The 57,671-nt window shown below is 43.1% G+C and carries 45 protein-coding genes (1 of these 45 running past the window's edge); 34 read left to right on the top strand and 11 right to left on the bottom strand.

The window, feature by feature from the left end; translation table 11 throughout:
• Positions 1 to 145: 145 nt before the first annotated feature.
• Together D0T57_RS04250 and D0T57_RS04255 are read right to left on the bottom strand one after the other, a co-directional pair.
• Positions 146 to 328 (bottom strand): hypothetical protein, encoded by a 183-nt coding sequence (locus D0T57_RS04250; protein ID WP_185154625.1) that lies wholly within the window; start codon positions 326 to 328, stop codon positions 146 to 148.
• Between the two features lie 189 nt (positions 329 to 517).
• The gene (locus D0T57_RS04255) at positions 518 to 2,194 is read right to left on the bottom strand and encodes a putative transporter (RefSeq protein WP_163271218.1); all 1,677 of its coding nucleotides are present in this window, start codon (positions 2,192 to 2,194) and stop codon (positions 518 to 520) included.
• Between the two features lie 321 nt (positions 2,195 to 2,515).
• Between D0T57_RS04255 and D0T57_RS04260 the strand changes: the two genes are divergently transcribed.
• Together D0T57_RS04260 and D0T57_RS04265 are read left to right on the top strand one after the other, a co-directional pair.
• Positions 2,516 to 3,601: an SGNH/GDSL hydrolase family protein gene (locus D0T57_RS04260; protein WP_163271220.1), complete on the top strand. Its 1,086-nt coding sequence runs from the start codon at positions 2,516 to 2,518 to the stop codon at positions 3,599 to 3,601.
• A gap of 62 nt (positions 3,602 to 3,663) precedes the next feature.
• A complete protein-coding gene (locus D0T57_RS04265; RefSeq protein ID WP_163271222.1) occupies positions 3,664 to 5,331 on the top strand; it encodes an alkaline phosphatase in 1,668 nt (555 codons plus the stop codon).
• A 302-nt stretch (positions 5,332 to 5,633) separates the two neighbouring features.
• Here the strand turns inward: D0T57_RS04265 and D0T57_RS04270 are convergent, their stop codons facing one another.
• Positions 5,634 to 6,629 (bottom strand): hypothetical protein, encoded by a 996-nt coding sequence (locus D0T57_RS04270; protein WP_163271224.1) that lies wholly within the window; start codon positions 6,627 to 6,629, stop codon positions 5,634 to 5,636.
• Positions 6,630 to 6,791: 162 nt separating this feature from the next.
• Here D0T57_RS04270 and tsaD point away from each other — a divergent pair, with 162 nt between their 5' ends.
• The 5 genes from tsaD to D0T57_RS04295 all read left to right on the top strand — a co-directional run bounded on the left by tsaD (position 6,792) and on the right by D0T57_RS04295 (position 10,397).
• Positions 6,792 to 7,811 (top strand): tRNA (adenosine(37)-N6)-threonylcarbamoyltransferase complex transferase subunit TsaD, encoded by a 1,020-nt coding sequence (gene tsaD, locus D0T57_RS04275; RefSeq protein WP_163271225.1) that lies wholly within the window; start codon positions 6,792 to 6,794, stop codon positions 7,809 to 7,811.
• A gap of 124 nt (positions 7,812 to 7,935) precedes the next feature.
• Positions 7,936 to 8,217 (top strand): hypothetical protein, encoded by a 282-nt coding sequence (locus tag D0T57_RS04280; protein WP_163271227.1) that lies wholly within the window; start codon positions 7,936 to 7,938, stop codon positions 8,215 to 8,217.
• Between the two features lie 4 nt (positions 8,218 to 8,221).
• On the top strand, positions 8,222 to 8,761 hold the full coding sequence (locus D0T57_RS04285) for a 1-acyl-sn-glycerol-3-phosphate acyltransferase (RefSeq protein WP_163271229.1): 540 nt from the start codon (positions 8,222 to 8,224) through the stop codon (positions 8,759 to 8,761).
• A 7-nt stretch (positions 8,762 to 8,768) separates the two neighbouring features.
• Positions 8,769 to 9,560, top strand: coding sequence for a nitrilase-related carbon-nitrogen hydrolase (locus D0T57_RS04290; protein WP_163271231.1), 792 nt, complete (start codon positions 8,769 to 8,771; stop codon positions 9,558 to 9,560).
• A 30-nt stretch (positions 9,561 to 9,590) separates the two neighbouring features.
• A complete protein-coding gene (locus D0T57_RS04295; RefSeq protein ID WP_163271233.1) occupies positions 9,591 to 10,397 on the top strand; it encodes an META domain-containing protein in 807 nt (268 codons plus the stop codon).
• A gap of 57 nt (positions 10,398 to 10,454) precedes the next feature.
• Here D0T57_RS04295 and D0T57_RS04300 read toward each other — a convergent pair whose 3' ends face one another.
• Together D0T57_RS04300 and D0T57_RS04305 are read right to left on the bottom strand one after the other, a co-directional pair.
• A complete protein-coding gene (locus D0T57_RS04300; RefSeq protein ID WP_163271235.1) occupies positions 10,455 to 12,278 on the bottom strand; it encodes a hypothetical protein in 1,824 nt (607 codons plus the stop codon).
• 10 nt (positions 12,279 to 12,288) lie between these two features.
• Positions 12,289 to 13,482, bottom strand: coding sequence for a saccharopine dehydrogenase family protein (locus D0T57_RS04305; RefSeq protein ID WP_163271237.1), 1,194 nt, complete (start codon positions 13,480 to 13,482; stop codon positions 12,289 to 12,291).
• Between the two features lie 317 nt (positions 13,483 to 13,799).
• Between D0T57_RS04305 and D0T57_RS04310 the strand changes: the two genes are divergently transcribed.
• The 15 genes from D0T57_RS04310 to D0T57_RS04380 all read left to right on the top strand — a co-directional run bounded on the left by D0T57_RS04310 (position 13,800) and on the right by D0T57_RS04380 (position 36,027).
• On the top strand, positions 13,800 to 14,957 hold the full coding sequence (locus tag D0T57_RS04310) for an iron-containing alcohol dehydrogenase (RefSeq protein ID WP_163271239.1): 1,158 nt from the start codon (positions 13,800 to 13,802) through the stop codon (positions 14,955 to 14,957).
• Between the two features lie 394 nt (positions 14,958 to 15,351).
• Positions 15,352 to 16,116, top strand: coding sequence for a glucosamine-6-phosphate deaminase (locus D0T57_RS04315; RefSeq protein ID WP_163271241.1), 765 nt, complete (start codon positions 15,352 to 15,354; stop codon positions 16,114 to 16,116).
• 26 nt (positions 16,117 to 16,142) lie between these two features.
• Positions 16,143 to 17,120 (top strand): DUF5123 domain-containing protein, encoded by a 978-nt coding sequence (locus D0T57_RS04320; RefSeq protein ID WP_163271242.1) that lies wholly within the window; start codon positions 16,143 to 16,145, stop codon positions 17,118 to 17,120.
• 18 nt (positions 17,121 to 17,138) lie between these two features.
• On the top strand, positions 17,139 to 18,605 hold the full coding sequence (locus D0T57_RS04325; protein ID WP_163271244.1) for an MFS transporter: 1,467 nt from the start codon (positions 17,139 to 17,141) through the stop codon (positions 18,603 to 18,605).
• Between the two features lie 6 nt (positions 18,606 to 18,611).
• A complete protein-coding gene (nagA, locus tag D0T57_RS04330) occupies positions 18,612 to 19,868 on the top strand; it encodes an N-acetylglucosamine-6-phosphate deacetylase (protein ID WP_163271246.1) in 1,257 nt (418 codons plus the stop codon).
• 22 nt (positions 19,869 to 19,890) lie between these two features.
• The gene (locus D0T57_RS04335; RefSeq protein WP_163271248.1) at positions 19,891 to 20,670 is read left to right on the top strand and encodes a rhamnogalacturonan acetylesterase; all 780 of its coding nucleotides are present in this window, start codon (positions 19,891 to 19,893) and stop codon (positions 20,668 to 20,670) included.
• A 46-nt stretch (positions 20,671 to 20,716) separates the two neighbouring features.
• The gene (locus D0T57_RS04340) at positions 20,717 to 22,159 is read left to right on the top strand and encodes a pectate lyase (RefSeq protein WP_163271250.1); all 1,443 of its coding nucleotides are present in this window, start codon (positions 20,717 to 20,719) and stop codon (positions 22,157 to 22,159) included.
• A 137-nt stretch (positions 22,160 to 22,296) separates the two neighbouring features.
• Entirely contained in the window at positions 22,297 to 23,880 is a 1,584-nt protein-coding gene (locus D0T57_RS04345) for a pectate lyase (protein ID WP_163271252.1), read from the top strand.
• A 61-nt stretch (positions 23,881 to 23,941) separates the two neighbouring features.
• The gene (locus tag D0T57_RS04350) at positions 23,942 to 27,154 is read left to right on the top strand and encodes a TonB-dependent receptor (protein ID WP_163271254.1); all 3,213 of its coding nucleotides are present in this window, start codon (positions 23,942 to 23,944) and stop codon (positions 27,152 to 27,154) included.
• Between the two features lie 13 nt (positions 27,155 to 27,167).
• Positions 27,168 to 29,105: a RagB/SusD family nutrient uptake outer membrane protein gene (locus tag D0T57_RS04355; RefSeq protein WP_163271256.1), complete on the top strand. Its 1,938-nt coding sequence runs from the start codon at positions 27,168 to 27,170 to the stop codon at positions 29,103 to 29,105.
• Between the two features lie 17 nt (positions 29,106 to 29,122).
• Positions 29,123 to 31,078 carry a DUF5123 domain-containing protein gene (locus tag D0T57_RS04360; RefSeq protein WP_163271258.1) on the top strand — a complete coding sequence of 652 codons (1,956 nt, stop codon included), beginning with the start codon at positions 29,123 to 29,125 and terminating at the stop codon, positions 31,076 to 31,078.
• A 67-nt stretch (positions 31,079 to 31,145) separates the two neighbouring features.
• Positions 31,146 to 32,912 (top strand): polysaccharide lyase family 1 protein, encoded by a 1,767-nt coding sequence (locus D0T57_RS04365; protein WP_163271260.1) that lies wholly within the window; start codon positions 31,146 to 31,148, stop codon positions 32,910 to 32,912.
• A gap of 107 nt (positions 32,913 to 33,019) precedes the next feature.
• The gene (locus D0T57_RS04370; protein ID WP_163271262.1) at positions 33,020 to 34,132 is read left to right on the top strand and encodes a LacI family DNA-binding transcriptional regulator; all 1,113 of its coding nucleotides are present in this window, start codon (positions 33,020 to 33,022) and stop codon (positions 34,130 to 34,132) included.
• Between the two features lie 63 nt (positions 34,133 to 34,195).
• Positions 34,196 to 34,552: a cupin domain-containing protein gene (locus D0T57_RS04375; protein ID WP_163271264.1), complete on the top strand. Its 357-nt coding sequence runs from the start codon at positions 34,196 to 34,198 to the stop codon at positions 34,550 to 34,552.
• 305 nt (positions 34,553 to 34,857) lie between these two features.
• Entirely contained in the window at positions 34,858 to 36,027 is a 1,170-nt protein-coding gene (locus D0T57_RS04380) for a VWA domain-containing protein (RefSeq protein WP_163271266.1), read from the top strand.
• A 17-nt stretch (positions 36,028 to 36,044) separates the two neighbouring features.
• Here the strand turns inward: D0T57_RS04380 and D0T57_RS04385 are convergent, their stop codons facing one another.
• The 3 genes from D0T57_RS04385 to mutA form a co-directional block, all read right to left on the bottom strand.
• Positions 36,045 to 36,554, bottom strand: coding sequence for a hypothetical protein (locus D0T57_RS04385; protein ID WP_163271267.1), 510 nt, complete (start codon positions 36,552 to 36,554; stop codon positions 36,045 to 36,047).
• Positions 36,555 to 36,699: 145 nt separating this feature from the next.
• Entirely contained in the window at positions 36,700 to 38,847 is a 2,148-nt protein-coding gene (scpA, locus tag D0T57_RS04390) for a methylmalonyl-CoA mutase (RefSeq protein WP_163271269.1), read from the bottom strand.
• A 114-nt stretch (positions 38,848 to 38,961) separates the two neighbouring features.
• Positions 38,962 to 40,845 carry a methylmalonyl-CoA mutase small subunit gene (gene mutA / locus D0T57_RS04395; protein WP_163271271.1) on the bottom strand — a complete coding sequence of 628 codons (1,884 nt, stop codon included), beginning with the start codon at positions 40,843 to 40,845 and terminating at the stop codon, positions 38,962 to 38,964.
• Between the two features lie 244 nt (positions 40,846 to 41,089).
• Here mutA and recR point away from each other — a divergent pair, with 244 nt between their 5' ends.
• From recR to D0T57_RS04435, 8 genes are all read left to right on the top strand, one after another.
• Complete coding sequence (gene recR, locus D0T57_RS04400; RefSeq protein WP_163271274.1) at positions 41,090 to 41,713, top strand: recombination mediator RecR; 624 nt, start codon at positions 41,090 to 41,092, stop codon at positions 41,711 to 41,713.
• A 78-nt stretch (positions 41,714 to 41,791) separates the two neighbouring features.
• The gene (locus tag D0T57_RS04405) at positions 41,792 to 42,244 is read left to right on the top strand and encodes a BT0820 family HAD-type phosphatase (protein ID WP_163271276.1); all 453 of its coding nucleotides are present in this window, start codon (positions 41,792 to 41,794) and stop codon (positions 42,242 to 42,244) included.
• Between the two features lie 154 nt (positions 42,245 to 42,398).
• Positions 42,399 to 42,926 carry a GNAT family N-acetyltransferase gene (locus D0T57_RS04410; protein ID WP_163271286.1) on the top strand — a complete coding sequence of 176 codons (528 nt, stop codon included), beginning with the start codon at positions 42,399 to 42,401 and terminating at the stop codon, positions 42,924 to 42,926.
• Positions 42,927 to 42,942: 16 nt separating this feature from the next.
• On the top strand, positions 42,943 to 43,506 hold the full coding sequence (locus tag D0T57_RS04415) for an L-threonylcarbamoyladenylate synthase (protein ID WP_163271357.1): 564 nt from the start codon (positions 42,943 to 42,945) through the stop codon (positions 43,504 to 43,506).
• A complete protein-coding gene (locus D0T57_RS04420) occupies positions 43,506 to 44,072 on the top strand; it encodes a pentapeptide repeat-containing protein (RefSeq protein WP_163271288.1) in 567 nt (188 codons plus the stop codon). Before D0T57_RS04415 ends, D0T57_RS04420 begins: the two co-directional genes overlap by 1 nt.
• An 85-nt stretch (positions 44,073 to 44,157) precedes the next feature.
• Positions 44,158 to 45,039: an ACP S-malonyltransferase gene (gene fabD, locus D0T57_RS04425; RefSeq protein ID WP_163271290.1), complete on the top strand. Its 882-nt coding sequence runs from the start codon at positions 44,158 to 44,160 to the stop codon at positions 45,037 to 45,039.
• A 405-nt stretch (positions 45,040 to 45,444) separates the two neighbouring features.
• Positions 45,445 to 46,332, top strand: a complete 888-nt coding sequence (gene rfbD / locus D0T57_RS04430; RefSeq protein ID WP_255490491.1) for a dTDP-4-dehydrorhamnose reductase — start codon at positions 45,445 to 45,447, stop codon at positions 46,330 to 46,332.
• A gap of 210 nt (positions 46,333 to 46,542) precedes the next feature.
• A complete protein-coding gene (locus D0T57_RS04435) occupies positions 46,543 to 47,514 on the top strand; it encodes a hypothetical protein (RefSeq protein ID WP_221412282.1) in 972 nt (323 codons plus the stop codon).
• 7 nt (positions 47,515 to 47,521) lie between these two features.
• Here D0T57_RS04435 and D0T57_RS04440 read toward each other — a convergent pair whose 3' ends face one another.
• A complete protein-coding gene (locus D0T57_RS04440) occupies positions 47,522 to 48,718 on the bottom strand; it encodes an SAM-dependent methyltransferase (protein ID WP_163271296.1) in 1,197 nt (398 codons plus the stop codon).
• Complete coding sequence (locus D0T57_RS04445; RefSeq protein ID WP_255490490.1) at positions 48,718 to 53,166, bottom strand: translocation/assembly module TamB domain-containing protein; 4,449 nt, start codon at positions 53,164 to 53,166, stop codon at positions 48,718 to 48,720. The genes D0T57_RS04440 and D0T57_RS04445 overlap by 1 nt, the downstream gene beginning before the upstream one ends.
• A gap of 307 nt (positions 53,167 to 53,473) precedes the next feature.
• Between D0T57_RS04445 and D0T57_RS04450 the strand changes: the two genes are divergently transcribed.
• The 4 genes from D0T57_RS04450 (at position 53,474) to ybaK (ending at position 57,511) form a co-directional block, all read left to right on the top strand.
• The gene (locus D0T57_RS04450) at positions 53,474 to 55,054 is read left to right on the top strand and encodes a peptide chain release factor 3 (RefSeq protein WP_163271298.1); all 1,581 of its coding nucleotides are present in this window, start codon (positions 53,474 to 53,476) and stop codon (positions 55,052 to 55,054) included.
• A gap of 9 nt (positions 55,055 to 55,063) precedes the next feature.
• Positions 55,064 to 55,819, top strand: a complete 756-nt coding sequence (locus tag D0T57_RS04455; protein WP_163271300.1) for a lipopolysaccharide kinase InaA family protein — start codon at positions 55,064 to 55,066, stop codon at positions 55,817 to 55,819.
• Between the two features lie 13 nt (positions 55,820 to 55,832).
• Complete coding sequence (locus D0T57_RS04460) at positions 55,833 to 56,945, top strand: glycosyltransferase family 1 protein (protein WP_163271302.1); 1,113 nt, start codon at positions 55,833 to 55,835, stop codon at positions 56,943 to 56,945.
• Positions 56,946 to 57,028: 83 nt separating this feature from the next.
• A complete protein-coding gene (gene ybaK / locus D0T57_RS04465) occupies positions 57,029 to 57,511 on the top strand; it encodes a Cys-tRNA(Pro) deacylase (RefSeq protein WP_163271304.1) in 483 nt (160 codons plus the stop codon).
• On the opposite strand, the gene D0T57_RS04470 is transcribed toward ybaK, so the two are convergent.
• On the bottom strand, positions 57,506 to 57,671 hold the final stretch of the coding sequence (locus tag D0T57_RS04470; RefSeq protein WP_163271306.1) for a helix-turn-helix domain-containing protein. The gene runs 509 nt beyond the window's last position; 166 of the gene's 675 nt are visible here — the last part of the coding sequence; the start codon falls outside the window, past its right edge; the stop codon is at positions 57,506 to 57,508. The genes ybaK and D0T57_RS04470 overlap by 6 nt on opposite strands.

Consider the following 57,671-nt stretch of genomic DNA (forward strand, 5'->3'; position numbering starts at 1 on the left):
CGGCTGAATGAAGTGAACTAACAGCAAGCCTTTTGTTGGCTTAGCAAAGTTGCATAACAGCACCCCCACTTCATTCTACGCCGCCTGCATCGCGTGGGTACCCCGTACGCAGAGCTAATGGCGCGGGCTGACGCCGGACAAGAGTTTACGCCAATTCTAGTCGTGCGTCAGCTTTCCGTGCATCAGTTCCGCAGGCGGGAATCTGTCCGGTGAAGGCGGCATAGAAAGGGATGGGGCGTAGCCCGTTTATCCCTTTCTGCCGGCAAACCGATGACAGGTCGCCGAGGAACGAAGCACTAGCCTTTTGCTTCCTTTTGGGCAATGCCAAAAGGGAGGACAAGCCCAGGAGGGCGCGGCAGTATGAGCTAAAGATAAAATATTTAACCCAAGATGGCTTTTATGCAGTATAATAAATAACATTGAAATTAAGACAATGTTTTCGAAAAATGGTTTAATGGGATATCATCTTTATCTCTTAAGAACACCTTCGTGCTTCGCAGTAAAAGCTTGGTATGTGTTAATAGAGCAACATTAATAGCAACTGCGCCAGTATGATGCGGGCAAACATAGACACCGGATATACTGTAGCATAGGCTACCGACGGATCGTCGTCGTCTATTACAGAGTTTACATAATTCAGCGCCATAGGGTTTGCCATACTGCCGCAAAGCATACCTACACTCTTTGCATAATTGATGTTGTATATCTTCATGGCTACGATGGCTATGATGATGACGGGTATCACCGTCAGCAGGAAGCCGAAACCTATCCATACCAATCCTTCGGTCTGGAATACCGTATCGAAAAAATGCTCTCCTGCTCCTATGCCCAGGCAGGCAAGGTAGACAGTGAGCCCAAACTGGCGCATCAGGAGGTTTGCACTCTGTGTAGTATAAGTCGTCATTCGGAAGCGGGGCCCGAATGCTCCCATAAGTATGCCTACGATGATAGGCCCTCCGGCTATACCCAGCTTTATTGGGAAATCCATTCCGGGGAAAGGGATAGGCAGCGCACCCAAAATCAACCCCAAGGCAATGCCTACAAATATGGCAATAAGGTGCGGGCTTTTCAGCCGCTTTATCTCGTCACCCAGTATCTTGGCTACATTGTCTATCGAAGCCTTCTCGCCTACTACGGTTATCCTGTCGCCTATTTGCAATGCAAGGTTGGGTAATGGCAATAGTTCTATACCGGCACGGTTGATGCGTGTGATGTTGATGCCATATATATTGCGCAATTTTAGCGCACCCAGTTTCATCCCGTTCACTTTGCTGTGTGTGACTATGATACGGCGCGAAACCAGCTGGCTGTTGTCTATATGGTTCCAGTCTATGTCTTCCTTGTTCCAATCCACATTTTCCTGTTCGCCAAACAAGACCTTGATATGTTCCACATCCGACTTTATGGATATGATGAGCAGGTGGTCGTCGTGTTGCAACAGGCATTCGGAGGTGGGGATGGTAACTTTACCGTCTCGCCATATGCGCGAAATGACAAACTTTTTTGGCGACAGTTTCATTATCTCGCGTATGCTCTTTCCTTCGATAGCAGGATTGGTAATATGAAATTCGCCTACATAGGTTGCATTGTCCTTCTTTTCGTGAGGCTTGCTGTATGTTTCTTTCGGCACGAAAAGTTTACGCAGCAATACTATTGCCAGTATAACACCCACCACACCCAGAGGGTAGGCTACGGCTGTAGCCAGCGCCATGTCGGCTATCATTTTAGAGTCGCCTCCGGTTATCTGTTTCAAGGCTTGTTGCGCAGCACCCAGAGCCGGGGTGTTTGTTGTGGCTCCGCATAATATCCCGACCATGTTGGGCAACGATATATCGCTGGCATAGCTGAATATAACGGTAAACAGCATACCCAGCAGGATCACTCCCAGAGCAAGCATATTGAGTTTCAATCCTCCTTTTTTCAGCGAGGAGAAGAAGCCGGGACCAACCTGAAGCCCAAGTGCATAGACAAACAGTATAAGTCCGAAATTCTGGGCAAATGCCAGCATATCGCTGTTCAATCCCAGATTGAAATGTCCGGCGACGATACCTACAAAAAAAACGAATGTAACTCCAAGCGAAACGTTGAATACTTTGATCTTTCCCAGTTGCAGCCCGATAGCTGAAATCGCAGAAATGACAATGATAGAAAGAATAGAAGGCGAGTCGATTGCTGCCTTTACAAACCAATCCATGATACAATCATTATGATACGGGCGTCAAAGGTACTATAATTAGTTTCCAGTTACAAGTTTATTTCATCTATTCAATTCTGCTTAACATTTTATAAAGCTAATAGTTGTAACCCATCGGCCGGCAGTACAAAAAAGGTAAGGGAAATAAGGTTTTTCGATGTAGCTTTTCTTCGCCTGTCATTCTGAGATACTTCGTTCATTTTATGGTAAAAAAATTCGAATGATAAAACTAAAAATTAGGAGATATAGCCCTAAACCCCCTGTTTATTTATTATCTTTGGATGCCTTAAAAAACAGAATCTTAACTAATCGTTGAATATTATGAAAACAAGTTGCATAAAGACATTTTTATTGATCAGTATTTTTTCTTTCCTTTCGGCTTCCTTATCCATAGCTCAGGAAAAGGTATATACCGATGCCCGTGAATTGACAATGGTGGGTAAAGCCAAGCCGATACCACAATTTTATCATCGCGTAGATACGGCAAAATATAATACAATGCCGCTGGGTGTGAAGCGTCTCTTTACCAATTCGGCAGGATTGGCTATCGTCTTCAAGACAAACAGCAATTCCATATCAGCCCGCTGGTCGACTCTCAACCAGAGAAAATCCAATAATATGACAGGTATCGTCTACAAAGGGCTCGACCTTTATATAAAACGAAACAACGAGTGGGTATTTGCCGGGGTGGGGCGTCCCGCCGACAATCCGACAACGGCCGCCATCGTCTCCAATATGGAAGACGGCGAAAAGGAATGCCTGCTATACCTTTCGTTGTACGATGAAGTGAAAAGCCTCGAAATAGGAGTAGACGAAGGTAGCTATATCGCAGCAATGGAAAGCCCCTTCCGCAAAAAGGTAGTAATATACGGCTCCAGCATCTTGCAGGGAGCTTCTGCCAGCCGTCCGGGTATGGCATATCCTGCGCGTATGGCGCGTAAGCTGGGTGTCGATTTTATCAATCTCGGGCTTAGCGGTAATGGGAAAATGGAGCCGGAGGTGGTTGATATGATAGCAGGTATCGAAGCCGATGCTTATATTCTCGATTGTGCCCCTAATCCTAGCCCGGAGCAAATCACCGAGCGTACAACATATCTGGTAGAGACTATAAGGAAGAACCATCCTCAGGTACCTATCGTTATGATACAGAGTATCGTGCGCGAAACTGGCAACTTCGATGTGAAGGCAAGGGAGGTAGTTGCTGGTCAGAACCGTAACTTTAAGGCTGAATACGACAAACTGGTCGCAGCAGGTGTAAAGGATCTTTATTACATAGAAGGAAACCTGATTGGCAGCGATCACGAAGGGACGACCGATGGCATACATCCCAACGATCTGGGTTTCGACAGGATGTTGCAGGTTATCCAACCGTTTGTAGCTGATATTTTGAAGAAATATGGAATTTAATTAGTTACATAAGCAATCTTTGATTGCGCATAGCAAACAAAATAAATAATTATCGAATTGTAATGATGAAAAGAGTGTATCTATGTATTCTGCTGCAACTATTTCTGGTTAGCATATTTGCCCAGCAAAATTGCCGCAAATCTGTACGTCCTGTTAAGAATGTAATATTTATGGTGTCGGACGGCACATCTACCAGCCTGCTTTCCATTGCCCGTTGGTTTCAATATTACAATGGGGGAACGAATAGCGGAAGCGACAAGCTTAATATCGACCCTTATCTCTGCGGGCTGGTGAATACATATTGCTCCAATGCCCCTGTGCCCGATTCGGCTCCCGCCATGTCGGCATATATGACAGGCATTCCCGCCCAAAAAGGCAATATTTCCGTCTATCCACAGGTCGATGCCCTACAGGATATATACCCTACCGATCCGGCTATGGCTCTAAGGCCTGCCGCTACCGTAATGGAAGCAGCCAAAATAGAGAAAGGCAAAGCCACGGGAGTCGCTGTTACCTGCGAATTTCCACATGCTACCCCGGCTGCTTGTGCTTCACATTATTACGACAGGGGTAAATATGAATATATCGCCCCTCAGATGGCATATAACAACCTCGATGTAGTTTTTGGCGGAGGATATGACGAAGTAACTGCCGGCATGAAAGACTATTTCGCCAAGACCGGAGTAAAATATATAAAAGGAGATATAGATGCCTTCCGCAGCTTTTCGGGAGACGAAAAAGTGTGGGCGCTTTTCTCGCCGAGCCGTATGCCTTACGATATCGACAGGGAAGCTATGTATCCGTCGTTGGCCGAAATGACAGGCAAAGCCATTGCGCGGCTCGATAAGGCGCAGGAGGGTTTCTTCCTGATGGTGGAAGGTAGCCGTGTAGATATGGCAGCGCATTCAAACGACCCGATTGGCGCGATAACAGAGTTTCTGGCTTTCGATAAGGCTGTAGGCGTTGCACTCGACTATGCGAAGAAAAACGGGGAAACAGCCGTCGTAGTGCTTGCCGACCACGGTACGGCAGACATGAACTTCGGCAGCGAGAAATTTAAGGGCAGTTCGGCAAAGGGGCTCGACTCTGTATTCTTCAACGTGTCGAAGTATAAACTGACAGCCGAAGGGCTTGAGAAAGTATTGTTGAAAACAAAGCCGGAGGCTATAAAACCTACATTCAATAAATATACTGGTATAGACCTCTCCGAAGATGAGGTGAACCAACTCCTTTCTTCAAAGAATTACAAGGCTTCGGATTATACTCAGATTGCCAGTTCGGTCAATATGGTATCCACTATCGCCAAGATTATGGTGTCGCGCACGTATTTCGATTTCATTAGCGGAAGGCATACCGGCGAAGATGTATTCCTGGCGGCTTACCATCCGCAAGGGGATATTCCTCTAGGGTTGAGATCGAATGTAGAGATCAACAAATACCTGTGCGACCTCGTGGGGCTCGAAAAATCATTGGCTGAACTAAGCAGCGAGCTGTATGCCAGACATACCGACGTTTTCAACGGTTACGATTATAAGATCGCAAAAGAAAACGATAATATCGTACTGACCGTAAAAAAAGGGAAGACTACCATGAAAATACCTGCGTTTACATCAGTGGGGTATCTCAACGGCAAGCCTTTCAATCTTGGTTCGGTAGCAGTCTATATAGACAAGAACGAACAGTTTTACCTGCCTGCACATCTGACGGAAACAATGGAAATGCTCAATTAGTACGGGTTTTGTGTGATAGGGCTTGTGTCGCAGTTTGCTATGATTATTGTGCGTCATGGGTTTTTATGGTAAAAAAAAGTGATCGGAAGAAATCCCGGTCACTTATAACAATATAGCACTTCTTTCTATTCTCTACGCAGGGCAAACGTTTGAAAAAACGATATTCTGGTTTTGACTATTGTCGTGTAGGGGCGAATTATTATTCGCCCGCAGATTTTTTTTCTATTTCGGGCGAATGATAATTCGCCCCTACAAAGCTCAGAATTGAGTTTGGGTAAATTTTATGCGTTTGCCCTGATTTTCTACGGATTGTATTTAGACGTTTTCAGTATATCCAAAGCATCTGCATTTACAATCTGCATTACCGAAAAGTTTTTCTTTTCTTTCTTATATTTCTTTATCATCTGCCACCCTATCCATGCGCCGAGCCTTCCCGGAGCCTCAGCCGAAATAAGCGAAGTGGAAGGGGCATCGTTTATAAAACGGGTCATGACCATATTATCTATGGAATATACGTAATACTTCTTCACCATCTTCTGCCAGATCATATTTTCGTTTTGTCTGCACCAATCCATTTGTTCGCCGGTATATCCAATAATGTCGTCTTCGCTGAGCGAAGGCAATAGCTCAGACAACACATACAACACTTTTCCTTCGGCCACCATTGCCTCCAGCATATTGTGGTGTTTCTCATCGGTACGCATAATATCGCTCAGCAGCCACGCCCTCAAGTAGTCGCGGGTGATATATTTTGCCTGCATTTGCTGACGCTCGTAAGGCTGAAAAAACTCGCGGTAACCATCATAACCACTTCCCAGGTACTTGTCGGACGACAGCGAAATGAGATTGCTCAGTACGATAACATTTTCCCTGAATCCCGACACATGCATAGCCAACTGTGGCAGCGATTTGCCTGAAAAATGCTGCCCGGCAAGTTTTCCCGCATCAGCCAGTTCCTTTTCGTATATGCTCAGGTCGCCAAACCGGGCTAGGGCATCGTTATATATCTGCATCAGCATGGGATGCGAAAAATACTCTTCCAGCGATGCGAAAAATACAGTAGGGTCGCTGTTGCCCATCGCCACATGCCCGAAGGCAGGCAGCAACAAGGGGTATTTTTCTTTCAGAGCCACCGCAGCAATAGAGTCGGGATGCTGCAAATAGGCATATATATCTTTATCAAACCGTTCTATTTTCATCTGCTTTTCCCCAATGGGAGCGTTTTCTCGTTTTATGGTTCCCGAACAACCTACGAACGAAATAATAACGAACAACAATGGATAAATTATCTTTTTCATAACCGCTTTATTTGCTTTTAAGATTCCTCTTTTGCGAAGGTAATTTATATTTCTTAATTTTGTGATGTTTTTAGAGTACAAACTATTCTATCATATACAATTAAACTCCAAAAGCATATAGTTTATTATAATAAATCCGCATTACATCAGTTTAAGCAAAAAATGACAATAATTTTAGGAATAGAATCATCTTGCGATGATACCGCTGCGGCAGTGATACAAGATGGGGTTCTCTTGTCGAATATAGTATCGAGCCAAAAGGTGCACGAAAGCTACGGTGGTGTAGTGCCCGAACTGGCATCGCGGGCGCATCAGCAAAACATAATACCCGTAGTAGACCAGGCTTTGAAAAAAGCAGGAGTAAAAAAAGAGGACATCTCGGCTGTGGCCTTTACACGCGGCCCGGGACTGATGGGTTCCCTGCTGGTTGGTACATCGTTTGCCAAAGGTTTTTCTACTGCGCTAGGCATACCAATGGTAGACGTGAACCACTTGCACGCGCACGTACTGGCTCACTTCATCAAAGAAAGTAAGGAAGATGGCAGCCAGCCCGGTTTTCCTTTCTTATGCCTGTTGGTGTCGGGCGGCAACTCGCAAATAGTGCTGGTGCGGTCGTACAAAGATATGGAAATAATAGGGCAGACGATAGACGATGCTGCCGGCGAAGCTTTCGACAAATGCGCCAAAGTAATGGGGTTGGGCTATCCCGGCGGGCCTATTGTCGACCGGTTGGCAAAAGAGGGAAATCCGGATAGCTTCAAACTAAACAAGCCGCATATACAAGGCTACGACTATAGTTTCAGCGGACTGAAAACATCTTTCCTATACCTGTTGCGCGACGAACTGAAGAAAGACCCCGACTTTGTGGAAAAAAACAAAGCCGACCTCTGTGCTTCGCTTCAAAAGACAATCATCGAGATATTGATGGACAAACTGCGGAAAGCCGCAAAAGATTTAGGCATAAAAGAAGTTGCTGTAGCAGGAGGTGTTTCGGCAAACTCAGGATTGCGTACAGCTTTCGAAGACCATGCCAAGCGCTTTGGGTGGAAAATATATATACCACCGTTTGGCTATACTACCGACAATGCTGCAATGGTAGCCATGACGGGATATTTTAAATATCAGGATAAAGAATTTTGCCCGGTAGACGCCGCACCTTTTTCGCGGGTAGTTTTAATTTAATATGCCTGGTACGGATAAGTATGAGGAAAGATATGATTTATCAGTATCTTTTTTAGTACCTTTGCCATGATTTTAAGGTTGCAAGGATAATAAAGATATAAACATAAGAAAAATATTGAAAAATATGAGTAGTCGTAGAAATCTGAAAAAAAATATAAATAATGTAATGGAAATGCTTTATATAGACTGCATTTTCTACAAAGCTTTTGTGGTAGATGCCGACATTGAAGCAGCCAACAAAGTGATAGCAAAAATAGGCGAAGCACACGAAAGCCTGATCAAACGTGTGAGTGCAACAGAAGGCCGTGAGGCTAAAGGGCGGGTGAAAGCTTATTTCAAAAAATTGAATGCCGATTTTAGAGAACAGGCAAATACTCTGGCTAAAGACATCTCCTCGCTAGGATAATATAATGAGAAAATTCTGGAAACTGATACTCAGTCTTGCCGGATGGAAGGTGACTGGCGATACCAACCTGCCCGACAAGAGTGTGATTTGTGTTGCTCCTCATACAAGCAACTGGGACTTGCCTTTGGGCTTGGTAGTATATAAGTCGCTGGGGCGGAAAGCTTCTTTCCTGATAAAGAAAGAATGGTTTTTCTTCCCTATGAACATCATATTCAAAATACTTGGCGGCATACCTGTCGATCGCTCGCGCAAATCGTCGCTCACCGATCAAATGGCTGAAATATATGCAAATAAGAAACAATTCCAATTGGCAATAACTCCCGAAGCCACTCGCAAACTGAATACCGAGTGGAAAAAAGGGTTCTACTTTATAGCCTTGGCGGCCAAAGTGCCTATTGTGGTAGCAGCATTGGACTATGGGCGCAAAGAAGCCAATTTTAGGAAAATATTCTATCCTACGGGCGATGTAGATAAAGACATAGAGGAAATCAAATCTTATTATGTGGGAATGACAGCCCGCCATCCGGAATATTTTTCCCTATAAATAAAGTATGGCAACTCAGGAAGACTGCAAGTTGGGCGTGAGTCTTGTGCAATATGATATAGCATGGGAAGATAAGGAGAAAAACCTCAGTTATATTTATTCCGTAATGTCTTCTCTGGCTGGTAAAACCGACCTTGTGTTGCTGCCAGAAATGTGTACCACCGGTTTCAGCATGAACAGCCGCTTGCTGGCGGAACCTGTAAACGGCAATTCCATAAACAACCTGAAAGCATGGGCTGAAAAATTTAACCTTGCGGTTTGTGGAAGCTATATAGCCGAAGACAAGGGCGAATATTTCAACCGGGGATTTTTCATTACCCCCCAATCAGAACATTATTACGACAAGCGCCACCTGTTTCGCATGGGTAGCGAACCGAGCTTCTTTTCTGCCGGAAACAATCGTCTGATTGTACAGTATAAAGGATTTAGTATTTGCCTGCTCATCTGCTACGACCTGCGTTTCCCTGTTTGGGCACGCAATGTGGGCAATGCCTACGATCTCCTTATCTATGTAGCCAATTGGCCGGCATCGAGAAACAAGGTATGGAATGCCTTGCTCACAGCCAGAGCCATAGAAAATATGAGCTATGTGTGTGGGGTAAACCGTACCGGAAGGGATGGAAACGGACTGAACTACGATGGACTCTCAAGGTTAATAAATGCTAAAGGAGACGATATTTTGCCACCTTTGTTAAACCAAAACGAGACACAAAGCGTCTATATATCTAAAATTGATATCGAAGCATTCAGAGCAAAATTTCCGGTATGGGAAGATGCTGATAGCTTTGAAATAAAATAACAACAGAAAGCAATTTAAATGATTATTTTTATGAAAACTATTTTAAAACCGGCAGCTATATTGGCTGTTATTGCAGTATTGATTTTGGGAACGCAAAGTTGCAGTTCTGTGAAGCCGATAGATAAAAAAGACCTTGCCGGGCAGTGGGAACTGAAAACCCTGAAAGGTGAAGCAGCTCAAGAGGCTTTCGAAAGAAGTGTGCCGCATATACAATTCAATTTCGACAATAATATAGTGTCGGGCAATAGTGGTTGCAACAATTATACTGGAGCATTTACCTTGAACGAGAAAAACGAGTTCTCGGCACCGAGTTTTGCTGCAACCAGAAAGGCATGCCTGTTTGGCAACAAAGAACCGCTATATCTCTCAACACTTTCAACCCCTGAGTTGGAAATAAGTATCGACAACGATGGAACATTGTCGTTTGCTAAAGATAAGGAAGTGGTGCTTCAGTTTGTAAAAAGCAGCAACACAGAAAGCGATGCTGCAAGCCTAAATCCAGAAAGCCTTACTGGCAAATGGACGCTGACCAAAATAGCTGATGGTGATGTAGCTACTCTTTTCAAGGAAAGAAAACCGACTATGGAGTTTCGCGAAGGTAACGGCGTATTTGGATTTGCAGGATGCAACACTTACCGCACAGTTTATACACTCGAAGGCAATACGATGACATTCAAACCGGCTGCAATGACTATGATGGCTTGTCCGAGCCTCGAAGGCGAAGGTAAATTTTCGAGCCACCTCAATTCGCCGGCACAGGTAAAGGTAGAAGGCAATGTGCTGACTTTCACAAGGGATGGAAACGTTGTTTTGCAGTTTACAAAAGACGCTGAGTAATTAGCAGGAATTATATAAAAAGAATCAGGGCGGCCATTCCGGCAGCCCTGATTCTTTTTAGTATAACTTATATTTCAATTCCAGTTTTTCCTCAGCTTCTTCATTTATCTTGTCGAGGCATTCTTTTCGGGTACGGAAGCCGTCCTGCAAGGATGTTCCTCTTGGTTCTACTGTCCTAATGTCTTGATACTTTAAAATCCCTTTTATATTGTAAGGAGCGGTAGCCGGTATAATATCGAAACTTCGTCCTAAGGAATCGGTTGTTATATAAATAGTTATCCCATTACCCATATCATAAGCTTCAAAATCAAGTCCTGAGTTTTTCTCCTGAGCCTCCATTTTAGCACTATATGGCATATATAATACATTTTGAAGGAGATGCCGGCTTGTATCCGGCGGAAAAGATATGATTTTCCGAATGGCGTAATATGGTATACTAGCCGTCGAACAGATAATTCCTAATACAAAAACAGGGAATATGAATTTCCGGCAGCAGGAGTATAATTGTTTTTGGGGATATTGATTGGTTATAATTATTGTTGCAAGAAAAATAACGCCATAGAAAACGCCTAGCACAAATCTGATATCGGGAGCCGATATCAGCCAATACAAAATATATATAGCAGTAACACCTAAAAGCAAATAGTGTATATGGCTTATCTTTTTTTTCCTTATGATGTAATAGATAATTATAAAAGGTATAGCAAACAGAAATACGGTAAGTGCTATTGTGAGATAATGCAATAGAAAAGCCCGCTTATTGTATTGTAATAATGTACTAAGATAGCTGTCGGATAGAGAAAATACATTATAAAAAGAATTCTTTGCATAGCTGTGAATATAGTCACGATCTGCTATGGCAACATCCAATGGCATTTTCCAATCAAAAGAGAAAATATCTATTTCGTGTAAAGGGTATATCAGATAACCGCTTACTATAACATTCCGAGCCAGCCATAAACCAATAATACTTATACCAAAAACTATCAGAGAAATAATAGATCTGCTTTTTTTTTCCTTTATTAAATAATATAATGCAATTAGGCTGAACAAAAGACAAGGTGCTGTCGATAATTTGAATGTCAACAATACTACAGGCAATATGCATACAAATAAACTTTTGGCTTTGAAGGTTTCGGGACATAGTGCAAATTTACAAATAAAGTAAAATATACAAATATGAGGGACTATATCGGTCGAAGACTCCGATAGCATATCGCGGCAGGATAGAAAAAAGAGGAAAAAGAATACTAACAGTAAGATACTTTTAATATCATAATTTGACATTACACACTCTCGCAAGCACCAGAACAGGACAAATAACAACAAAACTGATTGTAAACCCCCATATATAGCCTCTCCAAAAAGAAACCTGAATGAAAAAACGGCAGATAATAAAAAATAATTAGAATTAAAGCCCAATCGGCTTTCTAAATTCCCCAGTCCGGGCACTATGGCATAATCCTCATTCCATCTTATGTTCTGATGGTGGTAGAAGCTGGCATCATAACTTGGCATACACCAGATTATGAAAACAAGGAAAAACAAAAACAACAATGCTATAGCTATAAGTTGGCTTTTGGAATATACTTCGATTCCTTGCCTAATAGCCTTTATCATATTGCCTATACGTTCTATCCTACGGCACCAATATAAGATACATATGGCTATAAGGGCTAGTAATATATAATAATTGAGGGGAAGGGCGAAGGATATAGCTGACAAGAGTAATGAAACGAATGCCATACCCAACATGAAAGTTTCGGGTAGGTTGTACCGCTCTTCTTTTTTGCTCAGTTTGTTGTAAAGGGTAATGAAAATATCGCCAAAGGATAGTAATACCAACGATATTACTATCCAGGCAATTATAATAGCCAACATTTCTTAACTGTTAAAACTCCAAATCTATGTCAAACAATTCGTGCCAAGGTAATCCTTGCTTGTTTAGCTGTTCCATAAATGGATCGGGATCAAACTCTTCCACATTGAATACACCCGGTTTGCGCCACAAGCCTTTCATAAACATGATGCCCCCGATTGTAGCAGGCACGCCAGTTGTATAACTTACGCCTTGCGCCCCCGTTTCCTTGTATGCTGCTTCGTGCGAACAGTTATTATATACGTAATAGGTATGTTCTTTACCATCTTTTATACCCTTGATACGGCAACCGATAGACGTTTCTCCGGTGTAGTTCTCTCCCAGTTCGCCCGGATCAGGCAATACAGCTTTCAAGAATTGGATAGGCACTATTTCCACACCGTTGTAGATAACAGGATCGATGCGAGACATGCCTATATTTTGTATCACACGCAGGTGGGTCAGATATTCCTGTCCGAACGTCATCCAAAAACGGGCACGCTTCAATGTTGGGAAATTCTTAACTAGCGACTCCAGTTCTTCGTGATAGATGACATACGACTCTTTTGGTCCTATATTTGGATATATCAATGGTTTATGTATTGCATGGGGCTCGGTTTCCACCCATTCGCCGTTTTCCCAGTATTTTCCTTTCTGGGTAACTTCGCGGATATTAATTTCGGGATTGAAGTTTGTAGCAAACGCTTTTCCGTGATCGCCGGCATTACAGTCTACAATGTCGAGGTAATGAATTTCGTCGAAGTGGTGCTTGGCGGCATAAGCTGTGAATACACTGGTGACACCCGGGTCGAAACCACAGCCCAGAATGGCTGTAAGTCCTGCTTCTCTAAACCTCTCTTGATAAGCCCATTGCCATTTATATTCAAATTTGGCTTCATCTTTCGGCTCGTAGTTCGCCGTATCCAGATAATTTACACCGCAGGCCAGACAGGCGTCCATAATTGTAAGATCCTGATATGGCAGAGCGACATTGATTACCAAATCGGGCTTAAACGAATTGAAAAGAGCCTTTAGCTCTTCTACGCTATCGGCATCTACCTGCGCAGTCTGTATCTTATTTCCGCCAACGGCCTTGGCTATGGCATCGCATTTCGATTTAGTGCGGCTGGCTAGCATTATTTCGGTAAAAACATCCATGTTTTGTGCCACTTTGTGAGCTACGACTGTACCCACGCCTCCGGCTCCAATGATTAAAACTTTTCCCATTGACTAAATATTATTATTTAATTTATATCGTTTATGCAAATATACTACTTTGGCACGATAATAAATAAATATACGATCAGCTTTTTCTCATTATCGAAATCGGGGCAAGGTGCAATTATATGACGGTCGTTATTTGTTCGAATTGTAAAAAAACAGGAGTATGTATCAATTAAGTAATTTCTAAATTGCTTAATATCAATGCTTCATTATATATAAAGTGTAGATAAATGAGGAAATATCTCTTTTTCAATTGTATCTTTGTCCAGTACTAAGAGCCTGTTTGAACAGTTACTCAACATCAATTAATATAGAATAGTATGAAAAATTTTAATTTAGCCAATCCCGTAAAAATCATCTTTGGTAAAGATACCATCAAGGATATTGCCAACGAAATACCGGCAGGTGCAAAGGTGCTGGTATTATATGGTGGTGGCAGTATAAAGAAAAACGGAGTTTACCAGCAGGTTGTAAATGCTTTGGAAGCATTCGAATGGTTTCAGTTTTCGGGAATAGAACCTAACCCCCATTACGAAACTTGCATGAAGGCCGTGGCATTGATCAAGGAAAAGAAGATAGATTTTGTGTTGGCTGTGGGAGGCGGTTCGGTTATCGATGCTGCTAAGTTTATCGTGGCAGCAGCATGTTTCGACGATGGCGACCCTTGGCAAATAATATCAAAGGGTATGAAAATAGAGCGCGCGATGCCTTTCGGAGCCGTGTTGACCCTACCGGCCACAGGTTCGGAGATGAATAATGCGGCTGTAATAACCCGCGCTGAAACAGAAGATAAGCGGGCATTTTCCTCACCTCATACATATGCTAAATTTTCGGTGCTCGATCCCACTGCCACCTTCACTCTTCCTGCCCGCCAGATAGGCAATGGGGTGGTGGATACCTTTGTGCATATAGCCGAACAATATCTGGCATACAGGGAAGACGACACGCTATTGCAGGATAATTTTGCAGAAGCAGTATTGAAAACCCTTATTGTAGATGGCCCGAAAGCATTGGCTACCCCTACCGACTACGATGTGAGAGCCAACTTGATGTGGGCATCTACATGGGCGCTCAATGGCTGGCTGGGTTGCGGTATTGTACAAGACTGGGCTACTCACAGGATAGGGCACGAGATTACTGCATTTTTCGGGTTAGACCATGCCCAGACTCTTGCTGTAATCCTACCGGGCGTGTTGACCGTGCTGAAAGAGCAAAAAGCCAGGAGGATACAATTGTTAGGCAAGGAGGTCTTCGGATTAAGCGGAACTTCAGATAGTGCATTGATAGATATGACTATACGAGCAGTGGAAGATTTTTTCGAAGAAATGGGAGTTAAAACTCATTTGTCTGATTACAATCTTGGCGATGAGGCCATCGAGAAAGTTTGTGAGCGCCTGAAAGAACGCGGATGGAAACTGGGTGAGTGCCAGAATGTAGATTACAGAATGGCGAAACAAATCTTGGATTTGAGAAAATAGATCAAATATGTACGTGGAAATACATCGGTGGCTAATCGTTTTTTTATAATTATTATTTCTCTTTTCGTTATCGTGCACTATTTTTGTAAATTGCTTGTATCTAGTTGTTTGCATCGTTTCTGGATGTCGGTGTCTCAAGCTGGTGTTGTTAGTGATGGAAAAAACAATAGGTGAAATGATATTTTTAAGTAAAATTTCTGTTGTTTTTCAAAATTAAAAAATATATTTGTAAACGATAACGGATGCTTTTTTATGTGTATGCAGTGCGATTGTATCTGTAAATATCAAAAATAGAGTTGTTTATGTGTCGTATTTGAAATCTAATAGTCGTTTTTTAAACAACGTGTACGATAACGAAAAAGAAATATAATTATAAACTTAAAAAAACATTACTATGGCAACAGAAATAATGAAAGGACGCTTAAAGGTTAAAATATCTGATAGCCGTGCAGAACTGGGAGAATTGGCTGCTAAAGAAATAGCAGGATATATCATGGAATTACAAGGCCGAAAAGACGAAATAAATATTATATTTGCTTCTGCCCCTTCACAAAATGAATTTTTAGCTAATCTGTTGAAATACGATATTGATTGGGGGAAAGTAAATGCGTTTCATATGGACGAATACATCGGTATAGATTCCGAAGCCCCTCAGGCGTTTGGTAAATTTTTGAAAGACAGGGTTTTCTCGAAAGTGAAATGCAAGTCGGTACATTACATGGACTCTATGGCTGCCGACCCGCAGGCAGAATGTGAAAGATATGCTGCTTTGTTGAAGCAGATGCCTGTTGATATGGTATTCCTTGGTATTGGCGAAAACGGTCACTTGGCATTTAATGATCCGCATGTGGCATTTTTCGACGATCCGTTAGCCGTGAAAATTGTAGACCTTTCGCCCGAATGCCGTGCGCAACAGATAAATGACGGGTGCTTCGAAACATTAGACCAGGTGCCGACTCATGCCATTACTATCACGATACCCGAGTTGTTGCACATCGATAAATTGTATGCTATCGTCCCTACAAAGGCAAAAGCTAATGCCATAAAAGGAACTTGCGACGGATCGATATCTCCATTGTGCCCGGCTTCTATCCTACGCACACATAAGGATGTAACCCTTTATGTAGATGTGGATAGCGCCTCTTTGGTAGATATGTAAAAAGGATAACCAAAACTCTATATACCATGAAGTATTATAAACTACTATTGCTATTCACTGTTATAACAGTTGCGGGTAATGTCGGTGCGACTATCAAAACGGTTAAGTCCGGCGATAATCTATATTCTGTATTGCGAAAATCTGTAGCAACAGACACGATAATGATTGAAGGCGGTGAATATACAGTTGATAAGACAATTACACTGGCTAACGACCTGGTAATTATAGGTGTGCCCGGGTCGAAGCCTGTTATCAATTTGGGTGTCGTAACCGTTGGTCCGAAGACGAAGAATATTGTGTTCGACAACCTTAAGATTGTTCTTGATAGAAAGTATTTTCTTCAAATTACGGGCGAAAAAGATATTGATATCGAAAATATTACAATTCGAAATTGCGTAGTTGACCTGAATGCGGTAGGTGCAACCCTATTGACAAACAATGCAACGGGAGCGAAAAACAGGATAGGCAATTATATTATCCAAAACTCGATAGTGTATAACATAACCGTCCCTTCACACGGAATATTGAATTTTTCGACGGAAAACGAACCGCAAATAGATCGTATGTCTTTAACAAACAGTACATTCTCCAATTTTAGCCGGGGCTTAATGTTTTGCAAGAAATTGGTAGGCAAACTGGCTGTAGATGTCTCTAATTGTACATTCTATAACATTAATACATCAAACAACAATAGCGGTGTTTTCCGTTGCAGCCTGGGAGAAGTAGATATTAATATATCAAAATCTATATTCCATTTTGCCGGCGATGCCACAAAGTTTATTGTAATCAGTAAAGAAAGCAAAGCTGTGGTTACAGATAGCTACAGGACGTCGGAAATAGCAACTTTAACCAATTCGCGCGGATTGAAGAATGCCGGAGTTACAGCAGCCGCGCTATTCGAATCACCAAACGATAATCCAACAGCAACAGATTGCTCTTTTGCCCCGAAAGATACAAATCTATCGGATATGGGTATTGGCGATCCGCGATGGATTAAGAAATAATCGAAAAATCAGAAAAACATGAAAATAAAAGGTTTAAGATGGGTTGTATTGAGCCTTATTGCTATTGTAGCAATAATCAATTATCTCGACAGGGGAACTCTCAATTATATGTGGGTTGCAAATCAGAAAATTGAGTATAAGGCCGACAAAGTTTCATACAGCTCTGAAGAAAATACATATACCCTGATAGCAGAAGACGGCGCTACTATTACCGTTGCTGCCGATAAGGTAACTAAAAATGCCGATGGCACTTTTACCTATACCAATATCGGTGGTATAGCCCGCGATCTGGGTATCGTAGATGCAAGTATGACAGATGCCGATTTCAAAGCCGAAGCCAAGAGAATACTGGCTAATATCACTATCTTTTTTATGATAGCTTATGGGATAAGCCAATTGGTTTCGGGTAAATTGTACGACAAAATAGGTACTCGCAAAGGCTTTGTCTTCTCAGCTTTATTGTGGGGGGCGGCAGATGCTTTTACTTCACTGGCTGGCGGGCTGAAATCGTTGATGGGCTTTCGTTTTGCTCTCGGATTGGGCGAAGCCGGGCCGTGGCCGGGCAATACCAAATCGAATGCAGAGTGGTTTCCGACCAAAGAGCGGGCTCTGGCTCAGGGGATTTTTAATGCTGCCACATCGGTAGGTTCTATTCTGGCTCCTATTGTTATCTCATTTCTCTTTTTGGCATTCGGCTGGCGTTTGACGTTTGTTGTTGTCGGATGTTTGGCAATAGTATGGATAATTCCGTGGTTGATAATAAACAAAAAATCGCCGAAAGAGCATCCTTGGATTACAGATAAAGAAAAAGAATATATCCTTTCCGGCCAACCGGAAAGCAATCAGGATACAAATGCAAAACCCAAAACATGGAAAGAGCTGTTGAGCAAACGCAAGAATTATGCATTGATAGTCGGGCGCTTCTTCCTCGATCCTATATGGTGGATTTTCGTAACATTCATACCGATGTATCTCATCGAGGTGTTCAACCTGGATATAAAAGAGGTTGCACTCTCGGCATGGGTACCATACGTTGGTGCTGCCATAGGTGCGTTTTCGGGCGGATGGTTCTCTGGTTTGCTGATGAAAAAAGGAAAGACTCTCAATTTCGCTCGCAAAACAGGGCTGGTAGTCGGTGCGTGCATCGCAATACCGGGGATTATAGGGGCAACAATGGCTTCTACTCCTTATCTGGCCGTAACGATGATGGCAGTTATATTGGCAGGTTACCAGTTTACGGCAACCAACCTGATGACATTAGCATCCGACTTCCACAACGGAAAAACAGTAGGTTCGCTGGCGGGAATAGGAGGTGCATCGGCCGTGTTGGGTACGATAACGGCCATGATTATAATTCCATTGATCACAAAAGTGGGATGGATGCCATTCTTTATATTTGCAGGGTTACTGTTTCCTCTGGCTCTGGTAGCTGTTTTTGTGCTGGGTGGAAAAATTGAGCCTATTGCCGGTAATGATAAAAAATAAACGTTCATGAAAAAGATTTTTATTACGGCACTGATCGGTATATTATCGTTGAGTGTGTCTAACGCCCAAACCAGCAACGAAAAGCTGAAGATATTCAATGGCAAGGTTATAACACCTTATTCCATTATCGATAATGCTTGCGTATTGGTCGAAAATGGCAAAATAATAGATGTACGTGCAGGCAATGTCGACTTCAGTGGCGCCAAGGAAATCGATGCCAAAGGGAAGTATATCTCTCCCGGATTTATAGATACACACTGTCATGGCGGCGGCGGGCACGATTTCATGGATGGTACACCCCAAGCCATGATTAAGGCGGCCGAGTTGCATGCCAAGCACGGAACCACCCTTATTTACCCTACTTCGGCATCGTGTTCGGATAAAACGCTTTTCGAAATGTTTGACAACTACAGGAAAGCAGATAAGATGAATACGACAGGTGCAGCTTTTGGCGGCATCCATATCGAAGGAGGCTATCTGAATAAAAAGATGAGTGGAGGGCAAGATCCCCGTTATGTAATCGACCCCCAACCTGAGCATTATAATAAAATTCTGGAAAAGGGTGGCGACATAATTGCTCGTTGGAGTATGGCACCCGAACTGCCCGGAGCTCTCGACTTGGCTCGCGAATTGAGAAAACGGAATATCCAGACCTCAATGGCTCATACAGCAGCATTGTATGATGAAGCTGTCGATGCTTTCGACGCAGGTTTTTCGAGCATTACACATTTCTATTCGCTGACGTCTACTGTTACACGAAAAGACGCTTTGCGCTATGCCGGGGTGATAGAGGCTGGTTACAATCTCGACAATCTATATGTAGAGGCTATTGCCGATGGCGTACATCTGCCGTCTCCGCTCTTAAAGCTTATTTATAAAGTAAAAGGTGCCGACAGGGTAGTATTGGTTACCGATGCTATGCGTGGTGCAGGTATGCCCGATGGAAAGTCGATATTAGGTAGCCTGGAAGATGGAGTACCCGTAATTATCGAAGATGGTGTAGCTAAATTGCCGGACAGAAGTTCGTTTGCAGGTAGTGTGGCAACTACAGACAGGTTGGTCAGGACATATATGACAAAAGGCGGGGCAAACCTGCTGGATGCTGTGCAGATGTTGACCCTGTCGCCGGCTAAACTGATGAAGATAGATGATGCAAAAGGTTCTATCGCTAAAGGTAAAGATGCTGACATTATCATATTTGATGAAAATATAAATGTACAGGCAACCATTGTAGGCGGCCGGATTATATATGAAGCTAGATAATTGATAAACCTAAGGATTTAATATGAAAAAGAATATTCTATACATACTTTTTGCTTTTGCTGTATTTGGCTGCATATCAGCAGATAAGTCGAAAGTGACATTGTTTACCATTGGCGATTCTACCATGTCGGACAATCGTGTGATACTCGACGATCCGGGCGACCCCGGACGTGGGTGGGCACAGGTGTTAGGAAAATTTTTCGATTCGGAACAACTTATAGTAAAAAACTATGCCGTATCAGGACGTAGTTCCAAAAGCTTCATCGACGAAGGCCGTTGGGATAAGGTAAAAGAACAGATCAAGCCGGGCGATTATGTATTGATACAATTTGGAGCCAACGACCAGAAAAAGCAAGATCCCAAGCGTTATACCGATCCGGAAACGGCATTCAAAGACAATTTCCGTAAATTCATAACCGAAACACGCGAAAAAGGTGGTATTCCTGTTTTGGCAACATCTGTCGTAAGACGGCGTTGGAATAAAGAAGGCGAATTGGTAGATACCTACGGCCGCTATGTGGAAACGGTAAGGGAGATTGCAAAGGAAATGAATGTGCCGGTTGTTGATATGCAGGTTTCTACACGCAAGCTGGTTGAAGAATATGGAGCAGAAGAATCTAAAAAATTGTTTTTGTGGGTAGAGCCGGGTGTTGCAGAGCGTTTTCCTGATGGAAATAAAGACGATTCGCATCTCAATGTACATGGGGCGACAGAATTTTCGCGCCTGTTTGTAAAAGAACTCAGAGAGATGAAGCACCCTTTGTCCAAATATCTGCACAACAATATAGATACCATAGAATAATATAAACACAATAGTTATGTCTGCATACAAAACGTTTTTTTCTCTTATGCTTTTAGTCTCAGCCCTTTTCGCCAATACGGAAGTGCGAGCGCAGGCTCTAGTTGATAAGCCTATCCCAGCTTTTCCCGGTGCCGAAGGCGGAGGTATGTATACTACAGGCGGCAGAGGGGGCAAAGTGCTGTATGTGACCAAACTGGACGACGATGGTTCGGAAGGTACACTGCGTTGGGCATTGAGGCAGAAATACCCGCGTATCGTAATGTTCAAAGTATCGGGAGTAATAGAACTGAAATCCCGCATCAACCTCACATCGGGCAATGTGACGATAGCCGGGCAAACTGCTCCGGGCGAAGGGATATGTATTCGAAACCACTCGTTGATGGTAAGGGCCGGCAATGTAATTATCCGTTATATCCGTTTTCGGATGGGGGACGAGACTAAAATAAATGATGATGCTCTGGGCGGTATCAGGCAGCACAACATCATTATCGATCATTGCTCGATGAGCTGGAGCACCGACGAATGTGCATCTTTTTATGCAAACACAGACTTCACGATGCAATGGTGCCTGATGACTGAAAGCTTGCGCCATTCGGTGCACGAGAAAGGTTCGCATGGCTATGGCGGTATTTGGGGCGGAAAGAACGCTTCATTCCATCACAATATGCTTTCGTGCCACGACAACCGGAATCCCCGTTTCGATCATCCATTTTTGTACAACAGCCAGTATCCCGAAAGCGAATACCGTGGAGTTGTAGATTTCAGGAATAATGTGATATACAATTGGGGTGCTAATAATTGCTACGGAGGCGAAGGCGGGCAGTTCAATATGGTGAATAATTACTATAAGCCGGGGCCGGCCAGCAACCCCAAGACTAGCTATTTTATAAATACATATGGTTTGTGCAAAGATTTGAAAGGTGATGGGCAAATACACGATTTCGGGCATCCTGTATTGTACATTGCAGGCAACCATTTCGCAGGCAATCCCAATGGCATAAACAATGATAACCGTAAAGGTATATATCCGGCAAAAGGAGGTAAAGAAGCAAAAGAACAGACTAAACCATTGTTGATAAACGGAAAAGAAAAAGGACATACAACAACACATACTGCCGAAAAGGCATTCGAGAAAGTATTGAGTTATGCCGGAGCTTCTCTGTTTCGCGACGATGTCGACCTTCGGGCTGTGGATGACGCCGCAAAAGGCATGGCAACAATACAAGATGGAGGTAATGGGAGCAAAAACGGCTTTATTGATACCCAAAGCGCAGTGGGCGGTTGGCAGGAATACAAATCGTTGCCGGCCCCTGCCGACACTGATGGGGATGGCATGCCCGACGAATGGGAAGATACTCACGGACTGGACAAACACAATGCTGAAGATGCTAACCTAATCCCAAAAGGAAGTATCGGATATACAAATGTGGAGATATACCTGAATAGTATAGTAGAACATATTACCAAGGAACAGAGCAAACTGAAATAAGAAAGAAAATAAGCTAATATACCTGAATAACAGTTGTAATGCAAACATAATCAATAGATCTGACGGATATTATTTCCGGCCGGTTCGGGCGGGCTGTATATTGTTGTTTGCTTAATTTGTTGAAAATCTAAATATTAATGAAAAGACATTTATTACTTATATTATCTGTTGCATTCACACTCTTATCCTTTGCCCAGAAGAACAGAACTGAGCAAAACGTTAGAGATGCGATGAAACGTGCTACCACTTTTATGATGGATAATGTTAGCCGCCAGGGAGGTTTTTTGTGGAATTATTTACCCGATTTCTCCCGTACATGGGGCGAACTGGAGGCTTATCCCACATCTGTATGGGTGCAGTCTCCCGGCACACCTGCTATCGGCAATATACTGCTCGATGCCTATCATGCAACAGGCGATGAGTATTACTACCAGATGGCAGAGAAAGTTGCCAATATACTCGTATTCGGTCAGTTGGACTGTGGAGGTTGGAACTATCTCTTCGATTTGGCAGGAGAAAGTTCCCTGAAAAAATGGTATGCGACAATAGGTAAGAACGCATGGGGATGTGGTGAGTTTAACCACTATTATGGAAATGCGACATTCGACGACAGTGTAACCTCAGATGCCGCTAATTTCATTATGCGCATGTATATGGAAAAGCTTGACCCGCGCTACAAACCATCGTTAGATAAAGCCGTTGGCTTCATTCTCGAAAGCCAGTTTTCCATAGGTGGATGGCCGCAACGCTATCCGCTGATGTACGACTATCCGGGCAAAAACGGAGAACCTGATTATACAAGTTGCATAACATTGAATGACGATGTGATAGATGATAATATCGAATTTCTGCTGCGTTGCTATCATGTATTGGGAGATGCCCGTGCATACGATGCTTTGATAAGGGCTATGAATTGTGTGCGGATTCTTCAGCAAGGGTATCCGACTGCCGGCTGGGCAGACCAATACACATTGGATATGAAGCCTGCTTCGGCGCGCGAATTCGAACCTGCTGCCATCACTACATCCGGAACAGTGAATTGTATCCGCAACCTGCTGCAATATTATCAGATGACAGGTGATTCGAAATTCCTGGCGGGAATACCCGATGCCTTAGATTTCCTGCAGTCGATTGCCTTGGGGCAAGCCGATATAGCCAAAGCCGGCAAGAAAGTAGGAGAGGGGCAAGTATTGTGTCCTCGCTTTCTGGTACCTGGCACACATACACCATTGTATATACACCGCAAGGGTACTCATGTCAATAATGGTTCCTATTATTTCGATCAAAATCTGGAGAATGTAATAGGACATTACGCATCAGTGGTAGTGGTCAATATAGGCAAATTGCGAAAAGAATATGAAACAATAAAGTCAACTCCGGTTGAAGAAATAAAAAAGAAATCTTCTTTCATGAATCCCCGGGATAATAAGTTGCCCGCATATTATTCAGGAGATTTGTCGAAGGTTGATAAACAAAGGGCAGAGGAACTTTTGGCGTCGCTCAATAGCGCCGGATACTGGCCTGCACCTCTGACCTACATTTCCAACCCATATATAGGGGAGGGGAAAAATGACGATCCAGCACCGACCTCGTATCGGGAAACTTTGTATGGGAAATACAATACAGCAATCTATCAGCCCGAAGAGCCTGTTGTAGGAATATCCTGTAAAGCATATATTAAGAACATGTTCGATCTTATTAGTTTTCTAAAGGGAAACTAGCCGGGAAACAAGCATATTACACAATCTAAGTAAATGAAGTAACACTTAAATTAATAAAACTATGATCAAAATTGAACGAATAATTCTGTTTGTGGTCTTCCTGTTTTCAGTATCAGCGTTATCGGCACAGGAGGTTACCGGAGCAGTTACTGATTCAGAAGGAAGCCCTCTTCCGGGGGTGACAGTTGTAGTTCAGGGAACACAAATCGGTACAGTAACCGACGATAATGGGACATATACTATAAAAGTACCTGATATAAAAAAAGATATCCTCGTATTTTCGTTTATAGGTATGAAGACCGAAAACCTCTCTCTTGACGGCAAAAACCGCCTGAATTTGGTTATGAAAGACAATCATATTATGATGGATCCTATGGTCGTTATCGGTTACGGTTCTGTCAAACGCCGCGATCTCACAGGGCCGGTTGCGTCTATCAACTCCGACGCATTGGAAAAAATCCCCGTATCTACAATCGGAGAAGCACTTACCGGACGCTTGGCCGGGGTGCAGGTGGTGACAACCGATGGTGCGCCCGATGCCGAAATAAAAATCAATATACGTGGAGGTGGGTCGATAACTCAAGATAATACTCCGCTTTATGTTGTCGATGGATTTCCTGTATCTTCCATAGCCGATCTGGCTCCATCCAATATTGCTTCTATCGATGTGTTGAAAGATGCTTCGTCTACAGCAATATATGGTTCCAGAGGTGCTAATGGGGTTGTGATGATTACGACAAAGAGCGCCCAGTCGGGTAGGTTCAATGTGGCGGTAAACAGTTACCTTGGCTACCGTAAGATGGTAAACGAACCGGATGTGCTCGACCCCTACGAATATGCCTTGTGGCAATATGAGCAATCGGTTTACCGTAAAGCGACAGACTCTATGTATGAGCCTTATTTCGGATCGTTCGACGATATCGAAGTTTATAGAGGGGCGGCAGGCAACGACTGGAAAAAAATTGTGCTGGGGCGCACAGCCAGAGTGATTAACAACAATGCGACAGTATCGGGCAGCACCGATAAGATGCGCTATTCGGCCAATGTTGCCAATGAAACGAATAAGGGTATCATGATAGGCTCATACTTCAGGCGTACCAACCTTTCGTTCAAGATGAATCATAAAGTTTCGTCGAAAGTATCCCTCGATTTCAATACCCGCTATTCGGATATGAAGGTAGAAGGAGCAGGCACCAACGAACAGTCGGGTGGGCGTAGTAGCGACCCACGTATGAAGTATGTGATGCAATATAGCCCTATCCCGTTGAAAAATCTTGGATTGGGAGACGAAATCGACGATGAAGATTTCTACAATAATAGCGGATTATTCACCCCTACTCAATATGTGGCTGATAACGAACGCATACAGTATCGTCGTACATTGAGTTTTCAGGGCGGGCTTAGTTGGAATGTTATATCTAACCTGAAATTTAAATCGAACCTGGGGCTCGACTTGCAATGGTATGAAGACCAACGCTTTTTTGGCGTTACCACATACTATTCGCGCCGTACATCTTCCATCTCCGGAAAGCCGGCAATAGGAATAACCAATACTAACAGAAAACAAATAATCAATTCGAATACGTTGGATTATGATTTTAAAAATATCATACCTAAAAACCAAACACTGAACCTTTTGCTGGGTCAGGAATTGGTGTCGAGCGAACGTAGAGCGTTGGCTACCAATATAGATGGTTTTCCCGAAAGTTTCGGTGCTCGCCAGGCTTTTAAGCTGACAACACAAGGTACTGCTGTATCTACCGACAACTTTTATGAGAAACCCGACCGCTTGTTTTCGTTCTTTAGCCGTGCTAATTATACATTCGATAGCCGTTACCTGTTATCGGCAACATTCCGTGCCGATGGGTCAAGCAGATTCGAAGAGGGCAATAGGTGGGGATATTTCCCTTCGGTTGCAGGAGCGTGGCGTATCAATGAGGAGAGTTTTCTGAAAGATACGAAATGGCTTCATAACCTGAAACTTCGTGCAAGTTACGGTTTGGCAGGAAATAATAATATCCCCCCCGATGTAGCCGATCCTCCATATTCGTCGAAAAGTACAACATTTTTGCCGGAAGGAGTAATGTCCGGTTCGTCTGCCAATACACCATATTGGACGAAGGGAAATGTGATGTCGAATAAAAACCTGAAATGGGAGATTACCACAACCCGTAATGTCGGACTCGATTTTGGCTTCTTACGCGGGCGGATTAGTGGTACTGTCGATGTATATTACAATACTACCGACGATTTGCTTATTAAGTTCCCGATAGGTGGGGCTGGATATACAGACCAATACAGAAACTTAGGTAGTACACGGAACAAAGGACTGGAATTTACCTTAAATACCATATTAGTAGACAACAAAGACTTTGGGCTCGATTTCTCGTTCAACGTAAGTATGAACAGGAATAAAGTTACAGAATTGGGCGGTTTGGAAGAAATTAGGGTTTACTCGTCGTGGGCATCTACCGAGATTGATTATGACTTTATTGTACGTAAGGGCGAACCGTTGGGACAAATCTACGGATATGTTTCCGATGGACGTTATGCAGCGTCAGACTTTGCATGGACAGACGGCGCATGGAAACCCAACGAAGGAGTAGTAGATAACTCATATCTGGCAGGAGTAGGCTGGGGACCCGGAGCAGTTAAGCTTAAAGACCTGGACGAAAGCGGAACTATCGAGGCTTCGAAAGACCGTAAAGTGTTGGGTAGCGCATTGCCTAAGGCTACAGGTGGTTTCTCTATCAACGGACGCTACAAAGGTTTTGACCTGAATGCTAATTTTAATTACTCGTATGGTAATAAAATATTGAATGTAAATAAAGGCTTGTATTCCGGTACCGGAAAGTACAGGTATCTGAATATGCTGACCAACATGGACTCCAGCAACCGGTGGATGAGTATCGACGCTCAGGGCAACAGGGTCACTGATACCGATTTGCTCGACGAAATGAATGCTAATACCACTATGTGGACACCTGCCACCGGCTATCGTTTTGTTTCGTCGTGGATGGTAGAAGATGGATCTTTCCTGAGGTTGAGCACATTGACTCTCGGCTATACCTTGCCGGCCAAGCTTACCAAGAAATACAGCATCAATACTTTGCGCTTTTATGTAACAGGTACAAACCTCTTCTGCCTGACCGATTATACAGGCTTCGACCCGGAAGTTGATACACGCCGTTCAACGCCGTTAACCCCGGGTGTCGATTATTCTTCCTATCCAAAGACCAGAGGCTTTATTGTCGGAGTTAATTTAAATTTCTAAAACGGGAAATATTATGAAAAAGATATTTTTATATTTACTTATTATAGGTATTCCACTACTCTCTTTGCCATCATGTATAGACGATTTTCTGGATACAGAAGCCGAATCGTCGCTAACATCGGAAGTCATATTTGCAGACCCTACTTTGGCTGAGTCGGCAGTGATGGGTATTTACGAACAGTTTCAGGCAAATTCGTTTAATGGCCGTTTGTGGCCATACAAAGGCTTGAATAATGATACCGAAATGCACCTTGCATCTTTTGGTGGCCTGACAGAATCGAATACACACCGTTCTATCGCTGTTTACAACAACAAGGATGGCGACGATTTTATGGGACCGGCTACTTCTATTGCATTTTCAGCTATCGAGAGAGCTAATTTATGTATCGAAGGATTGGAATTGTATGGCAATCCGGCACCTGGCAACAAATTAGGTTATTTGCTGGGAGAGGCTCTGTTTCTTAGGGCATGGGTATACTTCGAGCTTGTAAACTGGTATGGCAATATTCCTGCGCGTTTTGTTCCTCTCAATTCGGAGAACTTATATGTAGGCCGCTCCGACAGGGATGTAATCTTTAAACAATTGCTCGTCGATTTGGAACGTGCTGCCGAACTAATGCCTTGGGCGGGAACATCTCCCGAAACAAAAACGATATTAAGACCTAATAAAGCTGCCGCAAAAGCATTTAGGGCACGGATCGCTCTGTTTGCAGGCGGATATGGTTATCATACTTATGGAGAAATGAACGTAGCCCAGTTGAGTGACGATCCCGATCTTACAGTAGAAAAAACATATACTATTGCCCGCGACGAGTGTTGGGATATAATGGAAAATGAAGGAAAAGGATTTATTCTGGAAAGTGAATTTGAAAAGATATTTAAAGACAATTGCCAGGTCAAAGTAGAGGCAGGAAGCGAACCGCTATTCAATTTGCCGTTCAATTACAACAAGCGGGGCAACTGGATGGTTGCAGCAGGAGTGATACATGCCGGAGCAGCCGGAAGTGGCAACCCTGCATCGGGAAGCGATCCATATACTTCTGTTTATCAGGGAGGAACCCACGGCACTGTTCCTACATTATTCTACGACTTCGAAAAAGCAGATAAACGTCGCGATGTATCAGTGGTTCCGTTCCGCTGGGCAAATGGAAAGCAAGAATTAGCTACAGTTCGCAGGATGACTCCCGGCAAATTACGTGCCGAGTGGATCGATTTGAGCAAAGGCATGTTGTCTACCAATTCCAACGATGGCATTACGCCTATCATTATTCGCTATGCCGATGTGCTGTTGATGTTTGCCGAAGCCGAAAATCAACTTAACGGGGCAACAGACCGAGCAAAGAATGCGCTTAACAGGGTGCGTACACGGGGATATGGAGGTTTGTCGCAAAAGGCTTATGTAGACTCTAAGAGTGGCAGTAAGGCCGATTTCCTGAAAGCTATACAGGACGAACGCCGCCTGGAATTTGTTGGCGAAACTATTCGCAAATACGACCTTATCCGTTGGAATCTATTGAAAACAAATATGGATAAGGTAATAGACGACACCCGTGCTTTGCGTTCGTTCACAGGGAAATATGCCGATGTGCCGGGCTATGTATTCTGGAAATACAAAACAGATAAAGCCGGTGAGCGCGAAATAATATATTATGGATTCAACCGGGGAGAAGTAGCTCCGGGTACATCGGGCGATTTAATAACAGACGAAGCTGCATTGAATTTATGGATGTCTACCAATGGCTGGAAGCATTGGAACACAAAAGGTAATGCCAGCGCTACGCTGACCGTCACTCCTTGGATTGATTCGCGTACCGATACAGGCGAATTGAGAGATGAATACGTTACATGTCTTTACCTGAACAATCCTGACAGGCAATTGGTTTGCCCGCTTCCGCGCACAATCATTACAAATAGCCAGGGGAGTCTGTCTAACAGCGATTTGGGTTATTAATCTTAAACTGATTCAGCATGAAAAGAATTATAAAAAACATATTTATAAGCATGATTGTTATTGTGGCAGCAAATTTTTGTTTACAATCGTGCACCGATGATTTGCAAGACGAAAAGGATTCGATAGAATTGCCTAGGCTGTTGAAGCCATTGAAAGTCACATTTGGAGTAGCCACACTCAACTCTGTCGAATTATCGTGGCAGGCAGCCGCCCCATCCTTTGAGGTGGAATATTGCCAGGCCGAAGATTTCGCTCAAGATGTAACAGTCGTCGACGGAATTACAACCAACAAGTGTATTATAGATAATCTCTTGGAAGACACCAAGTATTATTTCAGAGTACGCGGAGTTTCGGAAACAGGGCGTCCGGCTCCTTCTCTTTATTCCGATATAGTAAACAAAAGCACTCTGGCAGAGCCTGCTATTGAGAATATAAAGGCTGTCTCGGAAATGAAATATACGCTCGACCCTGTTACCGTGACCACTATTGTTACCGTGACATGGGGCAAAGAGGGTGTTGAACCCGAATCAATAACTTCGATAACATTTACCCACGAAGACAATTCTCCTATTACCTATCCGGTTTCGGCAGAAGAAGCCGCAGCACAGCAAAAGGTGATAAACACAGGATTGGAGGTGAGTACCGAATATATGATCCGTTTGTATCGTGGTACTAAAGAGCGCGGCTCTTGCCAGGTTACCACCAAAGATGGGCCGATACCGACTGTCGAAGGAGAATCTAAATTGAATTACACCACCAACCCTGTAACAGCAGATGTATCGCTCACATGGGAATTGTATATGGTGCCGGCTATAACAACAGTTACCTTCACCAAATCGGGAGAAGATACACCATCGTTGACACAGCCGATCCTTCCTGCCGACTTAACAGCTAAGGCTAAAGAGGTGACAGGGCTCGATGCCGGAACTACTTATATCGTGAAACTGATGAACGGGGACGAACTGGTGTCTCAATCGGAAATAACTACCCCTAAAGCTCCATCTGCGAATATGAGAATAGTAAAACCTGAGGATGGCGATTTGCGCGAGATTGTTGTCGATCCAAGCCGTCCTGATACGTTGTTCCTTGTTCCGGGAAGCTACAATTTCACAAGTACGGCTACTACGGGCATCGTTTCAAAAAATCTTGTATTGATGGGTGAGAGTCCGGCCACTACTATTCTGAAAATGGAGAAAAACCTGGTATTGCAAGGTACATACGACCGGATAGCATTTAAGAATATTACTTTCAATTGCGATGCTTATCTAATGCAGGGAACCGTAAATTCAGCCAACGGGCAATTCAATATCGGCGAACTCAGTATGGTGAACTGTATTGTCAATCTTGCATCGGGTTCGTCTGCCAACTCTACGATAATGACCATACAGGCCCGGACTACCGGATTTAGTGCTAAGATAGGCAAATGTACATTTGATAATGTAATTACATATAGCCATAGTGGAAATACCCAGTTTACCTATGTACAGGTGTCTGCATCGGAAGTAAATATGGTATTTGATGCTATTACAGTCAAAAATTGTACATCGACCAACACTGCACGCGGTATCATCAGCATAGGGCAAGTGAGTGAGCCTGTAAACATCAATGTGGAGAATTGTACGCTTTACAATATCAATGCAGGAAAGAATACTGTAATATATGCGGCCAAGAGCACAAAAGCAAAAATTGGTGTAAAAAATACAGTGTTGCATTTTGGTAATACAGGCTATAAGTTCATCGATTATGTTGCTGCCAGCGCAACGGTTAACATCGAAAATAGCTATTTCTTCAAAGGGCAGACACCACTATTCAATAATGCCACAGCGCCGGGAAATATGAATATGATAGAATATAACGGAACTCCGCAAGACCTTTTTGCCAGTCCGAATGTAAATCCTATGGCTACAGGAGCATCGTTTAAGATAAAAGATGCGGATATAGCTGCTAAAAATGTAGGCGACCCTAGGTGGTAATCTTATTTATGGAATTATTTAAGCAAGCCCCCTTAAATGGGGGATTTTTCCCTTAAAAAAGGATATTATGGATTATATTATCAAAAGGTTATTAGCAATAATATTGATTGTCATTTCCTTGTCCGGATGCAAATCGGATAATAAGGATGGCAGTGGAGCCGGGGAATTGACAGTAGAAAAGATTTCAAATTCTACTATCGAAGCAGAAGTAGGGGAGTGGGTCAATTTGATTGACTATATCAAGGTAGATGGAGGCCATCCTCCCTATTTATATACCACAGCACTGAAAGATGGCTTTGACGAGAATCTCAGGAGACGGCTGCCCGACGAGCCGGGGCTGAAGCAATATGGTATATACGTGAAAGACTCGAAAGGCACGCAGGCAAAACCTGTAACATTAACCTTTGATGTAAAACAAGCATCTGCAAACCCCGATGGAAAAGTAGTCGCCTTTCCCGGCGCGGAAGGCGGTGGCAGATACACTACCGGAGGCAGGGGAGGCCGTGTGATCTATGTAACCAATCTCGAAGATGACTATTATTCTCCGCCACAAGGCTCGTTGCGTTGGGCATTGAATCAGGATGGCCCTCGCATCGTAATGTTCAAAGTTTCGGGGGTGATAGCCCTGAAAGGGAGATTGAACTTGATGAAGGGTGATGTGACTATTGCGGGAGAATCGGCTCCCGGAGATGGGATTTGCCTAAAAGATAATACCTTATGGGTGAGGTCCGACAATGTGATTATCCGTTTTATGAAATTTCGTTTTGGCGACGAATCGGGAGAAGTGAATGATGCAATATGGGGACGCTATTGCCGGAATATAATTATCGACCATTGTTCGATGAGCTGGAGTACCGACGAATGTGCATCCTTCTATGCAAATGAGAATTTTACGATGCAATGGTGCATTATGACCGAAAGCCTGCGGCAATCTATTCACGACAAAAAGAGTGCGCATGGCTATGGTGGCATATGGGGCGGTAAGAATGCCTCGTTCCATCACAACCTGTTGTCGTGCCACGATAGCCGCAATCCCCGTTTCGACCACAGCAATGTATATACAAGCGAATATCCTGAGGCTCAATATAGGGGCAACGTAGATTTCCGTAACAATGTAATATACAACTGGGGTGGGAATAACAGCTATGGCGGCGAAGGAGGCAACTTCAATATGGTGAACAACTATTACAAAGAGGGCCCGGCTTCGGCAAAGCGGAAGAAGTTTATCCGTACTCACGGTATGATAGACAATTACGACGGAACGTTTACAAATGCAGGACATCCCCACCTCTATGTCTCGGGCAATATATATGAAGGAAACCCGAATGGGATAAATGATAACAACTGGTCGGGCGTAGAAGCCTATAACGACGGGGCTACGCCGGTAGTTCCTTTGTATGCAGAGCTGACTATCAACGGCGTATCAGGCAATGCACACACAACAACGCATAGCGCGCAGCAGGCTTTTGATGTCGTATTGCGGCAAGCCGGGGCATGGCCTCGCGATATAGTAGATAGCAGGGCTACGGGCGATGCCCGTACAGGAACAGCTACGTATATGACGGGAGGAACGCCCAATGATACATGGCCTGTGCCCAGCAAGAATGGGCTGATAGATACCCAGTCGGCTGTCGGAGGTTGGCCTGTATATCTGACGAGGGATGTGCCGGTAGATAGCGATGGAGACGGTATGCCCGATAGCTGGGAATCGGCAAATGGATTGAACCCCTCGGATGCAAATGACGCGATAGCCAAAACATTAGATCTAAACGGGAAATATACTAATGTCGAGGTTTATTTACACTCATTAGCAGCAAACCTTGTGGGCAACTGACGGGATTTTCGTAAACGGGCACGTTGTTTTAGGTTATGGCGCTTTTTTTTGTTAATTTTGAGGATTGAGAAAACATTGATATGCTTTAAGTATAAAATATCTGGATTATGGAGAACAATTCGAAGTTTGCAACTATGGATGATGTAGCCCGTTTGTCGGGAGTTTCGAAAGGAACGGTGGACAGGGTCTTACACGATAGAAGTGGCGTATCGGAAAAAACAAAAAAGAAAGTATTGGAGGTAATAAAGGAAATAGGCTATATGCCCAATGTATATGCCTCTATACTATCGCAAAAAAGGTCGTACAGGATTATTGCCATATTGCCATATTTCCAGAAAGGCGATTACTGGGAGATGGTTTATGATGGTATAATGACCTCTATCGAGCAGAATAAGAATATCCACATCGATATCGATATCATTTACTACAATCAGTTCGATGTAGGTTCTTTTAGTAAGGCGTGTTCGCACACGCTCGCCCTGGAGCCGAATGCAGTACTTATTGCGCCTATCTATAAAAAAGAGGCCAGCACTTTAGTCTCTAAGTTGTCGGAATTGTCTGTGCCTGTCGTATATATTGATACTAAGCTTGATAACAGTAGTTATCTGGCATATTACGGCATGCCCTTATATGCAAGTGGCTATCTTGCCGCACATTTGGTTTTCGATGGGCAGGAAATACCTGAGATTGTAAATTTCAATGTCGACAGGGGAGGTGCAGCGCCAAACGATTCGATGATAAACCGCCACAAAGGGTTTATGGCTTATCTCGACGAACATAACCTGAATTGCAAAGTATATGATTTTTCGATGATGCCGTATGACTTTATGTACAACATTAAGCTCTTCGATTCATTCTTTAGCGAGCATCCGGATATACAACATATCATAACCTTAAATTCGCGTGCTTATATTATATCCGAATGGTTGGAGATGCGTGGAATAAAAGATAAAAAACTGTTGGGTTTCGATATGCTCGAAAAGAATATGGACGGGGTGAGGAATGGGTACATATCTGTATTGATTGCAGAGCGGACAGCATTGCATGTGCAGCAAGGTATGCAGGCATTGATAGATTTTCTCGTATTCAAAAAGAAGCCTGCTATTAAAGATAATCTCTTCTCGATGGATATCCTCAACAAGTACAATGTTGACTATTACATCGAAAGCGATATAAAAGAAAAAAAAGTAAAAGAAAGTGAATTTTCAGTAAGCGTTTAAATTTGATTCATTAAATAATTTGTGTGAAATTTAAACACTTACACAGTTTTGACAAAGTAAGATATGAATAAAATACAAAGCAAGACCTTTTTCGAAGGGAAGAAAGAAACTATATACAAGGCAGGCGAGGGTATTACCCGCCAATTCTTTGCGTATGATAATAATATAATGACTGTAAGGGTCTTTTTCGAGAAGGGGGCGATAGGAGCCTTACACGCTCATCCGCATACCCAATCGACATATGTCATTTCGGGAGTATTCGATGCTACAGTGGACGGGCAAACAGTAAGGATGCAGGCCGGAGACGCTTATTATGCCCATCCGGACGTTTTGCATGGCTGTGTTTGTGTCGAAGAAGGCGTTCTGCTCGAAATATTTAGCCCGATAAGGGAGGATATGTATGAAACAATAATCAAATAATAGAAAGAAAAATTACTGTGCTTTTGCCTTTTTAGCCGTGCTGTTTTGCTATCTTTGACATTGGGTTTCGTAGCAGAAACAGGTATGATATGGTATTAACCTGCTTCAATAGGTTACTCAGGGCAAAAGCGTGAAAAAATGATATTACAGTTTTTACTACTGTAGGGGCGAATTATCATTCGCCCGCGGTTTTTTTTCTATTTCGGGCGAATGATAATTCGCCCCTACAAAGTTCTGAATTGAGTTCGGATAAGTTTCATGCGTTTGCCTTGATAGGTTACATCTTTATTTTAAATATGTATTGAATGGAACAAGTAGGCAAAAATAAAAATATGACCCGCTGGCGGCTTATCTTGGGCGAAGACACCCGCCAACTGGGAGGGGTAGGGCTCAACGAGCAGGAATCTATCATGGATGCAGCCCTTGCTGCCATATATGACAACGAAGTTGTTGCAGGAAGCGGAAGTTCGGGCAAACAAGGCGGCAAAGGACGTTCGATGCCGAATCTGGCCAAGTGGCTTACCGATGTGCGTACCTTCTTCCCTCAGGATGTGGTAAGTGTGATACAGGCAGATGCTATCGAACGGAAGGGATTGACCAAATTGCTGTTCGAACCCGAAACGCTGAAAAATGTAAAACCCGACATATCGATGGTAGGCACCCTAATGGCATTGAAAGGGCAAATACCCGAAAAATCGAAAGAAACTGCCCGCCAACTGGTCAGGGAGGTGGTAGACGAAATAATGAAACGTATGGAGCAAGATCTGCGCCGTGCTGTTACAGGTGCATTGAATAAAAAAGCCCATTCGCCAATAGCCAATTTTGCATCTACCGACTGGAAGAGGACGATAAACCGCAATCTCAAAAACTACGATACAAAGACAAAACGGCTGATTCCTGAAAAATTCTATTTCTTCGAACGCAGCCAAAAGCAAAAGAATTGGACTGTAATACTCGACATTGACCAAAGTGGCTCAATGGCTGATTCTATCATCTATTCGTCTGTCATGGGTTCTATCTTTGCCAGTATGCCGGCATTAGACACTCATGTAGTGGCATTCGATACCGAGATAACAGACCTGACCGAGTTGTGCCGCCAAGACCCTGTGGATATGCTCTTTGGCGTTCAGTTGGGAGGTGGTACGGATATCAACAAGTCTGTTGCCTATTGCCAAAGCCTGATAGAGAATCCTCGCAAAACGATGTTTATACTTATTTCCGACCTTTACGAAGGCGGTGTGCGGAAAGGGCTGTTGCGCCGCCTGTCCGAGATGCACGAGGAGGGGGTTAAGGTAATAACCCTCTTGGCGTTGTCTGATAGCGGCAAGCCCGATTATGATGTCAATTTGGGGCGCGAGATCAGTAAACTGGGTATAGCTTGCTTTGCATGTACACCCGATAGGTTGCCAGACCTTGTTGCTGCGGCATTGAAGGGGCAGGATCTTGTGCAGTTTGGGGTGAAAGATAAAGTGTAGATATTGTAAGTGAATGCTTAGTGCCACCAATAGATAGTATAATCGTGGCATTCGTATTTGTTGAAGTTGTAGCAATAAAATACTACTTGGTATTCGCTTCTGTTGTATTCCAGTTGTTGCACATGTCCATATTCTTTAGGCCCGAACAATTTTATTATTTTATCGCCATGTACTCCAATATATAATGTGTCTTCGATATTCTTCTGTTTCAGAAGATCTGCAGCAGCAAGATTTACGTAGATTGTTCCTACTTTATGTGTCCGTTTATTATAAGAAAAAGAAAGAGCCCGTTCACCGGCAACATAGTAATGGACCGTATTGAAGTCGTATTCGTTCTCATGTATTCTGTGGTCCGTAGGCTCTCCGTATATCTCGAATACTCTCTCTATTGTATCACCTTTTTTTATACCCACCACGTATTTGAATCTATCGAGAGCGGTATTTTCTGTATGAGAAAAAGACTGCTTGGTTTTGCAGCCCGAAAGGAGTAAAAAGGCTGCTGTGATTAAAAGTAGTTTTGTTTTCATTAGTTCTGTTTAGAATTGTCTGCAAATATACAAGAATTATCGGATTGTATTCTTATTCAAACCAAAAGACCGCCCATCGAGAGCGGTCTTTCCAAATATCTATGTCCTCTATAAACACCTTCCCTTGGGTCGGCCTACAGGGGCGTTACTCAGCCAGCAATATCTCCATTATCTGTACGGCAGCCTTAGTAACCGAAGTACCCGGGCCAAAGATAGCAGCAACACCGGCTTTATACAAGAAGTCGTAGTCTTGGGCAGGGATCACACCACCGGCAATTACTACGATGTCTTCGCGTCCCAGCTTCTTCAATTCGGCTATCACCTGAGGTACAAGAGTCTTGTGTCCGGCGGCAAGTGACGAAACGCCAAGTACGTTTACATCATTTTCTACAGCCTGACGGGCAGCTTCTTCCGGTGTCTGGAACAATGGTCCCATATCTACGTCGAATCCGCAGTCGGCATAACCTGTTGCCACAACTTTTGCACCACGGTCGTGTCCGTCCTGACCCATTTTAGCGATCATGATACGTGGCTGACGGCCTTCTTTCTTCGCAAATTCTTCCACAAGCTGTTGTGCATGTTGGAATGTAGGGTCTTTCTTAGTTTCTGATGAATACACGCCTGAAATTGTTCTGATTATTGCTTTATAACGTCCTACTACTTCTTCGCAAGCATCTGAGATTTCTCCCAGTGTGGCGCGAAGGTGGGCTGCTTCAACTGCAAGTTCCAAAAGATTGCCTTTTTTGGTTTTCACACATTCGGTGATAGCAGCCAGTGCTTTCTTCACAGCCTCGTTGTCGCGGTTTGCTTTCAGCTCGTTCAAACGCTCGATTTGCTGACGGCGAACTTCCGTGTTGTCTACATCAAGAATGTCGATAGGGTCTTCTTTTTCCAGACGGTATTTGTTTACACCGATAATGGTTTGAGTACCCGAGTCGATCTTAGCCTGAGTACGTGCAGCAGCTTCTTCGATACGCATTTTAGGAAGGCCTGTTTCGATAGCTTTAGCCATACCACCCAGTTTTTGGATCTCTTGTATGTGCTCCCATGCTTTGTGCACAAGCTCGTTAGTAAGCGTTTCCACATAGTAAGAACCAGCCCAAGGGTCGATTTCCTTAGTGATATAAGTTTCTTCCTGAATGTATATCTGGGTATTACGTGCGATACGGGCAGAGAAGTCAGTAGGCAATGCAATAGCCTCATCCAGTGCATTGGTATGCAAAGACTGGGTGTGGCCAAGAGCAGAAGCCATAGCCTCGATACAAGTACGTCCCACATTGTTGAACGGATCTTGCTCAGTCAGCGACCAGCCCGAAGTTTGCGAGTGGGTACGGAGCGCAAGCGATTTCGGATTCTTAGCTCCGAAGCTTTTCACGATCTTAGCCCACAACAGGCGGCCGGCACGCATTTTAGCTATTTCCATAAAGTGATTCATTCCGATAGCCCAGAAGAACGACAGGCGAGGCGCAAACGCGTCTACGTCGATACCTGCGTCGATACCCGCTTTCAGGTATTCCATACCATCGGCAAGGGTATAAGCCAACTCGATATCTGCTGTTGCTCCGGCTTCCTGCATGTGGTAACCCGAAATAGAGATAGAGTTGAACTTAGGCATCTTCTGAGATGTATATTCGAAGATATCGGCGATAATCTTCATCGAAAATTCAGGTGGGTAGATATATGTATTACGCACCATAAATTCTTTAAGGATATCGTTTTGTATTGTTCCCGCCATTTCTTCCAGTTTAGCACCTTGTTCAAGCCCTGCATTGATATAGAATGCAAGTACAGGAAGTACAGCTCCGTTCATTGTCATCGAAACCGACATCTGGTTCAACGGAATACCTTCAAACAATACTTTCATGTCTTCTACCGAGCAGATAGATACCCCGGCTTTACCCACATCGCCCACTACACGGGGATGGTCGGCATCGTATCCGCGGTGTGTGGCAAGGTCGAACGCTACAGAAAGTCCTTTTTGTCCCGATGCAAGGTTGCGGCGGTAAAACGCGTTCGATTCGGCAGCAGTAGAGAATCCTGCATACTGGCGGATTGTCCACGGACGCATGGCGTACATACCAGAGTATGGCCCGCGAAGGAATGGAGGGATACCCGAAGCATAGTTGAGATGTTCCATGCCTTCGAGGTCTTCTTTTGTATAAACAGACTTAACAGGAATCAATTCAGGAGTCATCCAGTTAGCTTCTATACCATTATCGGCAGACCATTTGGCAGCGTCTGTCGCTGCGAAGCCTGCTTTGTTAATGTCTATATTTTTAAAATTTGGTTTCATACTTTTTTATTTTGGCCTCCCCAACCCCTCCTGCGGAGGGGCTTGCTTAAGAGGGTAATCGTTTATATGTATTCATCCTCTCTGTTCTCCTCCCCTCTGGGGAGGTAGGGAGGGCTAGATTCCTAACTTAGCGTTGAACATCCTTAATGTTTCGAGTACGTTGCTCTTCACATTTATGAAGTGCTCGATACCCTGAGCTTTCAGTTCGTCCATAGATGCAGGAGCTCCTGCTACCACGAAGTGTTCTTTGCCTGCAATCAGCTTGTGAGCTTCAGGGGCAAAAGTTGCATATTCGTCGTCGCTCGAACAAAGAACGATAATATCAGCTTTCTTTTCGCGTGCAGCTTTTACGCCTTCTTCCACAGTCTGGAATCCAAGGTTGTCGATAACCTTGTAACCTGCGCAAGCGAAGAAGTTGCTAGAGAACTGAGCACGTGCAAGACGCATACCAAGGTTACCGATAGTAAGCATGAATACTGTAGGCGCACCATGTTTTTCGGTAGCCAGGCGCATTTCTTCGAATGCAGTAGCTAGGCGGTCGGTAGGAAGAGCCATATAAGGAGCATCTTTACCACAACCACATCCGCAAGCTTCTTTTTCAACGATTTTGCTTCCGGCTTTTTCAGTGAAGTTAGGATATTGGTTAGTTCCCAACAATACTTCGCGGCGGGTAGCCAATCCTTTGAAGCGGGCGTCAGCCGACGCTTTAATAGCAGTTTGTACTGTTCCGGCTTTCAATGCTTCGTAGAAACCTTTCTCGTCTGTTTCGAGGAACAATTTCCAAGCTTGCTCTGCGATAGACTTAGTAAGGTTTTCTATATAATATGAACCCGAAGACGGGTCAGTAATTTTGTCGAAGTGACATTCTTCTTTCAACAACAATTGTTGGTTGCGTGCAATACGCTCAGAGAAGTCGTCAGAAGTTTTATACGTTTCGTCGAACGGACGCACAGTAAGCGAGTTAATACCTGCTATAGTTGCCGACATAGCTTCTGTCTGTGTGCGAAGCAGGTTGACGTGTGCATCGTAAATAGTCTTGTTGAAAGTAGATGTCTGAGCGTGTGCATATATTTTAGCAGCACAGCGGCAAATGCCTTCAGATGTTTTGCTTGGGCATTCGTTAGGGCAGATAGGGCTGTATGCATTTACAATCTCGGCCCACAACCAGCGTGCAGCACGGAATTTAGCTATTTCCATGAAATAGTTTCCTCCGATACCGAAGTTAAATTTGATTTTCTTGGCTACCAGTGTAGCATCCAGTCCGGCTTCTACCAGTGCAGATAGTATTTGGTTACCATTAGCCAGTGCATAGCCAAGTTCCTGATATATATACGAACCGCCATCGTTGATAGCATGAGCGTTAACGGCTAATACGCGGAAACGCGGAAGCGGAGCGGCAGCTTTCACTATTTCGGCAGCTTTTTCTACCCAACCTTCTACATCGCGTCCTTTTTTCAAAAGCGGCTTGAATGGGTCATAGTTTACCGAACCGAAGCATTTCATTACATCTACTCCCAGCCCTTTGTAGTATTCTACCAGTATCTTAGTCAGCTCAAGCGATTTGCGGTAGCAAGTGCTGAAGTTAAGTTCGACACATTCGGGGCAAATGTCTTTGAGCAGGGTCTTGATGTTTTCGGCATTTACATCATCACCGTCGATGCTGAATCCCAACGAAGTAACACCTTTGTTCAATACATCGAGGGCTTTGGCATTGGCTGCCTTCATGTCCGATACGCAAATGTCTTGGCGAACATACCAGTCGTTGTCTTTTTTTGTACCACGAACATAAGGAAACTCACTCGGAAGAGAATCGGCGGTTGGCATACCTACGATGTTCTCACTTCTGTAGAATGGGTTTACATTGAACCCTTCATTCGTTCTCCAAACAAGTTTTTTCTCAAAATCGGCGCCTTTCAGGTCAGCCGTAATCTTAGCCATCCATTCTTCGGTAGAAACCGATGGAAAGTCTGAGAAAAGCTTTTCTTTTTGATTAGCCATGATTAAATTTTATTGTTTAATATATTAGGTTTTTTTCGATTATGTGTCCTTTGGTTTTTTGCACTGCAAAAGTAAGGTATTTTGTTTGGTTAGTAAAGTTTTAACCGTAAATTTTTCCTTTACAGGTAAGGATAATTTAAGATGAGAAATGAAAATTGTATTTTATTAATCTTATATGGGATTCAGTTATTCGAAAACTTTCAAAAAGTTCCTATCTTTGCCGTTTATTCTTTCGGAGAAGTATATGAATCAAAAATATCCATCTGTTTTACTCGAAAATGCCGTGAATGAGTTTGCCAAGCTTCCCGGCATCGGGCGTAAGACGGCTTTGAGGCTTATATTGCACTTGTTGAGGCAGGACAATGCTATTGTTGACGGTTTTTCGCAGGCTCTTGTGCAGCTAAAGCACGAAGTGCAATATTGTAAAGTATGCCATAATATTTGCGATGAGGAAGTCTGCCCGATATGTAAAGACAGGTCGCGCGATGCTTCTACCATTTGTGTAGTAGAAAACATCAAAGAGGTGATGGCTATAGAAAATACGATGCAATACAAAGGATTGTACCACGTGCTGGGGGGGATTATTTCGCCGATAGATGGCATTGGCCCTGCCGACCTGGAAATAAACAGCCTTGTAGAGCGAGTGGAGTCGGGAAGTGTGAACGAAGTGATATTGGCACTGAGCACGACGATGGAAGGCGACACTACCAATTTCTATATATATAAGAAGCTGTCGCCATTCGATGTGAAAGTGTCGATGATAGCCAGAGGAATCTCTATTGGCGACGAAATAGAGTATGCCGACGAGGTTACGTTGGGCAGGTCTATCTTGAATCGTACATTATTTAACGAGTCGTACCGGATGTAATTTATTATCTCCTTTTCAGAATAATTGTATATTTGCATCAGTTACTAAATACAATAAAACAAAAACTACCAATTCATTATGATTATTGCAGTTGATTTCGATGGAACTATAGTAGAACATGCATATCCGAAAATCGGACGTCCTATACCTTTTGCTATAGAGACATTGCTACAATTACAAAAAGACGGACATACCCTTTTGATGTGGACAGTACGTACCGACGAACTGCTTCAGGAAGCTGTAGACTATTGTGAAAGCAAAGGGTTGAGATTTTATGCTGCGAACAAAAACCATCCGGAAGAAGACCCTGCTTCTGCTGCCCGGAAACTGAATGCGGAAATGTATATTGACGACAGAAATGTAGGCGGATTGCCCGATTGGGGGGTGATATACCATATGATAAAAGGCGTGGAAAACGGAGTGACCGATTTTAGTAATATAATGATGGCTTCGGGCGAAAACAACAGGGTGCGCCGCAAAAAGAATTTCTTTATCCGTTTGGGAGAGATGATAGAGAAGAATAAATATTGATGAAAATGAAAAATGAAGAATTAAAAATTAAGTTAGGGTTTTCTTATTCTTCACTTTTAATCCTTTATTTCTCACTTTTAATCCTTCATTCCTCATTTTTAATTTTTCATTCTTCATTTTTCATTCTTCATTTTTAATTTTTCATTTAAAAACTATGTTACTGAAAAATACACAAATAGAGCTTAGGGCAGTAGAGCCGGAAGATCTGGATATATTGTACAGGTGGGAAAATGAAACTTCGCTATGGATACATGGCAATACATTGGCCCCCTATTCCAAACTGGTACTTCGCCAATACATCAACGATGCGCTGGAAATGGATATCTACCAAAGCAAGCAGCTGCGCCTGATGGTAGACCTACCGGAAGAAAAGGCAACTATCGGCACACTCGATTTATACGAGATAGACGCCCACAACAGGAGAGCCGGGCTCGGTATCCTTATAGACGAAAAATACAGGCAGAGGGGGTTTGCCCAACAAACCCTGGAGTTGATGAGCGACTACGCTTTCAACTTCCTGTACCTGCATCAGATATATGCTTATATCTCCGAAAGCAATACAAAAAGTATCAGCTTGTTTGAGAAAGCGGGATACCAGCAAGTCGGACAACTTAAAGACTGGGTACAACGAGGAGAGGTTTTCGAAAATGTTTGTTTATTCCAGTTGGTGAACAGCAAATAACAAGATGGCAGAGGACATAAGAGAAGATGTAAAAGCGGCATTCGAAACCCTTATATCAGGAGGGCTTATCCTTTACCCTACCGATACCATTTGGGGTATTGGTTGCGATGCTACAAACCAAGAAGCGGTAAAGCGGGTATATGAGTTGAAAAAAAGAGTAGACCAAAAAGCCCTGATAACCTTGCTCGACAACCCCGTGAAACTCGATTACTACATAGAAGAAGTGCCGGCTATAGCATGGGACTTGATCGAAGTATCGGAAACGCCCCTTACCATAATATATGACAATGCCCGCAATGTGGCTCAAAACCTGATAGCCCCCGATGGCAGCCTGGCTATACGTATCACAAAGGAGAAATTCTCGAACGAATTGTGTAAGCGTTTCCGCAAAGCCTTAGTTTCTACATCGGCCAATATAAGCGGGCAACCTGCGCCGGCCAATTTCTCGGAGATAAACGAAGAAATAAAAAAAGGTGTGGACTATATCGTAAAATACCGGCAGGAAGATAAAACGGAAGCCAAAGCTTCGAGTATTATCAAACTGGACAAAAACGGAGGAGTAAAAATAATAAGAGAGTGATGTCTGTTTACGAAGACAAAATATTCGATGGAGAAGTATATAACGAAGGACTCTTTGATGAGATCTTCGATTATTGCACATTTTCTAATTGCAACTTTTCGGAAGCTAAAGTAATTTCGTGCCAGTTCAACGATTGCAGTTTCGATAATTGCAACCTTTCCATAGCCGATCTCACACAGTCTACATTAAACAACGCTTCGTTTCGCAACTGCAAAATAATGGGAGTGAAGTTTAACCATTGCAACGACTTTATTTTCGAAGTGAATTTCGACAACTGCATACTCGATTACAGTTCTTTCGAAAAGAGGAAGATGAGCAAAACCATCTTCAACAACTGTTCGCTAAAAGGTGCCGACTTTGGAGAAGCAGATCTCAGGCAATCGAAATTTACAGGTTGCGATCTCAACGAAACTATTTTCTATAATACCAATATACAAGAAGCCGATTTCACCTCGGCCTGCAATTATACAATAGACCTCACCCAAAATAAAATAAAAAAAGCGCGCTTCTCGAAAGACGGATTGACGGGATTACTCAACCACTTCAATATAATTATAGAAGATTAGCGGCAACCTTGCCTCTATATCTGATTATTTTTACTAATTTTGCACGCTGAAATTAAACCGCTTTTTTAACTATTAAATATTGAAAATGAAAGCATTTGTATTTCCAGGGCAAGGAGCACAGTTTGTAGGTATGGGAAAAGAACTCTACGAGACCTCTGCACTTGCTAAAGAAATGTTTGAGAAAGCAAACGAGATTCTTGGGTTTCGCATTACCGACCTGATGTTTGCAGGAACAGACGAAGACCTTCGTCAAACCAAAGTAACACAACCTGCTATCTTCCTTCATTCGGTAATCTTGGCAAAAACAATGGGCGAAGATTTTAAACCCGATATGGTTGCAGGACACTCATTGGGCGAATTTTCGGCATTGGTAGCAGCCGGAGCATTGTCGTTCGAAGATGGTTTGAAGCTTGTTTACAAACGTGCATTGGCTATGCAAAAAGCTTGCGAAATGGCACCTTCCACTATGGCTGCCGTATTGGCACTTCCCGACGAAAAGGTGGAAGAAGTATGCGCATCTATTACCGACGAAGTAGTAGTTCCTGCCAATTACAACTGCCCCGGACAAATCGTGATATCAGGCTCTATAGCCGGTATCGACAAGGCTTGCGAATTGCTGTTGGCTGCCGGAGCAAAGCGTGCGTTGAAACTTAAAGTAGGAGGGGCGTTCCATTCACCATTGATGGAGCCGGCCAAAGTAGAACTTTCGGAAGCAATCAATACTACAGAGATCAGTTCGCCGATATGCCCTGTCTATCAGAATGTATCGACAAAAGGCGAAACAGACCCTGCTGTAATCAAAGAAAACCTGATAGCCCAACTGACTGCACCTGTAAAATGGACGCAATCGGTGCAACATATGGTTGCCGATGGAGCAACAGAATTTGTAGAGCTAGGCCCGGGTAATGTACTTCAGGGATTGGTGAAGAAAATCGCATCGGATGTAGTTACCAGCGGAAAGCAATAAAAAATATAAGATAAAATAGTTGACAGGGTACAATTACTTAGTAAATTTGTATCCTGTCAGTTTTTTAATGGTGCGAATTGTGAATCAGTAATAAAAAAGTTTATCTATATAAGCCCCCTTTGTTCCCCGAAGTGGAGAATAGGCAAGCCACGACAAGAGAGGGGAAAAGTAACATCGTAAAAATAGCGAAAAAGCGTTACTTGTGTTACTTTTTAACAATATAGTGTAAAGATAGGTTAATTTAATGCGGGTTTTGAGACAAGCTCGGCCGGAAAAAGTAACAAGAGTGCTTACATTTATTTTCAATTTACTAAGAGGTATTAATAACTAAGTATTTACGATATGGCATTTCTTACAGGAAGTAAACAGACTGATATCCAGGATGAAGCAGCAAAAAATATATTTATGACAGAGCTGAATAAGAAAAATGTATTAGTTACCGGTTCCAACGGGCAACTGGGTAGCGAACTGAGACGGTTCTCTTCAGAGTTTACTACCCATTTCAGATTCTTCTTTACCGATGTAGCCGATCTCGACATTACCGATAGGCAAGCTGTAGATGCTTATATAAAAGAGCACAGTATTGCGTATATTGTCAATTGTGCTGCATATACAGCCGTAGATAAGGCCGAAGACGATGTCGAACTATGTTATAAAATCAATCGCGATGCGATAGCCAGCCTTGCTGTTGCGGCGACAAACAACGGAGCAAGGATTATCCATATCTCTACCGACTATGTATTCGATGGTACAGCAAATGCCCCGTACACCGAAGATATAGAAACCAATCCGCAATCGGTATATGGCAAATCGAAGTGCGAAGGCGAGATCGAGTTGCTGAAGGCATGCCCCGAAAGTATTGTAATACGTACAGCATGGTTATATTCCATCTATGGAAACAACTTTGTGAAAACGATGATGAAATATGGGCGCGAACGCGATGAACTGAATGTTGTAGCCGACCAGACGGGAACACCGACCAATGCTGCCGATCTGGCTCAGGCGATACTTCGCATATTGGAACATTCATATACGAAAGCATTCGAATCCGGTATTTATCACTATTCGGATGAAGGGGTAACTACATGGTACGATTTTACGCTGGAAATACATCGCCTGGCAGGTATCGACTGTAAGGTAAACCCCATCGCTACCGATCAATACCCTACTAAGGCTAAAAGGCCCATGTACAGTGTGTTGAGCAAAGAGAAGGTGAAAACTGTTTTCGGCATTTCTATCCCGCAATGGCAGGAAAGCCTGGCGGTATGTATCAGCGAAATGGAGAATGGCTGAAACGTACAGCAGGCAGGTAGAATCTTCTATAAGTGCGCGTTTCGGAGGTTTTTATCTGTTTACCGGCGAACTATTCTGCAATCCGGGTTGTTCATATGTTAATAAAGCATACTGTATATAGGGAAGTATTAAATTCTAGTTGTTTTACGATCGCTAAATTGATACATCCTTTAGTTATCAACAACTTTAAAATTAATCTGTATCACTCTTATGAAGAACAGTGTGGATTTGATTCTTGTGAAAAAGATTTTGGATTTCATACCTGCGAATGTAAATCCGGTTGATTTTTTGATGGATGAGCTGGATTTGAGCCGCGACTCTGTTTACCGGCGAATCAATTGTAAAAAGAGTTTTACTATTCAGGAGATAGTAAAACTGTCGATAAAACTTGATTTCTCCCTCGATGACATCGCGTTTATTATGGGCAAGGAATTTGGAGCTGAATATGCCAGATATTCGGCAACAACTGTCGAAGATGCTGTGTATTATTTGTTTAATCATTTTATCAATCTGAACAGAAAATACATGAATGCCCAAGATGTGGAAATGGCATTTACCGCAAACAGGATGCATCTGATTTTTACATATGAATTCGCAGATCTGTTCCGTTTCCTGTATTACAGGTGGATGCATATAATGCGCGAGATACCAAACGATTATGCTCTTTACAATCTGGTGATTCCGCAGAGGATTACCTCTTTGTACCGCGACCAGCTTCCCTTTATGGCTGGCAAGAACTCATCGTTTATTTTCGATTCCAATTTGATATTGAATGTAGTAAAAGATATACAGTATTATTATCAACGCAAACTTATCACCCCTGACGAACTCGAACGGTTGAAAAGCGATTTGATATCGGCCATAACAAAGGGAAAAGAGATAATGCTCGAAAAAAATTCCGAATGGTCATTCCCTTGCAATTTTTATCTCTCTACCCTGGTACTGAGTTCCAGTAGTGCATACAGGAGATACGACGGCATAGAAAAGTCGGATGTCTGGAGTTTCTCTCCCGATCCTATACACATTACCAATTCGGCTCTATGCCAGAATCATCGCAGGTGGATAGATTCACTGAAACGGTATTCAACCATGCTGTCGGGTACGAACGAAGATATTATGTACGCCTTTGTCAACAAGCAGTATGAGTATATACACAATATAGATAAAGTATTATATATATAGGGGCTGTTTAAGTTTCGGTGAAAACTGATGGCATGGCTTTCCTGCAAATAATCAGTACTTTATCGCCATTAGCTATTGTTGTGGCAAAAATATAGGTGTCGCCTCCTTCTTTCAGTTTCGTTTTCTTGCGTATATCGGCTACCGATAGAGGGAAATTGCGAGTGGTTATGTTTGCCTGTCCCAGATTGGAAAGGTGTTCTTTGATGTCCTTCTTGCTTAAGCTGCATATGTTTTCTACAGCAAATACTCTTCCCTGAAAATCCCCGATAAGGGAATCGGAAGTGTACAGATGGCTGCTCGGATGTAATTTGGATAAGGATAGTTTTTCGCCTATTATTTTATAAGCTCCCGCTTTCAGTATAGAGGCATTCGGTTCGTAGAGGTACTTGCCAGTTGTTTCGGTATATACGGGCTGTGCCGATTGCTCTTCCTCTTTGTAAAACGAGAACCTGTCCGTCTTGTCTTTCTTTATATTCACGCAGTGAAATTGAGTCTTATTGGCTACAGCTTGTTTAACGAACAGCAACTCTTTTACTTCGTTGTTTACACTGACAATATGCACATCGGAAACATTGGACAGCGAACTTAAAGCAAGCGATATGTCCAACATTGGCGATAGTTTTATCATTACCGTTTGTCCTTTTTGTTCCAACAGTTTCTCTATTTCCAGTATATTGGGCGTGCAGTCTTCTATCAATACCGTTTTCTTACCGCTATTATTGCGGCGTGCAGGGTCGATATAGATCAGGCTGGCAGGTTGCATCTTTTGCAGATAATCTACGCCATCTTCGTTTATGGTTACTGCATTTTGCAATCCTAATACTTTAAAGTTGTGGGTAGCTGTAGTTGCCAACTCTTCCTGCTGCTCTACATATATGGCTGTATCGAAATTGTGTGCCATAAAATAGAAATCAATGCCCATTCCTCCGGTGAGGTCGGCCATAGATTCTCCTTTACACAGCGAGGCTTTGTAAAGTGCCGTTTGTTCAGATGAACTTTGTTCCAGAGAGAGGTGTTTCGGGTAAATAATGTGCCGGTTGGCATACCATGCCGGTATCTTATGTCTGGCTATCTTCCGTCCTGCAATCTGGCGGATGGCTGTTTCTATATCTATATCTTTGAATTTTGCAGCCTGCAAGGCTAAAGAACTGATGTCGTCATTTTCATGTTCTTCTACGAAGTCTGTCAGGGTAGGGGAGAGCATTATTTCGTCTTTAGTTTTATGAAGTTGCTCAATTCACTGCCTTTTTTGGTAGAGTCGGGAACAATGGTCGTTACCGTGTCGGTCTGCGGCAGTATCCTCATTCTGCGGCGATGGAATAAGTCGTTGAGGTCGTCAAAGTCTTTCTTATATATAATACCTATACCCTGTGTGTTGGGCGATTTATCGCTCCGGGTATAATAATACTTCTCATTGTAATGGTTATATGCTTTTACGCGCCAGGTTCCGGCATTGTTGAGCAGGTATTCGATGTCTACATCCGTTATCATAGCTTCTTTGTTGATGTCGCTACGATAGCCGAAGTTTCCGTTTATAAGTAGCCGGTCGTTTAGTAGCTGGCTCGATAGTATAAGCTCGGCCTCTGTATATGTGAGGTCGCTATCACTATATCTGATATTCGTACCTAGCTGCCACCTGTCGTCTATCTGGCTTACTATCTTGGTGAGTTGGTTAGACAGCGTAGCCGAAGCTACTGCGGCAAAGTCTGATGTCTGGGTACCCGGTACGGCATAGCTTGGTGCTTTAAACTTGGAGAGTATCAGCAGGTAAGCCACTTGCTTGTTTATCTCGTCTTCGGTATTTATAATGCTTTTCAACTGCCGTTCTACTTCCGGGTCGGCAGAAGGGAATGTGATATCGAGCCCAACGTTGGGATGCCTCAAGGCTCCTGTAAGGTTGAGAACGCAATTGACCGGGACGGTAGTTTGTCCCACTTCCTCGGCCAACTGGCTGTCTAAGTCGTGCAGGCTGGCATTTAGTTTGTAGATAGCTGTAACATCAAGAATGGCTTCGAACGGGTCGCCTCTGAATTGTACATTACTGCCTTCCTGTATCGAGAAACGCCGCTCCATCAGCCGTTGGAAGGTAAAGTTGTAGCTTCCACGCGCAATGTTGTAAGTACCATACAGTCGCGGAGAGTTCTTGGTATTCCAGTTGAATTGCATCCCTCCGCTACCCGATCCTCTTAATACATCGCCACCTACGGGGTCCATCACCAATTCTACAATGGCATCGGGGGTTGCATCTATATAGAAGTCCATATTGATATCCATGTCTGAATCGGTCTTTAATGCCAATTTGGGTTGCGGGGCAGCAGGGGTTTGAACAGAGTCCTTCCTTGTGTCCGATGTGTATGTAATGAATGAATACTCGTTGATGATTTCTTCCATGAAGTTCATCCGCACTACAGTCTTGTCTTCTGTCCGCATCCTGATAGCTACATCCACGGCACTCTCATTGCCTCCTATAGAGCCGTTTCCACTGCCGAATACTTTGCCGTAGAAATATGGGTTTTGGGCGGGAGTGGTATTGTAGAGCAGGAAGTTCTCGGCTTTCAGGTCTACCTGGTACATAAAGTCGTGGAAGAAGTCGTGTGATACTTTACCGCTGGCTTGCGCCTTATTACCGTACTGGTCCGAAAGTATGATGTCGTTGAAATATATCAGGTCTTTTTTCAGATATACGGTATCTGTAAAGTTGTATCTTGTATTGAGGAAGCTGATTCCCAATCCGCCATCTCTGATGAAGGCTTTACCTTCTACGGTCACATCCGAAAAGTTGCCAAACAGGTGCACCTGTCCGCTTCCCCGTCCGGTGATATTGTCAAATACGGCTTCTGCATATTTGTTCAGGAAGCTGATGTCGAGGCTGTCGGCGTCAAAGTTTATCGACAAACCTTGCTTTATGGGGTCGAGTTGCCCGTTTACTTTGGTCAGCTTACTTTCTTTACTTACAATCAGCCCATCGAGATCCAGCACCTTAGTAGTCTCATTGAGTTCGCTAAACAGGTTGAGGTTCCCTAATTCGGTGCCGTTGAACTTAAAATCATCTACGTCCAAGCTTATATTTGCATACGGATTTCCCTCAATAGATGATGCACGCAGGCTTCCGGTTGCATATCCACCAAACTGCAAGGCATCGATAGCTAATGTTTGGAATATGTATTCGAGGTTGATGTTTTTCAGATCGGTTTTCAGTACATCTCTCGTTTGGGGAGAATATCTGCCGTTGATTTTTATCTCCTGATCGCCATTTTCGTTATACACATAAAAATTGTTGATGGTGAAAGTCCCGTTGTTTATCTTTATGTTCGATTTTTCCATCTTCCAGTTAGCGTTATTGAGCAGCAACTCGCTGGGATAGGTATCTATGTCTACTATCAGAGGGCCTTTATCTTCTTTGGCAAAGGAGGTGGAAATGGAAAAATCGCCCTTTGCTTTTTTCTCTCCATCATTGATCAGCGAGATATTGGTATTTATCTGGTTGTCTTTTATACTGGAATTAATAGCTATGTCGTTTACCGATTCTTTCTTGCCTAATATCAGCGCATTGATTCGGCTCTCCAATGTTTCATCGGGATTCCGAAGTGCTACATAGCCCGAACGTATATTCATCCCTGCTGCTTTTATCGAAGGGGTAAATATTTCGAGCTTGAACTTATCGCGGATATTGTCGTAGAAGCCGATTATCTTAGCTTCGCTCAATACTGTAACGGGTAATTTGAAGGCTTCGCTCAGTTTTTCGGTATTACCGATTTGCAAATTGAAAGTGAATATGTTTGTTTTGTCATCGGGCTTCTTCTTCTCGTTTGGCTTTATCAGGGCTGGCAAGTAGGGGCTTAGGGTTTGTTTTACGCTGTTGACCAGTGTTGTAAAGCTATATATGCCTTCAATCTTTCCTTTGAGTACATCGGATGTGATATTCATATTCCGGTTGTTTTGGTCTCCGGTAATTTCCATAAGAAACTTCTTCATCTGGAAATACTTATCATCTCTTATGTAATCTAAAGAATCTAGCCTGATATACCCTTCGGCATTGTCAATATCTTTCCCTTTGAAGTCGGCATCTATATTGAGCGACAAATAGGTGTTGTGCTCGTTGCCCAATAGGTTGAGATTGTTGAGGTGTACGTTTTTCAGGCGGGCTTTAAATACCATATTCGGATTGTCCTTGTCTGTCAGGTCGAATAAGCCATTTATAGCCAACAGCCCATTCGGGTCGTCGAGGTTGATATTCCCGTCTGCCTTCATCCCGTCGTAGTCAATATCCAGATTGATATCTTTGTAAGTATAGTTCTTGTACTGTAAATCGTATACATTTCCTTGTGCCGACCCTCTTAGCTTGCCGTATTTGGGTTGCTCCATGTCTACAGACAGATTTAAGGAGGCGGAGCCCAGGTTGTTATTTCCGGTCAGCTTGCCTACTTCAAAGTCGGTAGTATATATTTTCCCTTGTATATGTGTTTTTACATTGGCTTTAGGGTTTAGCCCAACCAGTACATCTGCTTTTACTATACCGAGGTCTGTTTCGAAGCTGCCAAATGTAGTGAGCTGTTTCAGGTATCCCGATATATCGCCCTCGAAAGAAATTGTACCCAACCTTTTCAATGTTTGGGGCAGTTGTTTTTTCTTGTCAGAAAAATTGTTGAGTATGCCTTCCAGTTCATCGCTTGTTACCATTAGCTTGTCTACACTACCCAGTATATAGGTCTTATCAGGAAAGCGTATGTCTTTTATTTCGGCATTCGATATCAGTTTCAGGTTTTTTCCATAGAACAGCGAGAGATCTTTTATATCCAGGTCGTCGATGTTTCCCGACACTTCGGCTTTTAGGGTTACAGCATCTTTGAAATACTGTAGAGCAGGAGAAAGTGCGGCAATGTCTTTTGGGCCTATTTTCGACTCTGCAATTTTCAGGTCAACGGTGGCGTAATCCATTATTTTTGCCGTGTCGCTTGTCGGGGTGAGGTCTAATTCACACCTTTCCAGTTCGAGATGCGAAGCCGGCAGATCCAGCTTAAATCCACGTATAGAGTATTTTTTCTCTTGAGACATAAGACGGAAAACCAAGTTTGATATTTCCAACCCGCTTTTTTCTTTCAGGCTGATTTTCTTTACCTGTATATTCAGCGAGTCTTCGTGTAGCGACCGTAATGTCAATTTAGCATGTAGGTCGGAAACTTGTATGTGGTTGGGGTCGAACGCATTTTCTTTCGCCTCTTTGTCTTTTACGTCATAATAGAAATTGCCGTCTATTACATTCACCGAATTGATGGCAAACTCTATCTTCTTCGATGGTTTATCATCTTTCGGTTTGAAAGCATCTATAATATACTGAATGTTGAGCGGAGAATCGGAAGTTTGCTTCGATAAGCGTATCTCAAAATCGGACAACCATGCCGAGGTGATTACGATCTTGCCTTTCAGCAGAGAAAATAAATCGACATCGGCTGATATCCTATCAGCCAATAATATTCTCTCGTCCGACTGGTCATATAAATATACGCTATCCAGGGCAATCGTGCTGAATGGCTGAAACTGAAGCTTGCCTATTCCCAATTCGGTATTCAGTTTCGACTTTAATTCCTTTTCTATCTGCTCTTTTGCATATTCCTGAACGGCAGGTACATTTAATAATCCAAATAACAGCAAAACCAGAAAAGTGGCTGTGCCGAGAATTGAAAGAAATATTTTCTTAAACTTTTTTATGGTTTCCTGATTTTTTAGTGCTTACAAAAATATCAAAAAAAAGCATTTTCAATGGCAGATTACCGAAGTAATCATCTCAGATTCCTTATCAATTAAGATTATTTATAAAAAACGGAAGGTTTTTACATTGGCAGGTATAATTAGTTAATAAACTGCGAAAAGAACAGGAAATATATAGTTAGTATTACGATGTAAATAGAAATCTTTGTTTTTTTACTACTTTTGTGCCTTATTAGACTAGACAAATCCGATGAGTGAACTGGAAAACGAAATTGAAAAAAGGCGTACATTTGCGATAATCAGCCATCCCGATGCGGGGAAAACTACCTTGACCGAAAAGCTTTTGCTATTTGGTGGAGCCATACATGTGGCAGGAGCCGTAAAATCGAATAAGATAAAGAAAACAGCCACATCCGACTGGATGGAAATAGAAAAACAGCGTGGTATATCCGTTGCTACATCGGTAATGGGCTTCGACTACGACGGCTACAAAATAAATATATTGGACACTCCCGGTCACCAGGATTTTGCCGAAGACACTTTCCGTACTCTGACCGCTGTAGACAGTGTAATAATAGTAGTAGACTCGGCAAAAGGTGTGGAAATGCAGACCCGCAAACTGATGGAGGTTTGCCGTATGCGCCATACTCCGGTGATGATTTTCGTCAATAAGATGGACAGGGATGGAAAAGACCCGTTCGATCTTCTCGACGAGTTGGAAGAAGAACTTAAGATAAGCGTTTGCCCCCTGAGCTGGCCTATAGACAGTGGGCAGAAATTCAGGGGAGTATATAATATATTCCAGGAAAAACTTGATCTCTATACGCCTAGTAAACAGACGATAACAGAATCAGTAGAATTTAAAGATATAAGCAGTCCCGAACTGGAAGGGTATATCGGCGACAATTTAGCTGCCAAGTTGCGCGAAGACATCGACCTTATCGAAGGTGTATATCCGCCTTTGAATATCGAGGATTACCTCAAAGGTCAGATTGCCCCTGTATTCTTTGGCTCGGCGCTGAATAACTTCGGGGTGAAAGAATTGCTTGATTGCTTTGTGCAAATAGCACCATCGCCTCGTCCGGTAGAAGCCGTAGAACGCATTGTAAAACCGGATGAAGAAGCGTTTACCGGATTTATATTTAAGATACATGCAAATATGGATCCTAACCATAGGTCGTGTATTGCCTTTGTTAAGATCTGTTCGGGCAAGTTTGAGCGTAATGTGAACTATAAGCATGTGCGGCAAAACCGGATGCTTAAATTTTCGTCACCTACTGCTTTCATGGCACAGAAGAAAGAAACTGTAGACGAGGCTTTTGCCGGCGATATTGTCGGCTTGCCCGATACCGGTAACTTTAAGATCGGCGATACGTTAACATCCGGAGAGAACCTGCATTTCAAAGGCTTGCCGAGTTTCTCGCCAGAGATGTTCAAATATATAGAAAATGCCGACCCGATGAAGGCAAAACAATTGCAAAAAGGTGTAGACCAACTGATGGACGAAGGTGTAGCCCAGTTGTTTACAAATCAATATACAGGACGCAAAATTATCGGTACAGTCGGTCAGTTGCAATTCGAAGTTATCCAATACCGCCTGTTGCACGAATATGGTGCACAGTGCCGTTGGGAACCAATAAGCCTTTTCAAAGCCTGTTGGATAGAGAGTGATAATAAAGATCAATTGGCTGAGTTTAAGAAACGTAAAGCCCAGTATATGGCGTTCGATAAGGATGGGCGCGATGTTTTCCTTGCCGATTCGAATTATGTATTGATGATGGCTCAACAGGATTTTAGCGACATCAAATTCCATTTCACATCGGAATTTTAACAATATAAGATGACAAAAATAAAGCTGGTTATTGACGAGAAGTATCAGGATATTGATGGGTTTATTGAAGATTTACCCATGTCTTTCCTACAATCGGGGGAGGTTGTCTATTCGGGACGTAATATCATAAAAACATTTGATGTGGGCGACTTCAAATTGAATGTAAAGTCATTCAAGAAGCCTTTGCTTATCAATCAGATAGCTTATGCGACAATACGTAAGTCGAAAGCCGAACGGTCGTACCTTTATGCTCATATGCTGAAAGAGGAAGGCTTTGAGACACCCGACCCGGTGGCGTATGTGGAACTCAAACAGTATGGTTTGCTTAAGTATAGTCTGTATATTTCCATACATGGAGAATTTGATGGCATAATGCGCCAGTTGGTGAATGGCACTTTCGACCAGCATAAGGAGTTGATACGGCAGTTTGCCATATATACAGCTCGATTGCACGAAAAGAATATATTGCATCTGGATTACTCATCCGGCAATATCTTATATAAGATGAAAGGGGATGAATATATCTTCTACCTTGTTGACCTGAATAGAATGAAGTTTGGAAAACCGATAAGTCTTGAAACGGCATGTTTCAACTTTAGGCGTCTGTGGGGAAGCGATGAAATGATCGCTTATATAGTTAAGGAATATGCAAAAGCACGCAACTTCAACGAGAAAGCGTGCCTTGAGAAAACATTCGAGTATCGCAAACGTTTTTGGGATAGTTTCAGAAAGCAATATCCTGGTGCCACGCCATATATAGGCTAAAATCTAATAAGTTATGAGAATAGGTTTTGATGCGAAACGCGCTATATCTAACTTCACAGGGCTAGGCAACTACAGTCGTTTTGTAATATCCAACCTGATGAAGTACTATCCGGAGAATATCTACAAATTGTTTATTCCCCGTATTCCCAACCATGACATCGGTGCTAAAGATGAGGTGAGGAATAATGAAAAGGTGTACTCCATAAAGAATACACGCCGTCCATTCTGGCGTACCATTGGCATTGTAAAAGACATAAGGAATGAGAACATGGATTTGTATCACGGGCTTAGCAACGAGTTGCCTTATAATATAAGGCGTACAGGTGCTAAAAGCATTGTTACAATACACGATCTCATATTCTTGGTGCATCCGAAGTTTTATTCTCTGGTAGACAGGACAATATATAATATAAAGGCTAAATACGCCTGCAAGTATGCCGACAGGATAGTTGCCGTGAGCGAATGTACCAAGAGGGATATTGTAAGGTATTATGATATCGATCCTTCGAAAATAGATGTCGTATATCAGGGCTGCTTTCCCATATATAAAGAGCATGCCGATGAAATGAAGAAACAGGAGGTAAGGGATAAGTATGGTCTTCCCTCAGAGTTTCTGCTTTCGGTGGGCAGTATCGAAGAACGTAAGAATATCATGTTGGTTGTCAAGGCAATGAGGCAAATTCCGGATATACATTTTGTCGCTATCGGCAAACGAAGGGAATATGCCGAAAGGGTGATGGCATACGCCAGAGAGAGTGGATTGGCCGATAGGGTACATCTCATAAGTAATGTGCCGCTGACCGATTTGCCGGCCATTTTCCAGGCCGCTACGTTGTTTGTCTATCCATCACTATACGAGGGGTTTGGCATACCTATAATCGAAGCTCTCAATTCCGGATTGCCGGTTATCGGAGCAACCGGTTCGTGCCTCGAAGAATCGGGAGGCCCGCATTCCGTATATGTCAATCCGCACGACGAAAACGAGCTTGCTTATCATGTCAATCGCCTTTTGACTGATGCCGAAGCAAGGAAAACGATGATTAGGGAAGGATTAAACTATGTCAAACGCTTTTCCGACGAGCGGTGTACTTCGGCATTAATGTCGGTGTACAAGTCCTTGCTTTGAGAAAGAACTCCCTGGCTGCCGGCAAATCGGAGTGTTGTTTTATGTAAATAATGCCGATTTGCGATTGATAATATTATTCTAAAATGAAAATAGAAAAGACAAATGCTGTGCGCATACTCGACAAGCATAAGATAGGCTATCAGCTTATCCCTTACCAGGTAGACGAATCAGACCTTAGTGCCATCCACGTAGCCCGGCAGTTGAACGAGCCGGTAGAACAAGTATTCAAAACATTGGTGCTCAAAGGAGACAAAACAAGCTATTTTGTCTGTATCATACCCGGCGCGGAAGAATTGGATTTGAAGTTGGCGGCCAAAATATCAGGGAATAAAAAATGTGACATGATACCTATGAAAGACCTGTTGGCGACAACCGGCTATATACGCGGAGCCTGTTCGCCTATAGGCATGAAAAAGCAGTTTCCTACATATATCGACAGTTCGGCGTCAAACTATCCCTTTATATATATCAGTGCAGGCAAGAGAGGATTGCAAATACAGCTCAACCCGGCCGATTTGATAAGTTTGCTGAATATAGAAGCGGTAAAGCTTACGGGTGCTTTATAAGTTTTTCGAATACAAAGCCCTCAAAACCCAATACTGGGCGTCTGTATCCATTACAAAAGGATATTCTACCCATTCGTTGAGCGACAAAGATAGTTTTCCTTCTTTTTCTTTATATATGCCCGTCTTCATCCCACCGGCATCAATCATTATACCTAGCTTT

Origin of the sequence: Dysgonomonas sp. 511 (genome assembly GCF_010501105.1) — a bacterium.
In the GTDB taxonomy this organism is placed as follows: domain Bacteria; phylum Bacteroidota; class Bacteroidia; order Bacteroidales; family Dysgonomonadaceae; genus Dysgonomonas.

Coding starts and splice junctions, on each gene's coding strand:
- D0T57_RS04365 (WP_163271260.1), top strand. CDS start 31,146: ATGGATTATATTATCAAAAGGTTATTAGCAATAATATTGATTGTCATT.
- D0T57_RS04380 (WP_163271266.1), top strand. CDS start 34,858: ATGGAACAAGTAGGCAAAAATAAAAATATGACCCGCTGGCGGCTTATC.
- D0T57_RS04450 (WP_163271298.1), top strand. CDS start 53,474: ATGAGTGAACTGGAAAACGAAATTGAAAAAAGGCGTACATTTGCGATA.
- D0T57_RS04320 (WP_163271242.1), top strand. CDS start 16,143: ATGAAGTATTATAAACTACTATTGCTATTCACTGTTATAACAGTTGCG.
- D0T57_RS04350 (WP_163271254.1), top strand. CDS start 23,942: ATGATCAAAATTGAACGAATAATTCTGTTTGTGGTCTTCCTGTTTTCA.
- scpA (WP_163271269.1), bottom strand. CDS start 38,847: ATGAAACCAAATTTTAAAAATATAGACATTAACAAAGCAGGCTTCGCA.
- tsaD (WP_163271225.1), top strand. CDS start 6,792: ATGACAATAATTTTAGGAATAGAATCATCTTGCGATGATACCGCTGCG.
- rfbD (WP_255490491.1), top strand. CDS start 45,445: ATGACAGAGCTGAATAAGAAAAATGTATTAGTTACCGGTTCCAACGGG.
- D0T57_RS04265 (WP_163271222.1), top strand. CDS start 3,664: ATGATGAAAAGAGTGTATCTATGTATTCTGCTGCAACTATTTCTGGTT.
- D0T57_RS04295 (WP_163271233.1), top strand. CDS start 9,591: ATGAAAACTATTTTAAAACCGGCAGCTATATTGGCTGTTATTGCAGTA.
- D0T57_RS04405 (WP_163271276.1), top strand. CDS start 41,792: ATGATTATTGCAGTTGATTTCGATGGAACTATAGTAGAACATGCATAT.
- D0T57_RS04340 (WP_163271250.1), top strand. CDS start 20,717: ATGCTTTTAGTCTCAGCCCTTTTCGCCAATACGGAAGTGCGAGCGCAG.
- D0T57_RS04280 (WP_163271227.1), top strand. CDS start 7,936: ATGAGTAGTCGTAGAAATCTGAAAAAAAATATAAATAATGTAATGGAA.
- recR (WP_163271274.1), top strand. CDS start 41,090: ATGAATCAAAAATATCCATCTGTTTTACTCGAAAATGCCGTGAATGAG.
- D0T57_RS04325 (WP_163271244.1), top strand. CDS start 17,139: ATGAAAATAAAAGGTTTAAGATGGGTTGTATTGAGCCTTATTGCTATT.
- D0T57_RS04355 (WP_163271256.1), top strand. CDS start 27,168: ATGAAAAAGATATTTTTATATTTACTTATTATAGGTATTCCACTACTC.
- D0T57_RS04270 (WP_163271224.1), bottom strand. CDS start 6,629: ATGAAAAAGATAATTTATCCATTGTTGTTCGTTATTATTTCGTTCGTA.
- D0T57_RS04385 (WP_163271267.1), bottom strand. CDS start 36,554: ATGAAAACAAAACTACTTTTAATCACAGCAGCCTTTTTACTCCTTTCG.
- D0T57_RS04345 (WP_163271252.1), top strand. CDS start 22,297: ATGAAAAGACATTTATTACTTATATTATCTGTTGCATTCACACTCTTA.
- D0T57_RS04460 (WP_163271302.1), top strand. CDS start 55,833: ATGAGAATAGGTTTTGATGCGAAACGCGCTATATCTAACTTCACAGGG.
- D0T57_RS04285 (WP_163271229.1), top strand. CDS start 8,222: ATGAGAAAATTCTGGAAACTGATACTCAGTCTTGCCGGATGGAAGGTG.
- D0T57_RS04290 (WP_163271231.1), top strand. CDS start 8,769: ATGGCAACTCAGGAAGACTGCAAGTTGGGCGTGAGTCTTGTGCAATAT.
- D0T57_RS04315 (WP_163271241.1), top strand. CDS start 15,352: ATGGCAACAGAAATAATGAAAGGACGCTTAAAGGTTAAAATATCTGAT.
- fabD (WP_163271290.1), top strand. CDS start 44,158: ATGAAAGCATTTGTATTTCCAGGGCAAGGAGCACAGTTTGTAGGTATG.
- D0T57_RS04260 (WP_163271220.1), top strand. CDS start 2,516: ATGAAAACAAGTTGCATAAAGACATTTTTATTGATCAGTATTTTTTCT.
- D0T57_RS04305 (WP_163271237.1), bottom strand. CDS start 13,482: ATGGGAAAAGTTTTAATCATTGGAGCCGGAGGCGTGGGTACAGTCGTA.
- D0T57_RS04255 (WP_163271218.1), bottom strand. CDS start 2,194: ATGGATTGGTTTGTAAAGGCAGCAATCGACTCGCCTTCTATTCTTTCT.
- D0T57_RS04375 (WP_163271264.1), top strand. CDS start 34,196: ATGAATAAAATACAAAGCAAGACCTTTTTCGAAGGGAAGAAAGAAACT.
- D0T57_RS04370 (WP_163271262.1), top strand. CDS start 33,020: ATGGAGAACAATTCGAAGTTTGCAACTATGGATGATGTAGCCCGTTTG.
- nagA (WP_163271246.1), top strand. CDS start 18,612: ATGAAAAAGATTTTTATTACGGCACTGATCGGTATATTATCGTTGAGT.
- D0T57_RS04360 (WP_163271258.1), top strand. CDS start 29,123: ATGAAAAGAATTATAAAAAACATATTTATAAGCATGATTGTTATTGTG.
- mutA (WP_163271271.1), bottom strand. CDS start 40,845: ATGGCTAATCAAAAAGAAAAGCTTTTCTCAGACTTTCCATCGGTTTCT.
- D0T57_RS04435 (WP_221412282.1), top strand. CDS start 46,543: ATGAAGAACAGTGTGGATTTGATTCTTGTGAAAAAGATTTTGGATTTC.
- D0T57_RS04440 (WP_163271296.1), bottom strand. CDS start 48,718: ATGCTCTCCCCTACCCTGACAGACTTCGTAGAAGAACATGAAAATGAC.
- ybaK (WP_163271304.1), top strand. CDS start 57,029: ATGAAAATAGAAAAGACAAATGCTGTGCGCATACTCGACAAGCATAAG.
- D0T57_RS04410 (WP_163271286.1), top strand. CDS start 42,399: ATGTTACTGAAAAATACACAAATAGAGCTTAGGGCAGTAGAGCCGGAA.
- D0T57_RS04300 (WP_163271235.1), bottom strand. CDS start 12,278: ATGTTGGCTATTATAATTGCCTGGATAGTAATATCGTTGGTATTACTA.
- D0T57_RS04420 (WP_163271288.1), top strand. CDS start 43,506: ATGTCTGTTTACGAAGACAAAATATTCGATGGAGAAGTATATAACGAA.
- D0T57_RS04455 (WP_163271300.1), top strand. CDS start 55,064: ATGACAAAAATAAAGCTGGTTATTGACGAGAAGTATCAGGATATTGAT.
- D0T57_RS04335 (WP_163271248.1), top strand. CDS start 19,891: ATGAAAAAGAATATTCTATACATACTTTTTGCTTTTGCTGTATTTGGC.
- D0T57_RS04310 (WP_163271239.1), top strand. CDS start 13,800: ATGAAAAATTTTAATTTAGCCAATCCCGTAAAAATCATCTTTGGTAAA.